Source organism: Rhodococcus sp. 008 (assembly GCF_001682295.1).
GTDB classification, from domain to species: Bacteria; Actinomycetota; Actinomycetes; order Mycobacteriales; family Mycobacteriaceae; genus Rhodococcus_F; species Rhodococcus_F qingshengii.
This window is the reverse complement of the sequence record NZ_CP012749.1, coordinates 185172-242842: the sequence shown is the minus strand read 5'-3', so window position 1 is coordinate 242842 and position 57671 is coordinate 185172. Positions and strand designations below refer to the sequence as shown.

At 63.5% G+C, this 57671-nt stretch carries 56 protein-coding genes (2 of these 56 cut by a window edge); 31 read left to right on the top strand and 25 right to left on the bottom strand.

All coding sequences use genetic code 11. The features are described 5' to 3' along the window. Positions 1-405 carry the 3' portion of an ABC transporter permease gene (locus tag AOT96_RS01050; RefSeq protein ID WP_065351197.1) on the top strand. 354 nt of this gene lie to the left of the window's left edge, so 405 of the gene's 759 nt are visible here — the last part of the coding sequence; its start codon lies beyond the left edge, outside the window; its stop codon occupies positions 403-405. Between the two features lie 9 nt (positions 406-414). Here AOT96_RS01050 and AOT96_RS01045 read toward each other — a convergent pair whose 3' ends face one another. Next, positions 415-1797, bottom strand: a complete 1383-nt coding sequence (locus AOT96_RS01045; RefSeq protein ID WP_003945184.1) for an amino acid permease — start codon at positions 1795-1797, stop codon at positions 415-417. Continuing rightward, positions 1797-2750, bottom strand: a complete 954-nt coding sequence (dapD, locus tag AOT96_RS01040) for a 2,3,4,5-tetrahydropyridine-2,6-dicarboxylate N-succinyltransferase (RefSeq protein ID WP_019749368.1) — start codon at positions 2748-2750, stop codon at positions 1797-1799. Before dapD ends, AOT96_RS01045 begins: the two co-directional genes overlap by 1 nt. A gap of 49 nt (positions 2751-2799) precedes the next feature. On the opposite strand from dapD, the gene dapE reads away from it, so the two are divergent. The 10 genes from dapE to AOT96_RS00990 all read left to right on the top strand — a co-directional run bounded on the left by dapE (position 2800) and on the right by AOT96_RS00990 (position 11249). Continuing rightward, positions 2800-3870 carry a succinyl-diaminopimelate desuccinylase gene (gene dapE, locus AOT96_RS01035; protein ID WP_030536946.1) on the top strand — a complete coding sequence of 357 codons (1071 nt, stop codon included), beginning with the start codon at positions 2800-2802 and terminating at the stop codon, positions 3868-3870. 16 nt (positions 3871-3886) lie between these two features. Further along, the gene (locus AOT96_RS01030) at positions 3887-4690 is read left to right on the top strand and encodes a TIGR00730 family Rossman fold protein (protein WP_003945176.1); all 804 of its coding nucleotides are present in this window, start codon (positions 3887-3889) and stop codon (positions 4688-4690) included. After that, a complete protein-coding gene (locus AOT96_RS01025; RefSeq protein ID WP_003945191.1) occupies positions 4684-5241 on the top strand; it encodes a TIGR00730 family Rossman fold protein in 558 nt (185 codons plus the stop codon). Before AOT96_RS01030 ends, AOT96_RS01025 begins: the two co-directional genes overlap by 7 nt. Positions 5242-5353: 112 nt before the next feature. Next, positions 5354-7126, top strand: coding sequence for a long-chain-acyl-CoA synthetase (locus AOT96_RS01020; RefSeq protein ID WP_003945170.1), 1773 nt, complete (start codon positions 5354-5356; stop codon positions 7124-7126). 30 nt (positions 7127-7156) lie between these two features. Next, a complete protein-coding gene (gene folP / locus AOT96_RS01015) occupies positions 7157-8056 on the top strand; it encodes a dihydropteroate synthase (protein ID WP_065351196.1) in 900 nt (299 codons plus the stop codon). Beyond that, positions 8053-8994, top strand: a complete 942-nt coding sequence (locus AOT96_RS01010; protein ID WP_003945188.1) for a glucosyl-3-phosphoglycerate synthase — start codon at positions 8053-8055, stop codon at positions 8992-8994. The genes folP and AOT96_RS01010 overlap by 4 nt, the downstream gene beginning before the upstream one ends. A 32-nt stretch (positions 8995-9026) precedes the next feature. Next, on the top strand, positions 9027-9404 hold the full coding sequence (locus AOT96_RS01005) for a DivIVA domain-containing protein (protein WP_065351195.1): 378 nt from the start codon (positions 9027-9029) through the stop codon (positions 9402-9404). Next, positions 9404-9973 carry a DNA-3-methyladenine glycosylase I gene (locus AOT96_RS01000; RefSeq protein ID WP_003945189.1) on the top strand — a complete coding sequence of 190 codons (570 nt, stop codon included), beginning with the start codon at positions 9404-9406 and terminating at the stop codon, positions 9971-9973. Before AOT96_RS01005 ends, AOT96_RS01000 begins: the two co-directional genes overlap by 1 nt. Positions 9974-10124: 151 nt before the next feature. Continuing rightward, the gene (locus tag AOT96_RS00995) at positions 10125-10292 is read left to right on the top strand and encodes a DUF3117 domain-containing protein (RefSeq protein ID WP_003945169.1); all 168 of its coding nucleotides are present in this window, start codon (positions 10125-10127) and stop codon (positions 10290-10292) included. A 117-nt stretch (positions 10293-10409) separates the two neighbouring features. Beyond that, the gene (locus AOT96_RS00990) at positions 10410-11249 is read left to right on the top strand and encodes a putative RNA methyltransferase (protein WP_007736089.1); all 840 of its coding nucleotides are present in this window, start codon (positions 10410-10412) and stop codon (positions 11247-11249) included. Positions 11250-11255: 6 nt separating this feature from the next. Here AOT96_RS00990 and glgA read toward each other — a convergent pair whose 3' ends face one another. Then, complete coding sequence (glgA, locus tag AOT96_RS00985; RefSeq protein ID WP_065351194.1) at positions 11256-12428, bottom strand: glycogen synthase; 1173 nt, start codon at positions 12426-12428, stop codon at positions 11256-11258. Positions 12429-12560: 132 nt separating this feature from the next. Here glgA and glgC point away from each other — a divergent pair, with 132 nt between their 5' ends. Further along, positions 12561-13775, top strand: coding sequence for a glucose-1-phosphate adenylyltransferase (gene glgC, locus AOT96_RS00980; RefSeq protein WP_003945185.1), 1215 nt, complete (start codon positions 12561-12563; stop codon positions 13773-13775). Here the strand turns inward: glgC and AOT96_RS00975 are convergent. Then, the gene (locus AOT96_RS00975; RefSeq protein ID WP_007736091.1) at positions 13772-14407 is read right to left on the bottom strand and encodes an O-methyltransferase; all 636 of its coding nucleotides are present in this window, start codon (positions 14405-14407) and stop codon (positions 13772-13774) included. The genes glgC and AOT96_RS00975 overlap by 4 nt on opposite strands. A gap of 330 nt (positions 14408-14737) precedes the next feature. Here AOT96_RS00975 and sigE point away from each other — a divergent pair, with 330 nt between their 5' ends. The 4 genes from sigE (at position 14738) to tatB (ending at position 17767) form a co-directional block, all read left to right on the top strand. Beyond that, a complete protein-coding gene (gene sigE / locus AOT96_RS00970; RefSeq protein WP_029255812.1) occupies positions 14738-15334 on the top strand; it encodes an RNA polymerase sigma factor SigE in 597 nt (198 codons plus the stop codon). A gap of 52 nt (positions 15335-15386) precedes the next feature. Continuing rightward, entirely contained in the window at positions 15387-15746 is a 360-nt protein-coding gene (locus AOT96_RS00965; RefSeq protein ID WP_003945180.1) for a hypothetical protein, read from the top strand. Positions 15747-15821: 75 nt separating this feature from the next. Beyond that, positions 15822-17300: a trypsin-like peptidase domain-containing protein gene (locus tag AOT96_RS00960; RefSeq protein ID WP_065351193.1), complete on the top strand. Its 1479-nt coding sequence runs from the start codon at positions 15822-15824 to the stop codon at positions 17298-17300. Between the two features lie 74 nt (positions 17301-17374). Next, positions 17375-17767, top strand: coding sequence for a Sec-independent protein translocase protein TatB (gene tatB / locus AOT96_RS00955; protein ID WP_003945177.1), 393 nt, complete (start codon positions 17375-17377; stop codon positions 17765-17767). A gap of 64 nt (positions 17768-17831) precedes the next feature. On the opposite strand, the gene AOT96_RS00950 is transcribed toward tatB, so the two are convergent. The 5 genes from AOT96_RS00950 to AOT96_RS00930 all read right to left on the bottom strand — a co-directional run bounded on the left by AOT96_RS00950 (position 17832) and on the right by AOT96_RS00930 (position 23372). Continuing rightward, positions 17832-18968, bottom strand: coding sequence for an Mrp/NBP35 family ATP-binding protein (locus AOT96_RS00950; protein ID WP_003945178.1), 1137 nt, complete (start codon positions 18966-18968; stop codon positions 17832-17834). Positions 18969-18992: 24 nt separating this feature from the next. After that, positions 18993-19856, bottom strand: a complete 864-nt coding sequence (locus tag AOT96_RS00945) for a lytic transglycosylase domain-containing protein (RefSeq protein WP_003945171.1) — start codon at positions 19854-19856, stop codon at positions 18993-18995. Between the two features lie 145 nt (positions 19857-20001). Further along, positions 20002-21432, bottom strand: coding sequence for a lytic transglycosylase domain-containing protein (locus AOT96_RS00940; protein ID WP_231917374.1), 1431 nt, complete (start codon positions 21430-21432; stop codon positions 20002-20004). Positions 21433-21546: 114 nt separating this feature from the next. Then, the gene (locus tag AOT96_RS00935; protein ID WP_003945067.1) at positions 21547-22089 is read right to left on the bottom strand and encodes a DUF1003 domain-containing protein; all 543 of its coding nucleotides are present in this window, start codon (positions 22087-22089) and stop codon (positions 21547-21549) included. Further along, entirely contained in the window at positions 22086-23372 is a 1287-nt protein-coding gene (locus tag AOT96_RS00930; RefSeq protein WP_003945077.1) for a magnesium transporter MgtE N-terminal domain-containing protein, read from the bottom strand. Before AOT96_RS00930 ends, AOT96_RS00935 begins: the two co-directional genes overlap by 4 nt. A gap of 72 nt (positions 23373-23444) precedes the next feature. Here AOT96_RS00930 and AOT96_RS00925 point away from each other — a divergent pair, with 72 nt between their 5' ends. The 6 genes from AOT96_RS00925 (at position 23445) to AOT96_RS00900 (ending at position 29590) form a co-directional block, all read left to right on the top strand. Beyond that, positions 23445-24407 carry an HpcH/HpaI aldolase/citrate lyase family protein gene (locus tag AOT96_RS00925; RefSeq protein ID WP_054187358.1) on the top strand — a complete coding sequence of 321 codons (963 nt, stop codon included), beginning with the start codon at positions 23445-23447 and terminating at the stop codon, positions 24405-24407. Between the two features lie 107 nt (positions 24408-24514). After that, positions 24515-25009 carry a general stress protein gene (locus AOT96_RS00920; RefSeq protein ID WP_003945065.1) on the top strand — a complete coding sequence of 165 codons (495 nt, stop codon included), beginning with the start codon at positions 24515-24517 and terminating at the stop codon, positions 25007-25009. A gap of 275 nt (positions 25010-25284) precedes the next feature. After that, positions 25285-26622: an ABC transporter substrate-binding protein gene (locus AOT96_RS00915; protein WP_030536939.1), complete on the top strand. Its 1338-nt coding sequence runs from the start codon at positions 25285-25287 to the stop codon at positions 26620-26622. Positions 26623-26702: 80 nt separating this feature from the next. Continuing rightward, a complete protein-coding gene (locus tag AOT96_RS00910; RefSeq protein WP_044480569.1) occupies positions 26703-27584 on the top strand; it encodes a carbohydrate ABC transporter permease in 882 nt (293 codons plus the stop codon). A 1-nt stretch (position 27585) separates the two neighbouring features. Then, a complete protein-coding gene (locus AOT96_RS00905) occupies positions 27586-28416 on the top strand; it encodes a carbohydrate ABC transporter permease (RefSeq protein ID WP_003945075.1) in 831 nt (276 codons plus the stop codon). A 4-nt stretch (positions 28417-28420) separates the two neighbouring features. After that, positions 28421-29590, top strand: coding sequence for an ABC transporter ATP-binding protein (locus tag AOT96_RS00900; protein WP_003945069.1), 1170 nt, complete (start codon positions 28421-28423; stop codon positions 29588-29590). 3 nt (positions 29591-29593) lie between these two features. Here AOT96_RS00900 and AOT96_RS00895 read toward each other — a convergent pair whose 3' ends face one another. Continuing rightward, the gene (locus AOT96_RS00895; protein ID WP_231917373.1) at positions 29594-29830 is read right to left on the bottom strand and encodes a hypothetical protein; all 237 of its coding nucleotides are present in this window, start codon (positions 29828-29830) and stop codon (positions 29594-29596) included. 126 nt (positions 29831-29956) lie between these two features. Between AOT96_RS00895 and AOT96_RS00890 the strand changes: the two genes are divergently transcribed. After that, positions 29957-31222: a sensor histidine kinase gene (locus tag AOT96_RS00890; protein WP_065352738.1), complete on the top strand. Its 1266-nt coding sequence runs from the start codon at positions 29957-29959 to the stop codon at positions 31220-31222. A gap of 10 nt (positions 31223-31232) precedes the next feature. Continuing rightward, complete coding sequence (locus AOT96_RS00885) at positions 31233-32339, top strand: winged helix DNA-binding domain-containing protein (RefSeq protein WP_065351191.1); 1107 nt, start codon at positions 31233-31235, stop codon at positions 32337-32339. On the opposite strand, the gene AOT96_RS00880 is transcribed toward AOT96_RS00885, so the two are convergent. Beyond that, positions 32332-33195, bottom strand: coding sequence for a hypothetical protein (locus AOT96_RS00880; protein ID WP_003945080.1), 864 nt, complete (start codon positions 33193-33195; stop codon positions 32332-32334). The genes AOT96_RS00885 and AOT96_RS00880 overlap by 8 nt on opposite strands. Further along, entirely contained in the window at positions 33185-33883 is a 699-nt protein-coding gene (locus AOT96_RS00875; protein WP_065351190.1) for a metallophosphoesterase family protein, read from the bottom strand. Before AOT96_RS00875 ends, AOT96_RS00880 begins: the two co-directional genes overlap by 11 nt. Before the next feature lie 71 nt (positions 33884-33954). On the opposite strand from AOT96_RS00875, the gene AOT96_RS00870 reads away from it, so the two are divergent. After that, positions 33955-34539 (top strand): suppressor of fused domain protein, encoded by a 585-nt coding sequence (locus AOT96_RS00870; protein WP_007736116.1) that lies wholly within the window; start codon positions 33955-33957, stop codon positions 34537-34539. 25 nt (positions 34540-34564) lie between these two features. On the opposite strand, the gene AOT96_RS00865 is transcribed toward AOT96_RS00870, so the two are convergent. Then, on the bottom strand, positions 34565-35011 hold the full coding sequence (locus tag AOT96_RS00865) for an SRPBCC family protein (RefSeq protein WP_065351189.1): 447 nt from the start codon (positions 35009-35011) through the stop codon (positions 34565-34567). A gap of 134 nt (positions 35012-35145) precedes the next feature. Next, complete coding sequence (locus AOT96_RS00860; protein ID WP_007736118.1) at positions 35146-36216, bottom strand: magnesium and cobalt transport protein CorA; 1071 nt, start codon at positions 36214-36216, stop codon at positions 35146-35148. A gap of 169 nt (positions 36217-36385) precedes the next feature. Between AOT96_RS00860 and AOT96_RS00855 the strand changes: the two genes are divergently transcribed. The 4 genes from AOT96_RS00855 (at position 36386) to AOT96_RS00840 (ending at position 39833) form a co-directional block, all read left to right on the top strand. Beyond that, entirely contained in the window at positions 36386-37240 is an 855-nt protein-coding gene (locus AOT96_RS00855; RefSeq protein WP_065351188.1) for a PHP domain-containing protein, read from the top strand. After that, the gene (locus AOT96_RS00850) at positions 37237-37851 is read left to right on the top strand and encodes a MarC family protein (protein WP_164490628.1); all 615 of its coding nucleotides are present in this window, start codon (positions 37237-37239) and stop codon (positions 37849-37851) included. Before AOT96_RS00855 ends, AOT96_RS00850 begins: the two co-directional genes overlap by 4 nt. A gap of 3 nt (positions 37852-37854) precedes the next feature. After that, positions 37855-38247, top strand: a complete 393-nt coding sequence (locus AOT96_RS00845; protein WP_007736120.1) for a hypothetical protein — start codon at positions 37855-37857, stop codon at positions 38245-38247. A 392-nt stretch (positions 38248-38639) separates the two neighbouring features. Then, positions 38640-39833, top strand: coding sequence for an NAD(P)-dependent malic enzyme (locus AOT96_RS00840; protein ID WP_065351187.1), 1194 nt, complete (start codon positions 38640-38642; stop codon positions 39831-39833). Positions 39834-39906: 73 nt separating this feature from the next. On the opposite strand, the gene AOT96_RS00835 is transcribed toward AOT96_RS00840, so the two are convergent. The 4 genes from AOT96_RS00835 to AOT96_RS00820 are packed head-to-tail and all read right to left on the bottom strand — an operon-like array spanning position 39907 to position 43369. After that, positions 39907-40596 carry an ABC transporter permease gene (locus AOT96_RS00835; RefSeq protein ID WP_003945081.1) on the bottom strand — a complete coding sequence of 230 codons (690 nt, stop codon included), beginning with the start codon at positions 40594-40596 and terminating at the stop codon, positions 39907-39909. After that, on the bottom strand, positions 40593-41276 hold the full coding sequence (locus AOT96_RS00830; protein ID WP_007736121.1) for an ABC transporter permease: 684 nt from the start codon (positions 41274-41276) through the stop codon (positions 40593-40595). The genes AOT96_RS00835 and AOT96_RS00830 overlap by 4 nt, the downstream gene beginning before the upstream one ends. A gap of 4 nt (positions 41277-41280) precedes the next feature. Then, positions 41281-42426 (bottom strand): ABC transporter ATP-binding protein, encoded by a 1146-nt coding sequence (locus AOT96_RS00825; protein ID WP_030536933.1) that lies wholly within the window; start codon positions 42424-42426, stop codon positions 41281-41283. A 4-nt stretch (positions 42427-42430) separates the two neighbouring features. After that, entirely contained in the window at positions 42431-43369 is a 939-nt protein-coding gene (locus AOT96_RS00820; protein ID WP_003945094.1) for an ABC transporter substrate-binding protein, read from the bottom strand. Between the two features lie 203 nt (positions 43370-43572). On the opposite strand from AOT96_RS00820, the gene AOT96_RS00815 reads away from it, so the two are divergent. After that, complete coding sequence (locus tag AOT96_RS00815) at positions 43573-44457, top strand: ABC transporter substrate-binding protein (protein WP_065352737.1); 885 nt, start codon at positions 43573-43575, stop codon at positions 44455-44457. A gap of 51 nt (positions 44458-44508) precedes the next feature. Here AOT96_RS00815 and AOT96_RS00810 read toward each other — a convergent pair whose 3' ends face one another. From AOT96_RS00810 to AOT96_RS00800, 3 genes are read right to left on the bottom strand one after another with little or no spacing between them, the layout of a single operon-like run. Beyond that, a complete protein-coding gene (locus tag AOT96_RS00810; protein ID WP_065351186.1) occupies positions 44509-45450 on the bottom strand; it encodes an alpha/beta hydrolase fold domain-containing protein in 942 nt (313 codons plus the stop codon). A gap of 46 nt (positions 45451-45496) precedes the next feature. Then, positions 45497-46327, bottom strand: coding sequence for an SDR family NAD(P)-dependent oxidoreductase (locus AOT96_RS00805; protein ID WP_007736128.1), 831 nt, complete (start codon positions 46325-46327; stop codon positions 45497-45499). Then, positions 46324-47898, bottom strand: coding sequence for a flavin-containing monooxygenase (locus AOT96_RS00800; RefSeq protein WP_003945071.1), 1575 nt, complete (start codon positions 47896-47898; stop codon positions 46324-46326). Before AOT96_RS00800 ends, AOT96_RS00805 begins: the two co-directional genes overlap by 4 nt. A gap of 71 nt (positions 47899-47969) precedes the next feature. On the opposite strand from AOT96_RS00800, the gene AOT96_RS00795 reads away from it, so the two are divergent. Next, entirely contained in the window at positions 47970-48599 is a 630-nt protein-coding gene (locus AOT96_RS00795) for a TetR/AcrR family transcriptional regulator (RefSeq protein WP_007736130.1), read from the top strand. A 72-nt stretch (positions 48600-48671) separates the two neighbouring features. Here the strand turns inward: AOT96_RS00795 and AOT96_RS00790 are convergent, their stop codons facing one another. From AOT96_RS00790 to AOT96_RS00775, 4 genes are all read right to left on the bottom strand, one after another. Beyond that, complete coding sequence (locus AOT96_RS00790) at positions 48672-52433, bottom strand: multifunctional oxoglutarate decarboxylase/oxoglutarate dehydrogenase thiamine pyrophosphate-binding subunit/dihydrolipoyllysine-residue succinyltransferase subunit (RefSeq protein WP_047268983.1); 3762 nt, start codon at positions 52431-52433, stop codon at positions 48672-48674. 175 nt (positions 52434-52608) lie between these two features. Next, positions 52609-56418 carry an ABC transporter ATP-binding protein gene (locus AOT96_RS00785; protein ID WP_065351185.1) on the bottom strand — a complete coding sequence of 1270 codons (3810 nt, stop codon included), beginning with the start codon at positions 56416-56418 and terminating at the stop codon, positions 52609-52611. A gap of 36 nt (positions 56419-56454) precedes the next feature. Further along, the gene (locus AOT96_RS00780) at positions 56455-57228 is read right to left on the bottom strand and encodes an ABC transporter permease (protein WP_007736136.1); all 774 of its coding nucleotides are present in this window, start codon (positions 57226-57228) and stop codon (positions 56455-56457) included. After that, a protein-coding gene (locus AOT96_RS00775; RefSeq protein ID WP_065351184.1) for an ABC transporter ATP-binding protein crosses the window boundary here: on the bottom strand, positions 57225-57671 show its 3' end. 555 nt of this gene lie beyond the right edge of the window; only the last 447 of its 1002 coding nucleotides appear in the window; its start codon lies off the right edge, out of view; the stop codon is at positions 57225-57227. Before AOT96_RS00775 ends, AOT96_RS00780 begins: the two co-directional genes overlap by 4 nt.

The following is a 57671-nucleotide window of genomic DNA, read 5'->3' as shown; positions in this document are numbered from 1 at the left end:
TCGTTCGGCGCCTTCGCCCTCACGAAGGCCACGGCAGGTGACGCCGGAAGATTCTTGACTCTGTCCGGCGACGAGAACTGGCGGGTCGTCTACGGAACACCGATCTACGCGTTCTTCTGCGTAGTTCTAGCCGTAGGAGTGGGCGCGTTGCTCCGGCAGTCTGCAGGTGCGATCGCGCTTCTGCTGTTGTGGCCCTTGCTGATCGAGAATCTTTTCAACCTGTTCGGAAGTATCGGCGAGAAGATCATGCCGTTCCTGCCGTTCATGAACGCCAACAATTTTCTCGGTTCCAGCGGTGGCGTCGATTTCCACTGGGGACCATGGGGCAGCCTGATCTACTTCGCCCTCTTCGTGCTCGTCGTATTCGGTCTCAGCATCGTCGTCGTGAACAGGCGGGATGCATAGGCACACGGATCAGACGGGCTGATTCTGCTTACGCCAACGGGCGTTCAGGAAACCCAATGCCGCGATCACGAGGAACAACACGGTGGTCGAGATCAACTGTGCACGGGCATCGGCGTCGAAGAGCATGAGGACGACGAACACACCGAGCATCGCGAGTGTCGCGTAGCTCAGATACGGGAACAGCCACATCCGAACCGTCAGCTTGCCCGACGCTTCGAGTTGTTTACGCAGTCGCAGATGCGAGACGACGATGAAGATCCAGATGACCAGCAGCGCAGCGCCGACTGCGTTGAGCAGGATGCCGAGCAGGTCGTCGGGGAGCAGCCAGTTGAGCAGGACGCTGACGAAGCCGAAGAACACCGACAGCAGAACGGCATTGGTCGGAACTCCGGTGCTCGACAATTTCGCCATGAAGGCGGGTCCGTCGCCGCGGCGCGAAAGTGAGAACGCCATGCGAGAGGTGCCGTAGATGTTGGCGTTGAAGGCGGAAAGCAACGCCACCACTACGACGAGTTCCATGAACCCGGCAACGCCTGGAATGTTCGCCTTGTTCAGGACGGCCACAAACGGGCCGCTCTCGAGTTCGGGGTCGTTCCAGGGCAGCACCAGAACCATGATCGAGATGGCGCCGATGTAGAAGACGCTGATGCGCCACACGACGCTCCGGACAGCGACGGCGATGGAGCGTTCCGGATTCTCGGATTCGGCTGCGGCGATGGTGACGATCTCGATCCCACCGAAGGCGAATGCCACGACGAGAAGTCCTGCGGCAATGCCGGACAATCCATTGGGCATGAAGCCGCCCTGCCCGAACAGATTGCTCGTACCGACCGGATCGGTATCGGGGAGGATGCCGAACACCAGCAGGACACCGATGATCAGGAAGCCGATGATGACGGTGACTTTGATTGCGGCGAACCAGAACTCGAACTCACCGAAGTTGCTGACTTTCGCCAGGTTCACCACGGCGAAGAACACCACGAAAACCAGGGCGACAACCCATTGCGGGATCGACGGCACCCAGTCGTTCACGATCGCCGAAGCCCCGGTGATCTCGGCGCCCAGCACCATGATCAGCATGAACCAGTAGAGCCAGCCCATCACGAAGCCGGCCCACTCGCCGATCCCCAGGCGCGCGTAGTGAGAGAAGGAACCGCTGGCCGGGATCGCGGCGCCCATCTCGCCGAGCATGCGCATCACGAACACCACGACGGCGCCCGCAAGGATGTAGGAGATCAGGACGGCCGGCCCGGCCTTGGCGATACCGACGCCGGTTCCGAGGAACAGGCCGGCGCCGATGGCCGAGCCCAGGCCCATCATCGTCAGATGGCGGACCTTGAGACCGTGGCCGAGAGCAGTGGTTGTTCCGTCGGAGACGTCGGTGCTACTCATCAGTCGTTAGCGTGCAAGGCAGCGTTCAGTTCGACGCCGGTGCCCTTCCACGGCACGACCTCGACGGCACCCGAGACCGAGTTACGACGGAAGAGAAGGTTCGACTTGCCGCTCAGTTCCTTGGCCTTGACGACGGTTCCGTCCGGGCCGGTGACCTTGGTGCCGGCGGTGACGTAGAGGCCCGCTTCGAGGACGCAGTCGTCGCCGAGCGAAATGCCGAGGCCGGCGTTTGCACCGAGGAGGCAGCGCTTGCCGAGGGAGATCGTTTCCTTGCCTCCACCGGAGAGGGTGCCCATGATCGAGGCGCCGCCGCCCACATCGGATCCGTCGTCGACGACGACGCCCGCGGAGATGCGGCCTTCGACCATCGAGTTGCCGAGGGTGCCGGCGTTGAAGTTGACGAAGCCCTCGTGCATGACGGTCGTTCCGCTGGCGAGGTGTGCACCGAGTCGGACACGGTCCGCGTCACCGATGCGGACTCCGGACGGCACGACGTAGTCGACCATGCGGGGGAACTTGTCGACGCTGAACACGGTCACGACGCCGCGGATGCGCAGACGCGAGCGAACCTGCTCGAAACCTTCGACGGCGCACGGGCCGAAGTTGGTCCACACGACGTTGCTGAGCAGGCCGAACTGGCCGTCGAGGTTGACACCGTGGGGTGCGACGAGACGGTGCGAGAGGAGATGGAGGCGCAGGTAGACGTCATGTGCGTCGACCGGCGCCTTGGAGAGATCGGCGATGGTGGTGCGCACGACGACCTGCGATACCTCGCGAGCGTCATCAGTGCCTGCCAGCAGTGCAAGATCGGAAGGAATATCTGTTCCCTCGACGTTCTCGGTACCGGTCTTGTCGAATGTTCCCAGCTCCGGTGCCGGGAACCAGGTGTCGAGGACGGTTCCGTCCGCGGTCACGTTGGCGATACCTACTGCTGTTGCTCCCTGTGCGCTCACGGGACTAGAGATTACTGGGTGGTGGGTGCACCGGCCTAGGCTGGTGCGTGTGAGCATCCTCGATCTTGCTTCGGACCCCATCGACTTGACGGCCGCCCTGGTCGACATCCCCAGCGTCTCGCACGACGAATCCGTCATTGCGCAGGCTGTCGAGGATGCGCTGCGTGAGCAGACTTCGGGCTTCGAGATCATCCGCAACGGCAATGCCGTGTTGGCGCGTACGTCGCGTGGTTTGCCCAGTCGGGTCATGCTCGCCGGACATCTGGATACGGTGCCGATCGCGGACAACGTTCCTTCGCGGCGTGACGGCGACATCCTGCACGGCTGCGGGACCGTGGACATGAAGTCGGGCGACGCGGTCTTCCTACACCTTGCGGCCACCATCGAGAACCTGGCCCACGATCTGACCCTCGTCTTCTACGACTGCGAAGAGATCGCCGCAACGTACAACGGCCTGGGACGGATCGAACGCGAGATCCCGCAATGGCTCGCGGCGGACGTCGCAATTCTCGGTGAGCCGACGGCCGGTTTCATCGAGGCCGGGTGTCAGGGCACGATGCGGGTGCGGTTGACGGCTTCGGGAACTCGCGCCCATTCGGCCAGGTCCTGGCTGGGGGACAATGCCATTCACAAGTTCGGCGGAGCGTTGGAGCGGTTGTCGAGTTACCAGCCGCGCTCGGTCGACATCGACGGTTGCGGCTACCGCGAGGGCTTGTCGGCGGTGCGGATCTCCGGTGGCGTCGCCGGAAACGTCGTCCCGGACGAAGCCGAGATGGACGTCAACTTCCGATTCGCGCCCGATCGCAGCGAGGTACAAGCCGAGGCGCACGTGCGCGAAGTGTTCGACGGTCTGGGCCTCGGATTCGAGGTCACCGACTCCTCGCCTGGCGCGCTGCCCGGCTTGGCGAACCCGTCCGCTGCCGCCCTGATCGAGGCGGCCGGTGGTCAGTTCCGTGCGAAGTACGGGTGGACCGACGTGTCCAGGTTCTCGGCGCTCGGCATTCCTGCCGTGAACTACGGACCGGGTGATCCGAACCTCGCGCACAAGCGCGACGAGCACGTTCCGGTGCAGCAGATCACCGACGTCGCGGCCGTGCTGAGGAAGTATCTGTCGGCCTGACCGTTAGCCTTGCCGCATGGCACCAGAGAAGAATTCGGCTTCGAAGAAGCAGAGCTCGTCGATCAAGCACCGCGGGCCGGTTCAGCTTCGACGCAAGCGCAAGGACGAGAAGACCACGACGGATCAGCGCTTGCTCGACAAGCGCGGACCCACGGATTGGGTACACACCGATCCGTGGCGTGTGCTGCGTATCCAGAGCGAATTCATCGAAGGTTTCGGCGCACTCGCCGAGGTCCCGCGTGCGGTGACGGTGTTCGGTTCGGCCCGCACCACGGTCGATCATCCCGAGTACCAATCCGGGCGCGAGCTGGGAACGGCGTTGGCCGAGGCCGGGTACGCCGTCATCACCGGTGGTGGGCCAGGGGTGATGGAAGCTGCCAACCGCGGTTGCAGCGAGGCCGGCGGATACTCGATCGGCCTCGGCATCGAGTTGCCGTTCGAGCAGGGACTCAACGAGTGGGTGGATCTCGGAATCAACTTCCGGTACTTCTTCGCACGCAAGACGATGTTCGTGAAGTACTCCCAGGCATTCATCTGCCTGCCCGGCGGCTTCGGAACACTCGACGAGCTGTTCGAGGCACTCACCCTGGTCCAGACCCACAAGGTCACGCGCTTCCCGATCGTCCTGTTCGGTACCGAGTACTGGTCCGGACTCGTCGACTGGATTCGCGGCACCCTCGAGCGGGACGGCAAGATTTCCGAAGGTGACGTGAATCTGCTGCACGTCACCGACAGCGTGGAAGAAGCAGTACGAATCGTCCTCAACGCCGACAAGGGCGTCGACGAGGCCGCAGATCTGGGGAAAGAAGAAGAATGGTGACCGATTCCGACAAAAAGTACTCGATCTGCGTCTACTGCGCGTCGGGGCCGGTGGACGAATCGTTCCTGGCGTTGGCTGCCGAGGTGGGAACCGCGATCGGTCGACGCGGATGGCAGTTGGTCTCGGGCGGTGGCAACGTGTCGATGATGGGCGCTGTCGCCGAGTCCGCTCGCGCGGCGGGTGCCTGGACCGTCGGCGTCATCCCGAAAGCCTTGGTGCACAAGGAAGTTGCCGACGTTGACGCCGACGAACTGATCGTCACGGACACCATGCGCGAACGCAAGAAGCTGATGGAAGACCACGCCGACGCGTTCATCACGCTGCCCGGCGGAATCGGGACGCTGGAAGAGTTGTTCGAGACGTGGACAGCCGGCTACCTGGGAATGCACGAGAAACCTGTCGTGATGCTCGATCCCGTCGGCCATTTCACCGGCCTGCTCGAGTGGTTGAACAAGCTCGACGGGACCGGCTTCGTCGGGCGTCAGGCGCTGGACACTCTGCTGGTGAGGACGGACGTCGAGGCCGCGCTCGACGCGTGCGTCAAATCCTGATCAGACGCGTGCGTGAAACCCTGACCTGGGGCATGGCGGGCTTTATTACCGTGCAGTAAGGTGGCCGCAGACTGGGCGGCCGAATGGGCGCCGGATACGTGTTAGGGGAGCCATGAGTTCGGAAGCCCGTTCGACCGTCGGCCTGCTCGATCTGGCGGCAAAACTGCCGTCGATGATCACCGAGGTGCCGATCCTGGCGCGGGGGGCCGCCGGGCTCACCCGTAAGCCTTCGGCCAAGGAATCGATCGGGTTGATCTTCCAGAAGGCCGCGCACGCGCACCCGTCGCGCCCGTTCATCCGGTTCGAGGGCCACGCGACCAGTTACGCGGAAGCCAACGAACTGGTGAACCGCTACGCGGACGTTCTCCGCGGCCGAGGAGTCGACCGCGGAGACGTCGTCGGAGTGCTGGCAAAGAACACTCCCGAAGCGCTGCTGATCGCCTTGGCCGCGGTAAAACTCGGCGCGGCAGCGGGCATGCTGAACTACAACCAGCGCGACGACGTTCTGGCACACAGCCTTACGCTTCTCGATGCGCGCGTCCTGGTGGTCGCCGACGAGTGCGAAGAAGCCCTCGAATCGTTGCCCGCCGGATTTAGCGGACCGAACCAACTTCTCGTCAGCGAACTCGCGGATCTGGCGAAGACGGCTGATCCGTCCAACCCCGCGGTCACCGCCGAGGTGCTGGCAAAGGAGAAGGCGTTCTACATCTTCACCTCGGGCACCACCGGAATGCCCAAGGCCAGCTTGATGACTCACTTCCGTTGGTTGAAGTCGATGTCGGGGCTCGGGTTGATGGGCGTGCGCTTGCGCGGCTCGGACACCCTGTACTGCTGCCTGCCGCTCTACCACAACAACGCGTTGACGGTCTCGCTGTCCTCGGTGCTCGCGTCCGGTGCGACAATCGCGATCGGACGTCAGTTCTCGGCCTCGCGGTTCTGGGACGACATCGCACTCAACAAGGCGACCGCGTTCACCTACATCGGCGAACTGTGCCGCTATCTGCTCAACCAGCCGGTCAAGCCGACCGACAGCGACAATGCTGTTCGGCTGATGGTGGGTAACGGTCTGCGCCCTGAGATCTGGGCCGAATTCACCCAGCGGTTCGGCATACCCCGCGTCGCCGAGTTCTACGGTGCGAGCGAATGCAACATTGCGTTCGTCAACGCACTCAACGTCGACAAGACGGCCGGCATCTGCCCGTTGCCGCACGCCGTCGTGGAGTTCGACGAGGACACCGGAAAAGCGTTGCGTGGAGCCGACGGTCGACTCCGCAAGGTTTCCACGGGTCAGGTCGGACTCCTGCTGTCGAAGGTCACCGACCGGGCGCCTTTCGACGGTTACACCGACGAAGCGGCGAGCAACAGCAAACTGGTACGCGGCGGATTCAAGGACGACGACACCTGGTTCGACACCGGAGACCTGGTGCGCAAGCAGGGATGGGGCCACGTCGCCTTCGTCGACCGTCTAGGCGACACCTTCCGTTGGAAGGGAGAGAACGTCGCCACCACGGAGGTCGAGGGCGCGCTGAGTTCGCACCCGGCCGTCGAGGAAGCAGTTGTCTACGGCGTCGAGATTCCGGGCACCGACGGTCGCGCGGGCATGGCGGCAGTCAAGCTGCGGGACGGTCAAAGCTTGGAGGGAAGTGAAGTCGCGGCACACCTCTACGGCAAGCTCCCCAACTACGCGGTCCCGCTGTTCATCCGCATCGTCGACTCACTCGAACACACCAGCACTTTCAAGTCGCGCAAGGTGGAATTGCGCAACGAGGGTTACGACGTCGGCGCCGACACTCTGCACGTTCTCGAAGGCCGCGAGGGTGGTTACGTGGACTCGTACGACGAATACGTCGGAAAGGTCGCGGCGGGCTCGGTACCCAAGGGCTAGACCGAGTTCCGTCATGCCAGTATGAGTGGCATGTCTTCACTCCCCGGTTCTACCGCGCAGCCAGGTCCGGCGCCCACCCTGTGTGGGCGTCCGGTCGCGGTCGACCGTGCACTGGTGATGGCCATCGTCAACCGCACTCCCGATTCCTTCTACGACCAAGGCGCGACGTTCTCGGATTCGGCAGCGATGGCTGCCGTCGACAGGGCCGTCGACGAGGGCGCCGATCTGGTGGACATCGGGGGAGTGAAAGCTGGGCCCGGTGACCTCGTCGACGCCGACGAAGAGGTCAGGCGAGTCGTTCCGTTCGTCGCCGCGATCAGAGCCAAGTACCCCGAGCTGATCATCAGCGTCGACACCTGGCGGAGCGGCGTCGCGCGGTTGGCACGCGTCGAAGGCGCCGACCTGATCAACGACACGTGGGCGGGTGCGGATCCCGACCTCGTCCTGGTTGCTGCCGATACTGGTGCCGGGATCGTCTGCTCGCACACGGGTGGCGCGGTTCCGCGCACCCGCCCGCATCGTGTCCGCTACGACGACGTCGTCGCAGATGTGGTCACCGAGGTCGTGTCGGCGGCAGAGCGCGCCCTGGCACTCGGGGTTCCGCGTGACGCGATCCTGATCGATCCCACCCACGATTTCGGTAAGAACACCTTCCACGGGCTCGAGTTGTTGCGGAAAGTGGACGTTCTTGTAAACACCGGGTGGCCAGTGCTGATGGCGCTGAGCAATAAGGACTTCATCGGGGAGACTCTTGGTGTGGAGCTTTCCGAGAGGTTGGAGGGAACATTGGCAGCGACAGCAATGGCCGCGGCGGGCGGCGCCCGGGTGTTCCGTGTTCACGAGGTGGCGTCCACCCGTCGAGTAGTCGACATGGTGGCCGCGATCCAGGGACGCCGTGCCCCGGTACGTACGGTTCGAGGTCTGGCATGAGCATCACCGGTGCGGGCCCGACCCGCGTATGGGCAGACGCCAACAGTTGGGACCATCCGAGTTGGACGGTCGCCGAGCTCGAACGGGCGAAGGGTGGCCGAACCGTCTCGGTGGTGTTGCCCGCACTCAACGAAGAGGACACCGTTGCCGCGGTGGTCGACACCATTCATCCGTTGCTCGGTGGCCTGGTCGACGAGTTGATCGTTCTCGATTCCGGTTCGACCGACAGAACCGCCGAGCGTGCTCGCGCTGCTGGAGCAACGGTGATCAGTCGTGAGAGCGCGGTCCCGTCCATCCCGCCGACTGCGGGCAAAGGTGAGGTGCTCTGGCGTTCGGTCGCCGCAACGACCGGCGATCTGATCGCATTCGTCGATTCCGATCTCATCAATCCCGATCCGGCGTTCGTGCCCAAACTGCTGGGGCCACTGCTCACGGTTGACGGCATCCATCTGGTGAAGGGCTACTACCGCCGTCCGCTGCGCGTGAGCGGCACGGAGGACGCCAACGGCGGCGGGCGAGTCACGGAATTGGTTGCGCGGCCCATGTTGGCCGCGCTGCGGCCGGAACTCACGTCGGTACTGCAACCGCTTGGCGGTGAATACGCGGGCACCCGTGAGCTGCTGTCCGCTGTCCCGTTTGCGCCCGGCTACGGCGTCGAGATCGGCCTTCTGCTCGACACGTACGACACGTTGGGGCTGGCGGCGATCGGTCAGGTCAATCTCGGTGTGCGCAAGCATCGCAACCGGCCGCTCGCCGACCTCGGTGTGATGAGCCGGCAGATCATCGGAACGATGCTCCGGCGGTGCGGGATCGAGGATTCGGGTGCCGGGTTGACCCAATTCCTGGTCGACGGCGATTCTTTCGTGCCCGAGACCACCGAGGTTTCGCTACTCGATCGACCCCCGATGAATTCGATAGTGCGCACCGCGGGGGTCTGACCGCTCACACTCGGGTATGGGAGTATCGGTCCATGATGACGATCCTCCTGTACCTGATTGTCATGGCACTGGTCGGCGCGATGATCTTCCTCGCCGCCAGTGCTGTGTTCGGGCGCTCGGAAGAGCTGTCGCCGCTGCCTCCTGGCACGACGGCGACCGTACTCCCGGCAGAGGACGTCACCGGGGCGGATGTCGACGCGCTGCGTTTTCAGCAGGTGCTGCGTGGCTACAAGGCGAGTGAAGTGGATTGGGCCCTGCATCGCCTCGGGTTGGAAATCGATTCTCTGCGTGCACAACTGGGCCGTGACGAGCGGTCTGAGGTCCTGGTGAAAGCGGATGCTCCGGCCAAGGCCGAAGCATCGCAGGAGGAGCCTGAGACCGTATCCGAATCGAAGGATTCCCAGGGCTGATGGCCGACGGACTCGTTCGGTGCGGCTGGGTGGTCGAGACGCCCGGCGACACGCTCTACCGCGACTATCACGACGAGGAGTGGGGGCGTCCGCTGCACGGGCGCGACGAACTGTTCGAACGACTCGCCCTCGAAGCATTCCAATCGGGACTTTCGTGGATCACGATTCTGCGCAAACGCGAGGCGTTCCGCGAAGCCTTCGACGGGTTCGATCCGGACAAGGTCGCAGCGTACGGAGTTGCGGATGTCGAGAGATTGCTCTCCGATGCCGCGATCGTCCGCAATCGTGCGAAGATCGAGGCGACGATTTCCAACGCCCGAGTGCTCGTGAATTCGCCCGATCTGGACCTCGATTCGTTACTCTGGTCGTTCTCGCCGCCTCGACGCACCAGAAGACTGACATCAATTGCAGAGGTTCCCGCGGTCACTCCCGAGTCGACTGCCATGGCTAAGGAACTCAAGCGGCGCGGGTTCAAGTTTGTGGGTCCTACCACGGCTTATGCGCTCATGCAGGCCACCGGAATGGTCGATGATCACGTGGCTGATTGCTGGGTTCCGGCGCAGGTGTGACGGACGACTGAACACCCCTAAATGTGACTCAGATTCCCGGTTCCCGCATCCATAGGGAACAATGGAGGGTACGAGCCTCGCTGATTGTTGGCGGGGCGCACCGTTAGTCGAGGCGCAGAGCAATGCAGCGCAGATCTGGAGGGAGCAGAGGATGGCGGCCATGAAGCCCCGGACCGGGGACGGTCCCCTCGAAGCAACCAAAGAGGGACGAGGAATCGTCATGCGGGTTCCACTCGAGGGTGGCGGACGCCTCGTCGTCGAGCTGACCCCGGATGAAGCTGCAGCGCTCGGTGTGGAACTCACGAACGTCACCAGCTAGTCGGGTCCAGGTTGTAGCAGTACGAACAACAGCACGTGATTGCACGCAGGCTCCGTATCCGTTTCGGTACGGGGCCTGAAGTGTGTGCGCACCGCCGGTAGCCGAAAGGACGGATCAATGCTTGCCGCCGTGATCGATCTTCTGTCCTGCCCGCAGTGTGCTGCTGATCTGGAATTGGTGGACGGCGCCGCCGAGTGCGACCGCGGACATCGATTCGATATCGCTCGCCAGGGTTACGTGAGCCTGATCAGTGGCGGTGCCACGAAGTTCACCGGCGACAGTGCCGAGATGATTGCCGCGCGTGCACGATTGCTCGGCGCCGGCCACTTCGGCCCGCTGATGGATGCCGTCACCCGGGCCTGCGCGACGACGGCGGGGTCGGACCCCGCGCGGATCGTCGAAATCGGCGCAGGCACAGGACAATACCTCGCACACGTCGTGGATTCGCTGCCTGATTCTCGGGCGATAGCGTTGGACGTGTCCAAGTTCGCTGCCCGGCGTGCCGCGAAGGTCCACGAAAGAATCGGTTCGATCGTCGCAGACGTCTGGCAACCACTACCCATTCGCGACGGAGCGCTCTCTCACGTGCTCTGTGTGTTCGCTCCTCGTAACGGTCCGCAGTCCCATCGAGTTCTCGCCGAAGACGGAGTTCTGGTGGTCCTGACGCCCACCGACAGGCATCTGCGCGAGCTGATCGACATTCTCGCGATGGTCCGGGTCGACGACCGCAAAGTGGAACGTCTCGAATCGTCGATGGCCGGATACTTCGAGCGTGTGAGTAGCGACGAGGTCGAGTTCACGATGTCACTCTCACACCAGGACGTCCTCGACTTGGTGGGGATGGGACCGTCGGCGAGACACCTGACGCCCGCCGATCTGGCTGCCGCCGTGGCGAAGCTGCCGCAGCCGAGCACCGTCACCGCGTCGGCGACGGTCTCGACCTATCGCAAGATCTGACGCGGATCAGCGTCTCGTGACGGCGTCCGCGTAGACCTCGAGCGTCTGCTTGGCGATTTCGGCCCAGGAGAACTCGTCGATCGCACGGATCCTGCCCGCACGACCCATCGCGTCGGCGCCTTCTCGGTCGGCGACAACGGCATTGACGGTGGCCGCGAGCGATTCCTCGAATGCGTTCGGCTCGTAGGCGTTGTAGTGCACGAGTCGACCGGTGACGCCGTCGGCGACCACCTCGGGGATGCCGCCGACGTCGGAAGCGACCACGGCGGTCTCACACGCCATGGCTTCGAGATTGACGATCCCGAGGGGTTCGTACACCGAAGGGCAGACGAATACCGTTGCTGCCGAGAGTATTTCCCTGATCTGCTCGGTCGGAAGCATCTCGCGCACCCAGTAGACATTGCCCCGGTGCCGGGCGAGTTCGGCCACCGCCTTCTCCGTCTCGGCGGCGATCTCCGGCGTATCGGGAGCGCCGGCGCACAGCACGAGCTGAATCTCCGGGTCGAAGTGGTGGGCTGCCGCGACGAGGTGCCCGACGCCCTTCTGCCTCGTGATGCGTCCGACAAAGGCCACGATGGGTTTCGCCGGGTCGACGCCGATCGACGCGAGTGCGGACTGTGCTCCCGGCGCAGATCCCCCGGGATGCCATACCTCGGTGTCGATTCCGTTGCGCACTACGTGAACGCGACTCGGATCGACAGCGGGATACGCGTCGAGGACGTCGAGTCGCATACCGGAACTGACGGCGATGATCGCGTCTGCGTGCTCGACGGCGTTGCGTTCGGACCACGACGAGATCCGATAGCCGCCGCCTAGCTGTTCGGCCTTCCACGGGCGTCTGGGCTCGAGTGAGTGCGCGGTGAGGATGTGCGGCACGTCGTAGAGAGCCGACGCGAGATGCCCGGCCAGTCCGGTGTACCAGGTGTGGGAGTGGACGATGTCGACACCGGCCGCGGCGTCCGCCATGCGCAGTTCGGTGGAGAGCGTCGTCAGGGCCGGGTTGGATCCGGCGAGAGCGGGATCGGGAGAGTGGACGATCGCGCCTTCGCGCGGGGCGCCCATGCAGTGCACGTCGACCTCGCACAGCCGTTTCATCCGAGCGACGAGCTCGGTTACGTGTACTCCTGCGCCGCCGTAGATCTCCGGCGGGTATTCCTTGGTCATCATCGCGACTCGCACGCGCTAAACCTAACCGCCCGTGGTCGATCCGGCTACCGATCACGTTATCCCCGGCCGTTCGGAGGGGGACACGATCGGACCTCTCGGACTGCTTCGCTAGCGGGAGTTCACCAGTGCGGATAGGTTAGCGGTGTGAGAAGCCAGCCGCATGTGCTTGGAATCGTGCTCGCCGGGGGCGAGGGCAAACGCTTGTATCCGCTGACCGCGGACAGAGCGAAGCCCGCAGTGCCCTTCGGAGGTGCATATCGACTTATCGACTTCGTGTTGAGCAACCTTGTCAACGCGGGATATCTGCGTATTTGTGTGTTGACGCAATACAAGTCACATTCACTCGACCGCCACATTTCGCAGACGTGGCGATTGTCCGGGTTCGCGGGTGAGTACATCACCCCGGTCCCGGCCCAGCAGCGGCTCGGGCCGCGCTGGTACACCGGCAGTGCCGACGCAATCCTGCAGTCGCTCAATCTCGTTTACGACGAGGACCCCGAGTACATCGTGGTTTTCGGTGCCGACCACGTGTACCGGATGGATCCGGAACAGATGGTTCAGCACCACATCGAATCCGGGGCAGGCGTGACGGTCGCGGGTATTCGTGTACCGCGAAGTGAGGCTTTTGCTTTCGGCTGCATCGACAGTGACGAGTCCGGACGCATCACCCAGTTCCTGGAAAAGCCCGCCCATCCTCCCGGGACACCGGACGACCCCAATTCGACGTTCGCGTCCATGGGTAACTATGTGTTCACCACCAAGGTACTCGTGGACGCCATCCGCGCTGATTCAGAGAATTCCGATTCCGATCACGACATGGGCGGAGACATCATTCCCGCCTTGGTCGCCGCGGGTGAGGCGTCGGTCTACGACTTCAAGGACAACGTCGTTCCCGGCGCCACCGATCGAGACCGCGGTTACTGGCGTGACGTCGGTACCCTCGACGCCTTCTACGACGCTCACATGGACCTGGTGTCGGTGCACCCGATCTTCAATCTCTACAACCGTCGCTGGCCCATCCGCGGCGCCACCGAGAATCTCGCGCCCGCAAAGTTCGTGAAGGGCGGACTCGCGCAGGAATCGGTGGTCGGTGCTGGGTCGATCCTGTCCGCGGCGACCGTGCGCAATTCGGTACTCAGTTCCAACGTGATGATCGAGGACGGTGCGACCGTCGAGGGCAGCGTGCTGATGCCGGGTGTGCGCATCGGCAAGGGTGCCGTCGTACGGCGAGCGATCCTCGACAAGAACGTCGTCGTCGGTGACGGCGAAATCATCGGCGTCGATCTCGAACGTGACCGCGAACGATTTGCCGTCAGTCAGGGTGGCGTCGTCGCCATCGGTAAGGGCGTCTGGATCTAGAGCTTGCTCGCGCAGAGGAGGCCGTCACCGAGGGGGAGGAGGACTCGAATGAGTCGCTCGTCCTCGGTCACGGCCTTTGCCGCTTCTCGGACCGCAACCGTTGTCGCGTCGCGTGCGGAGCTGTCGGCAACGCGGCCGTCGGCCAGGGCGTTGTGCAGAACGATGACACCGCCGGAGCGCAGCAGGCGGACACCTTCGCGGACGTAGTGCGGGTGGTCGATCGCGGCGCAGTCGACGAACACCAGGTCGTAGCCGCCGTCCGCGAGCCGGGGAAGCACGTCGAGAGCCCGTCCGTTGATGAGGCGAGTGCGTGCCGGAGCGATTCCGCTTTCGCGGAAGGTCAGCTTGGCTGCTCGTTGATGTTCGGGTTCGCTGTCGATCGTGGTCAGGACGCCGTCGTCGCGCATGCCGTGCAGAAGCCACAGGCTGCTCACGCCGGCTCCGGTACCTACCTCGACGGCCGTCTTCGCGTCGAGCATTCTCGCGAACATCGCGAGGGTCGCGCCGACGGCGGGCGTCACCGGATGGGCTCCGAGATCCAGCGCTCGATCTCGCGCCGCGGTCAAAATCTCGTCCTCGGAAACTACGTCCTCGACGTGGCGGAGTATCTGTTCGGCGTGGGTCACGCTCATGAGGTTATCGGGCGGTTCGGATTGTCGCTGCAAGGCGCGCAGTCACCAGGATTCTCAGGAATCCCTCAGGCTCCTCATATGGCGTGCACACCGCGATGAGAAAAGGTGTATACATCGCCGGATCGAAGATCGCACGGCGGTATCGATTTCTACCAAGTTGGTCTTTCGCAGCTCGGTGATCGGGAACAAATCACAGCAACGGCTGGTTCTCCCGAATATCGCGCATCACGTGATTCGGACAACGCGGTGATCGAACTACGCGATCCCGAGCAGGAGGATCAACTTATTTACCAGGTCAACGACGAGCCTCGCCCTCGAGAGTCGGAAGTTTTGACGACGGAATCGGCTGTGGATTCCGAATTGATCGGCACTGCTGTGTTCGATGCAACTGGTGAGAAGTCCTCCATGCCGTCTTGGGACGAACTCGTGCGTCAGCACGGTGACCGGGTGTACCGCCTGGCCTACCGGTTGTCAGGCGATGCCCAGGACGCCGAGGACTTGACGCAGGACACCTTCATCCGGGTGTTCCGCTCGCTCTCCGATTATCAGCCCGGAACTTTCGAGGGCTGGTTGCACCGCATCACCACAAACCTGTTCCTCGACATGGTTCGCCGACGCAATCGCATCCGTATGGAAGCGCTGCCCGAGGACTACGACCGCGTTCCCTCGCCCGGTCCCGACCCCGAGCAGATCTACCACGACGCGCGCCTCGACGCAGGTCTGCAGGCCGCACTGGACTCACTCGCACCTGAATTTCGTGCCGCTGTCGTGCTCTGTGACATCGAAGGTCTGTCGTACGAGGAAATCGGTGCCACACTGGGAGTGAAGCTCGGAACGGTTCGTAGCCGTATCCATCGTGGGCGACAGGCGATTCGTGATCATCTGGCAGCGCAGCGCGCAGCCGAATCCGAACTCGTCGGTTTCTGACGGTCGGGTTCGAGCTACAGAGCGGGACGTGGTCAATCACCTGGAGGGACGAATGACGGAGGCGCGGGCACATCGCCAGTTCGGTTCGACCGAACATCTGGCCAGCGAGGCAATCGCTGCCTACGTCGACGGAGAACTCCGAATGCAGGCCTACTTGCGGGCCTCGCATCACATCTCGATCTGCGCCGAGTGCGCTGCGGCCGTCGATGCTCAGCAGCAGGCACGTGGTGCGCTGCGTCGAAGCGGCGAGATGACGATGCCGTTGTCCCTGGTGGGACTTCTCAGCCAGATTCCTTCGTGCAACAGTCCGACTACCGGGCCGAATTCGGAAAACGCCGACAGTTCCGTCGGTAATCAACCCGCCGGCTTCTCCACCATCAGCAAGAGGTTGTCCCGTCGCTGGCGCAAATGACGCCGCGCGCCAGCTTCCCGGCGCGGATCAGTGATACTGGACCATGTGACTGACGGAAAAAGGGGGCACTCCGGAGTGAGTTCGGATTCTTCGGCAAACGGTTCGGTGGACAGACCGGCAGATGCGCCGGTTCTCGACCCCCGTCCGGTCTATCGACCCCAGATCGATCCGGCCTCGCGCCAGGTGTTCGGTCGGCCGAGTGGAGTCGAGGGCTCGTTCACTCCGGTGGCCGCGCGATCGACTCCGTCCTCCGATGTCGTGATCGGGACTCCGGACCCGGTTCTGGCCGAAGCGTTCGGTCGACCCGCAGACGCCACCGAGTCGATCGGTCGCGATCCCGAGGCGACGGCGAACAACACGCCCGACGAAGAAACGCCGCGTGATCCGTGGCGCGATCCTGAATCCGCCGTCTCGCTGGGCAAGCCCGCAGAGTCCGAGGCGCCGGTGCAGTTGCCTCCCGCCCAGAAACTCGACGTGCGTGAGCTGTTGTTCGGTCGCAAGGTCGCCCCCTCGGCACTGGCCGCGCTTGCGGGCATGGCGCTTGTCATCGCTCTCGTCGGTGGATTGCTTGCCACTGTCATCACTGCCGACCGCAGTTCACTCACCAGCTCACGTGTCACGCTCGTTCAATCCGGCGGTGGGGAACAGCCGGAGTCTCAGGTGGCGAAAGTCGCCGACGCCGTACTGCCATCCGTGGTGTCGATTCAGGTCGCCGTCGGCGACCAGGGCAGCACGGGTTCCGGTGTGGTCATCGACGGCGCCGGATACATCGTCACCAACAACCACGTGATCTCCTCGGCCGTTCCGCCCGCTCAGGACGCGAAGATCCAGGTGATCTTCTCCGACGGAACCAAGACCGACGCCCAGATCGTCGGACGTGACGTCAAGACAGACCTCGCAGTGCTCAAGGTGTCGGCGAACAATCTGACGGTCGCTCAGCTCGGAAAATCCGAGGATGTTCAGGTGGGCGACGACGTCGTCGCCGTCGGCTCACCGCTCGGATTGAGCAAGACCGTCACCCGCGGAATCGTCAGTGCACTGAACCGGCCTCTGCGGTTGTCGGGTGAAGGCACCGACACCAACGCCGTCATCGACGCCGTCCAGACCGACGCGGCGATCAACCACGGCAACTCCGGTGGTGCGCTCGTCGACGACGAAGCCCGCGTCATCGGCATCAACACCGCAATGCTCAGTGAGTCCGGCGGTTCGGTCGGGCTCGGCTTCGCGATTCCGATCGACACGGTGACCGAGGTGGCGCAGACCATCATCCGTGACGGCAAGGTTCATCACCCCGACATCGGCGTGAATGCACGCACCGCGGTCAACGACGCGACCAGTGGTGCTGCGGTGGCCAACGTGCGCGACGGCAGCCCAGCGCAACGTGCGGGGATCGTCGAGGGTGACGTCATCGTCAAGGTCGGTGACCGACCGGTGACAAGCGCCGACGAATTGGTGGTTGCGGTCAACGCGACGACCGTCGACCAACCCGTCAACGTTCAGTTGATCCGCGACGGACGGCAGGTCGACATTTCGGTCACGCCGGTGTCGGACTGATCGGACCCTGCGATCTTCCTGTGAGGTTGATCCGGACATGCGCGCACCGAGCGAGCACACAGTAGGCTGACCCTGTGTTTGGCAACATCGGTTGGGGCGAGTTCATGATCCTCCTCGTAGCGGCTCTGGTCATCTTGGGACCTGAGCGGCTTCCTGGTGCGGTCTCCTGGGTCACGAAATCCCTGAGGCAGGTGCGCGAATATGCTTCGGGCGCTTCCAATCAGCTCAAGGAAGAACTGGGCACCGATTTCGAGGATCTGCGTAAACCGCTCGCAGATCTGAACAAGCTGCGCGGAATGACGCCGCGCGCTGTGATCACCCAGCACCTCCTCGACGGCGACGACTCCATCTTCACGGGCAACTTCGACAAGAAGCCGCAGAGCGGAGTGCAGGAGCCGAAGACGCTGTCGAAGGACAAGCCACTCACCGCCGGCGAACGTCCTCCTGTGGACTTCGACGCCACCTAGATTCGACATACGCAAGGGCGCCTGTCACCGATCGGTGACAGGCGCCCTTCCGTATGAGGGGGTTCTACAGGTTGCGAACCGTGTTGATACCGAGCGACATTCCGGCCAGCCCGCGCTGACGGACGGCCAACTTGTCGGCGATGTCCTTGAGTGCGATGGCTGCGGGTGAATCGGGAGCGCTGAGGACGATCGGCGTCCCGGCGTCGCCTGCCTCGCGGACGGACGGATCCAGCGGGATCTGTCCGAGAAGCGGAACCTTGGCGCCGACGGCCTTCGTGAGGCGATCGGAGACGGTCTGCCCGCCGCCTTCGCCGAAGACGTCCATACGGGTGCCGTCGGGAAGTTCGAGCCAGGACATGTTCTCGACGACGCCGGCGACGCGCTGGCGGGTCTGCAGGGCGATCGCGCCCGCGCGCTCGGCGACCTCTGCAGCAGCCTGCTGCGGTGTGGTGACGACCAGGATCTCGGCGCTCGGGATGAGCTGAGCCACCGAGATGGCGATGTCACCGGTGCCGGGCGGCAGATCGAGCAGCAGCACGTCCAGATCGCCCCAGAACACGTCGGCGAGGAACTGCTGGAGCGCGCGGTGCAGCATCGGTCCGCGCCAGACGACAGGTGTGTTGCCCTGGGTGAACTGCGCGATGGAGATCATCTTCACGTCGTGGGCGACGGGCGGCATGATCATGCGCTCGACCTGAGTCGGCTTGGCGTCAGTGCCGAGCATGCGGGGGATCGAGTGGCCGTAGATATCCGCGTCGAGTACACCCACGGACAGTCCGCGCGCGGCCATTGCTGCCGCGAGATTGACTGTCACGCTGGACTTTCCGACGCCACCCTTGCCGGAGGCCACGGCGTAGACGCGGGTGAGTGAACCTGGCTGGGCGAACGGGATGACGGGTTCGGCGGAATCGCCGCGAAGCGACTTGCGGAGCTCGGTCCGCTGGGCGTCGTCCATGACGTCGAGTTCGACGCGGATCGCACCGACCCCGGCGACGTCGGCGACGGCCTTGGTGACGCGTTCGGTGATCTCGGTGCGCATCGGGCAGCCGGCGGTCGTGAGATAGATGCCGATGTCGACGCTGTTGTCACTGGAGAGGGAGATCCCCTTGACCATCCCCAGTTCGGTGATGGGTTTGCGGATCTCTGGGTCCAGAACTCGCGCGAGCGCGGAGCGAACGTCGGACTCGGTCAGTACAGACATGACTCCATGGTAAGTCCAGGTAGGTCAGTGGATGCGCGGCAGGTCCGATGCGGCGGGCACGATGCCGGTGGAGTACCCGAGCGACCAGGCAAGAACGTTGGCGACGTAGGCGGCCGAGTTGTTGTAGCGGTGGATCGCGGAGGCAACCTGGGTGACGTCCTGCATGTTGAGTCCGCCGTCGCACAGGTACTTGCCGGTGGTCAGTGCGGAGTCGAAAAGGTTCTGCGGGTCGGCGATTCCGTCACCGTTGCCGTCACCGGCGTATTGGTTCCACGTGGACGGGATGAACTGCATCGGGCCGACTGCGCGGTCGTAGACGGTGTCGCCGTCGAGGGCGCCGCCGTCGGTGTCCATGATGACGGCCTGGCCGGGGAGGCTGCCGTTGAGTGGCAGGCCGATCACGGGCTTGTAGAGGTTGCCGTTCGCGTCGGCGTCCTTGCCGTCGTTGGCGTGGCCGGATTCGACGCGGCCGATACCGGCGAGGAGCGTCCAGTGCATGTTGCAGTTGGGCTTCTCGACGGCGAGGATCCGCTCGGCGTTCTGGTAGGCGGCGACGCTCACGCTCGGGATTCCGAGTGCTCCCTCGGCCATGGACGCGGGGAGCGGGGGAGTGGCCTGCACGGGAGCCAGCGGCGCGGGTTCCGGCGCGGGGGCGGGAGCCGGCTCGGCGATTGCTTCGACGGCGGGCAGAATCTGCGCCTGCGGCTCCTGCGTGGCTTGTGCGGCGGTGTCCACCGTTTCGGCGGAGCTGGTGTTGAAGAACGGGACCTTGGGAGCGGCGCCGGCCGTGTTGGCTGCGGTGACGAGTCCGATAGGGATGAGTCCGGTGAGCGCGATGACCGAATTTCGACGGATGTGCGAATCTGTCTTCTTGCTGTGCCGACCCACTGTGTATGCCTCCTGAACCTCCGCGAGGAGGTTTTCCGTTCAACTGACGGAGTCGAGGCTACCTGATTTGTTGCGTTTCCGTTATTCAACCGTGATCTAGAAGGGCAGTTTGGGGCATATGCACTGTTCTTTCGTGATTTTTCGGTTACAGAGCGGGCATGCCGGGTAGGCCCGGGAAGAACGGCACGAATGCCGGAGCCGGGGCCGGAGCGGGCTCCGGTGCGGGTGCGGGTGCGGGTGCCGGTGCGGGCTCCGGAGAGGGGGCGGCGGGTGGAGAGGATTCCGCGGGAGCCGCGTCGGTGGTGGCGGGTGCCGTGGCGGCCACTGCCATGCCCGGGATCGTGCACGGCAGAAGGATGCCGTCCTGCAAGGCGTCGAGGGCTGCGGGGTCCGGAAGGATCACACACATGTCGTCGGGCCAGCGCCATCCCTCGGCCGTCAGAATCGGCCACACGAGACCCCGTGAGGTGAGGACGGGGAGCGGGATGATCGGACCGGGAGCTGCGTTCCGGGCGGCGTTGGGTCCCGGAGCGGGGCTGGTCGGCATGACGCCCGGCGGGATCAGTGCCTGGATCTCGGGTGAGAGTGCAGGCATGTCCGGCAGACCCGGGAAGAGGGGAGCGGTGGTCGGGGTCGGCGTCGTCGACGCTGATTCCTTGTCGCCGGCCGCCGGATCGGTAGCCGCAGCCGCGGCGAGTACGGCCGAAGCGGCGGAGTCTGCCGAGGCGGCGGCGTTGATCGCGGAGCTGCCGGTGTTGATGCCCGAGGTGTACGGCAGCTGACCGGAAGGAATGACACCGTTCTTGTATGCCGTCGACCACATGATCACGTTTGCTGCGTAAGCGGCCGAGTTGTTGTATCGCAGAACAGCTTTGGTCTCCTGGGCGACATCGCGCAGGTTGAGTCCGCCGCTGCAGAGGTACTTCGCTGCCGAGAGTGCCGCATCGAAGACGTTGTTGGGGTCCTTGATTCCGTCCCCGTTGCCGTCGCTGGCATATCCGGCCCAGGTGGCCGGAATGAACTGCATCGGCCCGACGGCGCGGTCGTGAGTGGGGTCGCCGTCGATTGCGCCCTTGTCGGTGTCCCGAATGACTTCGTTGCCTGCCAGCCGTCCGTCGAGGACGGGGCCGAGGATCGGGGTGACCGTCGTACCCACCGAGGTCGTCTTGCCGCCGTTGGCGTGACCGGATTCGATGCGTCCGATGCCGGCCAGAAGATGCCAGGGGATTCCGCATCCCGGTGCCTCGGTCATCATCACCAGCTCCGCGGAGCGGTACGCGTTCAGGACGATCTCGGGGATGCCCAGAGAGGTGAGGACGACGGCCGCGGCGTTGGGCGCTGCCGGGGCGCCGGCGACCGTATCGCTGGGCGGGGCCGATCTTTGCGTTCGGACCGTGCGGGGCGTCGGGAGGAAGTCGACAGAGTCCGGCTGCGCAATCGAGGCGGAGCCCGCCAGTGCGATCGGAACCTGTGACCCTCCGGTCGGTGCGCTTCCGGCAGTGAGGGCCGCTGGACCTGTGACGACGAGCAGTCCCCCCACTAGTGTGGATGCTGCAATCATTCCGCGTACTCGCACGATTCCCCTTTGCTGGCGCTCCCGCTCCGGAGTACCCACCGTGATATCCATATTGCTGTGACTTACGTTACATATCGGTCACGGTGCGTGCAGCAAAACTCAGCGAACGCTCAGCTAGTTGTGACTTTGTTTCGCAGTATTCGAGTCACGGTGCTTCTTCTTCGGGGTCGGTTCGCCGTCGGCAGCAAGGATCGACTTGATCTCCTCGAGCTCCCGTCGCAGGTAGTCGCGGGTGGCAACCTCGCCGACGGCGATACGCAGAGCTGCGAGTTCTCGGGCGAGGAATTCGGTATCCGCCTTGGTTTGCTCGGCGCGTGAGCGGTCCTCCTCGAGCGAGACCCGGTCGCGGTTCTCCTGACGGTTCTGGGCCAGCAGGATCAGCGGCGCCGCGTAGGCGGCCTGGGTGGAGAAGGCCAGGTTGAGCAGGATGAACGGGTACGGGTCCCACTGCAGGGCCACCGCGAACACGTTGATCAGGATCCAGACGATCACGATGATCGTCTGGATTGCGAGATAACGCCCGGTGCCGAGGAAGCGGGCGATGCGTTCACTGACGCGCCCGACAGCTTCGACGTCGAAATCGAGATTGAACCGGCGGCTTCCGCGGGGCGTTTCCAGTCGTTGCCGTGCGGTCGTGCTCGACGCCCGTTCGCTCATCGGAGTAGTTCCTCGTCGTCGGAGTAATCCTCACGCCAGTCTTCCGGCAGGAGGTGATCGAGCACGTCGTCGACCGTCACCGCCCCGATCAGGTGGTTCTCGTCGTCCACGACCGGCCCGCATACCAAGTTGTACGTCGCGAAATATCGGGTGACCGACGCCAACGAGTCGTCCGGGGCCAACCGGGGCATGTCGGTGTCGAGTAGTCCGCCTACCAGGCTGGCGGGAGGCTCGCGGAGAAGCTTCTGCAGGTGGACGCAGCCGAGATACCGCCCGGTCGGAGTCGCCGTCGGCGGACGTACGACGAAGACCATGCTCGACAGCGCCGGGGTCACGTCGTAGTTGCGGGCGCGGGCAAGGGCCTCCGCGACCGTCGTCGAGGCCGTCAGTACCACCGGTTCGGGCGTCATCAGACCACCGGCAGTGTCCGGGGAATGCTCGAGCAGGCGTCGAACAGGTTCGGAATCCTGCGGGTCCATCAACTGAAGCAGTGACTCGGCCTCGGTTTCGGGCAGCTCGCCCAACAGGTCGGCGGCGTCGTCGGGATCCATCGCTTCGAGTAGATCGGCGGCACGTTCGACTTCCAGGTGCATCAGCAGATCGGTCTGGTCGTCCGCCGGCAGTTCCTGCACGACGTCGGCGAGGCGTTCGTCGTCGAGCGCCACGGCCAGTTCGTGGCGGCGCTTCTCCGGCAGTTCGCGCATGGCGTTGGCCACATCGGCGGGTCGCATGCCTTCGTACTGGAGAAGCAGGTGAGCTACGCCCTGGCCGGGGAGTGAGAGATCGCTCTGGGTGAGGCCGGCGACGTGCTGCCAGTCGACGATGTGAATCGCCGCGCGTCGACCGAGGCGTCCGCGATGGCCGCGAACCGCGACCTTGGAGACCACCCAGTCTCGCGTCCGCGTCGATTCGATTCCGAGATCGACGACTATCGTGTCGACGCCGTGAAGCTCCTCGAGTTCCGGGTCGTCCACGCGCACATGCGAATCGAGTACCTGCGCCAGAGCGAGCACTTCGCCCGGGCGCTGGTTGAAGCGCCGCAGACTGACGTTGCCGGTGGTGAGGGTGACTGCACTCGGTTCGATTGCTGTCACACGCAACATCGGAACGAAAATACGTTTGCGCGTGAACATTTCGATCACCAGACCGAGAACGCGGGGTTGCTGGCGTCCGATGCGGACCGTGATGACGACGTCGCGCACACGACCGATCGATTCGCCGTCCGGGCCGAGTACAACCAGGCCGGCAAGCCTGGCTGCAAATACCTTGCCTGCTGCTGCCATGATTGCAAGGCTAATTCGTCCAGCGTCAAAATCTGCAACGGCGCCACCGAAAATCGAGAAGGGCAGTCCGCAATGACTTCACGCAACCGTTCCCGTCGATCGGTATTGGCAGTTCCCGGCAGCAGTCGGAAGATGATCGACAAGGCGAAGGGATTGCCCGCCGACGAGATCTTTCTCGACCTCGAAGATGCGGTGGCGCCGCTGGCGAAGCAGGCGGCCAGGGAGTCGATCGGCGACGCGTTGGCCGAGGACGGGTGGGGCAAACAGGTCAAGGTCGTCCGGGTCAACGACTGGACCACCGAATGGACGTATGCCGACGTCGTGGAGGTGGTGGGCCGCGCCGGAGCGCATCTGGACGCCATTCTGCTGCCCAAGGTTCCCGATGCGAGTCACGTCCAGGCGCTCGATTTGTTGTTGACGCAGGTCGAGAAGGCCAACGGTCTCGAGGTCGGCAGGATCGGGATCGAACCGCAGATCGAGAACGCGATCGGCTTGACCAACATCGACGCGATCGCCACCGCGAGTCCCCGCGTCGAGGCGCTCGTGTTCGGCCCGGCCGACTTCATGGCGAGCTTGAACATGAGAACTCTGGTCGTCGGTGAGCAACCGGACGGCTACGACCGCGGTGACGCGTATCACCACATCCTGATGACCATCTTGATGGCCGCGCGGGCGCACGGCGTCCAGGCCATCGACGGGCCGTACCTGCAGATCCGCGACGTCGAGGCTTTCACTCGGTCGGCTGCGCGAACGGCAGCGCTCGGTTTCGACGGCAAGTGGGTTCTGCACCCCACGCAGATCGAGGCGGCCAACGAGGTGTTCAGTCCGCGCCAATCCGATTACGACCGTGCGGAACTCATCTTGGACGCGTACGCGTTCCACACCTCGGCTGCCGGGGGAGGGCGGGGCGCCGTCATGCTCGGCGACGAGATGATCGACGAGGCGAGTCGCAAGATGGCACTGGTGATTTCGGCCAAGGGTCGCGCCGCGGGGATGGCGCGCACGTCGGAATTCACGCCGCCCGAACACGCCTGACGCTCGCATAGCCGAACGAATCAGGTCTGTAAAGGGCACAATAGGGGGTAGATGTACTTGCGTCATCCGCGTGGATGACGTGCCCGAAAAGAGGAGCGCAGCCAGCCATGTCCAATCCGCTCGGTCAATCGTCGAATGGGTCGCGCCGTGGAGCGTTGCCGACACCGCCTTCGGGATGGCCCATCGGGTCGTACCCCACCTACGCCGAGGCGCAGCGCGCAGTCGATTACCTCTCCGATCAGGAATTCCCGGTTCAGGACGTCACGATCGTCGGCGTGAACCTGATGCAGGTCGAGCGAGTTCTCGGTCGGTTGACGTGGGCCAAGGTGATCGGTGGCGGCATCGTCTCCGGTGCTTGGCTCGGTGTCTTCTTCGGCCTGGTGCTCGGAATCGTCACCGGTGGTTTCCTCGCTCCGCTGATCGCGGGCATCGTGGGCGGCATCATCTTCGGTGTCATCTCCACGACGATTCCGTACGCCGCGACGCGTGGGCAGCGGGACTTCGCCTCGACGATGCAGTTGGTAGCCGGACGTTACGACGTACTGTGTGAGCCCAAGACGGCGGAGTCGGCGCGCGACCTGCTCGCCAAGCTCGCCATCTGACATTCTCGCTCGGGCTGCCAACTTGTGTGATCTCGGTTACTTTATGTACACGCGGGCGCGGTAGTACTCGCTTCCCGTGACCGTTTGCCGGACAAGGAAATAGGTCCCTTCTCCGGCAAAAGTGCCGATGTGTGGTGCGTCGGCCAGCCGTAACGACTGCGCCGTCTCGCCGCCCGAGGAGGACGGCTGTGCAGAACAAGAGATCGCGGGCGGGGCAGAACGAGAGATCGCGGGCGGGGCAGAACGAGAGATCGCGGGCGGGACAGAAGAAGAAATTGCGGGCGGGGCTGCTCGGCGCGGCAACATTGTTGTTGGCGCCCTTGCTCAGTGCGTGCGGATCGGACAATGACGACGGCGTGGTGCTGTCCTTCTACACCGCTGCCGACGGCGCCGAGCAGTATGCGGAGGCCGCCGCCAATTGTTCGGCGGCGTCGAACGGCGCGTACCGGGTCGAGCAGAAAACTCTGCCCAAGGGTGCCGACGACCAGCGACTTCAGTTGGCCCGGCGTCTGACCGGCAACGACAAGTCACTCGATCTGATGACGCTCGACGTGGTGTGGACTGCCGAATTCGCCGAAGCGGGATGGGCATTGCCGCTTCCTGACGACGTGGCGGCCGAGGTCAGCAACGGGACGCTCGAGGGTCCGCTGGAGTCGGCGAAGTGGCAGGACCAACTCTATGCGGCGCCATTGAACACCAACACCCAATTGCTCTGGTATCGAAAGGATTTGATGCCGGACGGGCAACCACCCCAGACCTGGGATCAGATGATCGACATCTCCGAAGGCCTGGCCGCGGAGGGGCGCCCCAGCTGGATCGGTGTGCAGGGCAAGCAGTACGAAGGATTGATGGTCTGGTTCAACACCCTTCTCGCCAGTGCCGGCGGATCGGTGGTGGGGCCGGACGGAACAACCGTGACGGTGGCCGACGGTGATGCTGCCCAGCAGGCGCTGACCGTCATGAAGCGCGTCGCTACCGCCAAGGGTGCGGATCCCTCGATCTCGCAGGGGGATGAAGCGTCGTCGCGACTGGGTATGGAGAGCGGCAAATCTGCCTTCCAGGTCAACTGGCCGTTCGTGCTGCCCGGCATCATGGAGAACGCCGAGAAGGGCGATCTGCCGTACATCGACGACAAGGGCAACGTCACCAGTGAGAACACCGGAAACACGGTGCTCACGGTGAACGGAGAACGGAATTTCCTTGCCGCTCCGTATCCCTCGGTGATCGAGGGTAAGCCGGCCGAGGTCACGATCGGCGGCTTCAACGTGGCGGTGGCCAAGACCAGCCAGCATCCGGACCTCGCTTTCGATGCGCTGACCTGTCTGCGTAACGAGGAGAATCAGCGCAACAACGCGGTAGCCGGTGGCGTTCCGCCGACTCTCGAGAGCCTGTACGACGACCCGGCGTTCCAGGAGGCGTACCCGGCGTGGCGTGAGGTTCGCGACAGCCTGGACACCGCTTCGGTTCGGCCGGTTTCTCCTGCCTATCAGAGTATTTCGACGCTCATCACTGCCACGCTGAACCCTGTGGGAAACATCGATCCGGAATCGACCGTGAACGATCTTGCCGAGCAGGTACGCAAGGCAGTCAATTCCGAGGGGCTGATTCCGTGACGATCGACAGCGAAAATTCGGGAGCTGCACCAACAGTCGCGACGCCATCGCCGGAGCCGAAGCACTCCGCGAAGTCGAAGATGTCCGACGGAAAGGCGGCTGAGCGTCGACTCGGTCTCTGGCTGGTGGCCCCGGCCGCGATTCTCATGATCGCGGTGACCGCGTATCCGGTGGTCTACGCCGTTTGGCTGAGTTTGCAGCGCTACGACCTGCGCTTCCCGGATCAACGAAAGTTCGTGTGGTTCGACAACTACGTGTCGGTGCTGACCGACGGTTACTGGTGGCAAGCGTTCGCGGTGACGACGTCGATCACGGTTGTCTCGGTCGTCATCGAGTTCGTTCTCGGACTGACCATCGCACTGGTGATGCACCGAACGATCGTGGGTAAGGGGCTCGTCCGCACCGTTGTGCTCATCCCGTACGGCATCGTCACCGTCGCGGCGGCATACAGCTGGTACTACGCGTGGACGCCGGGGACCGGCTACCTCGCCAATCTCCTGCCCGACGGCAGTGCGCCGCTCACCGACCAGATCCCGTCGCTCGCGATCATCGTCCTTGCCGAGGTCTGGAAGACGACGCCGTTCATGGCGCTGCTCCTGCTCGCCGGCTTGGCGCTCGTGCCCGATGACCTTCTCAAGGCGGCTCAGGTGGACGGCGCCGGCGCGTGGACCCGGTTGGTACGCATCATCCTTCCGCTGATGAAGCCCGCCATCCTCGTCGCTCTGCTGTTCCGCACACTCGACGCATTCCGCATCTTCGACAACATCTACGTGCTCACGAAGGGAGCGAACGACACCGGGTCGGTGTCGATTCTGGGTTACGACAATCTGTTCAAGGCATTCAACTTGGGCATCGGATCCGCGATCAGCGTGTTGATCTTCGTGTGTGTGGCCGTGATCGCGTTCATCTTCATCAAACTTTTCGGTGCTTCGGCTCCCGGATCCGATACGGAAGGACGCTGACATGACCGTGACTCCCAGACTCAAGATCAGCTGGTCCGTCGTCAACCTTCTGGTCTTGCTGTACGCGTTGGTTCCCGTCCTGTGGATTGCGAGCCTGTCCTTCAAGCCCGCCGGAACCATCAAGGACGGCAAGTTCATTCCGGAGAAGTGGACCCTGGACAACTACCGAGGAATCTTCGACACCAGCGCCTTCACCAGTGCTCTGATCAACTCCATCGGCATCGGACTCATCTCGACGGTCATCGCCGTGGTGATCGGAACCATGGCTGCTTACGCGATTGCGCGCCTGGATTTTCCGGGCAAGAAGCTGCTGGTGGCTGTTGCCCTGCTGATCGCGATGTTCCCGCAGATTTCATTGGTGAGCCCGCTGTTCGACATCGAACGACGGCTCGGACTCTTCGACACCTGGGCCGGACTCATCCTGCCGTACATCACCTTTGCGTTGCCGTTGGCGATCTACACGCTCTCGGCATTCTTCAAAGAGATTCCTTGGGAACTCGAGAAGGCGGCGCAGATGGACGGCGCGACGCCGGGGCAGGCGTTCCGGAAGGTGGTAGCTCCGCTCGCCGCGCCCGGCATCGTCACGGCGGGCATTCTGGTGTTCATCTTCTGCTGGAACGATCTGTTGTTCGCGATCTCGCTGACGTCGACCGAACGCTCCATCACCGCCCCTGCGGCCATCGCAAACTTCACCGGCGCTTCACAATTCGAGGAGCCCACCGGGTCGATCGCCGCGGCCGCCATGGTCATCACCATTCCGATCATCATCTTTGTTCTGTTCTTCCAACGTCGTATCGTGGCCGGGCTTACTTCCGGCGCAGTGAAGGGATAAGCCTGTGGCCGAGATCGTGCTGGACAAGGTGACCAAGCTGTACCCGGACGGAGCCAAGGCGGTCAGTGATGTCGACATCACCATCGCCGACGGAGAATTCATCATTCTCGTGGGCCCGTCCGGTTGTGGAAAATCCACGACTCTCAACATGATTGCCGGGCTGGAAGACATTTCGACCGGTGAGTTGCGGATCGCGGGTGAACGCGTCAACGAACGCGCCCCCAAGGACCGCGACATCGCGATGGTCTTCCAGTCGTATGCGCTGTATCCGCACATGACGGTGCGCCAGAACATCGCGTTCCCGTTGACCTTGGCGAAGATGTCCAAGGACGAGATCAACGCCAAGGTCGACGACGCGGCGCGGGTCCTCGACCTCACCCAGCATCTCGATCGCAAACCGGCGAACCTGTCGGGCGGTCAGCGTCAGCGTGTCGCGATGGGACGCGCAATCGTGCGCAGCCCAAAGGCGTTTCTCATGGACGAGCCGCTATCGAACCTGGACGCCAAACTGCGCGTGCAGATGAGGACGGAGATCGCCCGTCTGCAGCAGCGACTCGGTACGACAACGATTTACGTGACCCACGACCAGACCGAGGCGATGACGCTCGGCGATCGGGTAGTCGTGCTGCGCGGCGGAATCGTGCAACAGATCGGTGCGCCGCAGGAACTCTACGATCGACCGAACAATCTGTTCGTGGCGGGGTTCATCGGGTCCCCGTCCATGAACTTCTTCCCGGGACAGTTGACGGCCGACGGTGTGAGCACGCCGATCGGCGATGTTCGCCTGCCCGCGGCGGCGCAGTCGAAGATCTCGGGCAGCGGCTCGGGCAAGGACGTCGTGGTCGGTATCAGGCCGGAACATTTCGAGGACGTGGCGCTGGTCGATGCAGCGCAGAAGCCGCACGGTGGGACGTTCACCGTCGACGTCGACGTGCTGGAATCGATGGGTTCGGACAAGTACGCGTATTTCCTCGCTGGTGGCCCCGCCGTCAATTCTCGTGAACTCGAGGAACTCGCCGCCGATTCGGGAACGGCCGTCGCTGGTGGCGGTCAACTGGTTGCCAGGCTCTCGTCCGAGTCCACGGTGGCCCAGGGCAGGTCTGTCGATCTGTGGTTCGATCCCGCCAAGATCGCAGTGTTCGACGGCGGTACGGGAGCCAATCTGCTGCTGTGACCTTTACCCGGGCAAGGTGACCGAATACGTCGCGCCCCAGGTGAGCGGTACCTGTTCGGGGCCGGGCGCTGCGTCGGCCGGCTCGGGTAGGGGGACCAGGCGGCCGAATTGTTCGTGATGGGTGGAGGCCGGGGCGGCTTGCGCTGTCCCGGCGACCACGGCGATCGGCGCCGCTGCCAGGGCGCCGGCGACGGCAAATTGAGTGGCGATGCGGCGCTTGCTTGCTCGGGTCGAGATCATGAGCACTCCTGCGTGGTTTCGAGGTTCGGTGAATGCTGTGCCATTCACGGTATTGCGGGTTGATTGTGAAATCTCGTGTGCGAAGCTCATTCACAGGGAACTGGGATGGGCGGCACAGGAGGACAGATGAACGAATCCTCGGTACGAACCGAGCACCTGCCCGGTGGCCCGGACCTCGAGCGGATCATGCGCGAACACGCCTACCGCGGTGCGTACCTCCAACTGACGGTGCGCGGCGCTCTGGTGCTGTTCATCGCCCTGACACTGATTTTCGTCCCGCCGATGAACGACGCGGGATGGTGTTTCGCGATTCTGGGCGCCTATGCACTCTGGTCGGCAGCCGTGGCGCTGTGGATCCGCAAGGGCGGCACCGGTCCGGTGACGATGATCTGGCTCGGCTTGTTCGTCGACCTTGCCGTGCTCGCAACTCTGACATTGCTGACCGGTCTCGCGGCCGAGCAGAGTTGGACCGCCGACATCTTGAGCAACGGCCTCTTCGTCATTCCGGTTCTTGCGTGTACGCAACTGCGGACGGACGTGTGTGTCGGCGTCGTTGCCTGCACGATCGGGGTGTTCTTCGTTTCCAGCTGGGCAACGATGACTTCGAACTCCGAGCCGTGGCCGTCGATCCTGCTGAGCACCATGGCCTTGGCCGGAGTGGGCGCAGGCGCAATCGGACTGACTCGGATTCAAAGATCACGCGTGCTGACCATCGGGCACCTCGTCGGGCATCGCACCAGCCTTCTGGCCGAACTCATGGGGCTGGAGCAGCGTGAGCGCACAGAACTGTCCGAGCAATTGCACGACGGGGCGCTCCAGTACGTTCTCGCGGCGCGGATGGATCTCGACGAATTGGCAGGCAGTGCGGAACCCGTCGCGTTGGCGCGAGCTGGGAAAGCGCTCGGTGAAGCGACAACGCTGCTGAGATCCTCCGTCTCGGAACTGCATCCCACAGTTCTCGTCCACGTGGGCCTTGCCCGCGCGATCGGGGACCTCGCGCGCTCGGCGCAGGGACGCGGCGGAGTGGTGGTCGACGTCGACACTTCGGGCTGGAACGACGATCTACGCACGTCTGCCGACGAGGTCTTGTTCGGCGCCACCCGAGAGCTTCTGGGCAACGTCGTCAAACATGCCGGCGCGCAGAACGTCCGGATCGAGCTTGCACGACTGGACCACCGTGCGGTGCTCGTGGTCTCGGACGACGGTCGGGGGATCAGCGCCGATCGGATTGCCGAACGACGGGCTGCCGGGCACATCGGACTGCTCTCGCACGAACTGCGTGTGGTTGCCGCGGGTGGCTCGTTCTCGGTCGGACCGGGTGAAGAGTCCGGAACCCTCGCGCGAGTCGAGATACCGTTCGAGATCGTCACCGCCACTGACCACGATCGTTGAGGAGTTGTCGATGGCTGCACTGATCACGGATCGCGAGCTCAACCTGGCGACTCTGGCGCGGCAGTTCCTGCTGCGGAGGGCCGAGGTCAGTGCGTTGGATGCGATCGAGCACCTGGCAGGTCTGCAGGCCCAGGCGCCGAACCCGCCCTACCTGGCGCTGTGGGCGCGGCTGAAGAACTTTGCGGCAGAAGACCTCTCCACCCTTGTCGAGAAGCGCCAGGTGGTGCGGCTTGTTGCCATGCGGGGCACGGTCTTTGCTCTTTCGGCCGCGGATGCGGGTCCCTTCCGGGCCACGGTTCAGACGATCATGGAACGCGATCTCCACACCAACAGCACTCAGCGTGCTGCGCTCACCGGGTTGGATCTCGACGCGCTGGCGCGGGCGGGGCGCGAATTGGTAGCGGACGGGCCGCTCACTCAGATGCAGATGAGACCGATACTGGCAGAGCGCTTTCCCGGCCACGCGGCCGAGGGGCTGGCGCACGGCGTTCGAGGACTTCTGCCGATGGTGCAGGTCCCACCGCGAGGCCTGTGGGGACGATCCGGAGCACCGGCACTGACGACCTTGGAGAATTGGCTTGGCACGGAAGTGAGTTCGACTCCGGATCCGGATGTGATGGTGCTTCGTTATCTGGCGGCCTTCGGGCCCGCGAGTGTGAAGGATGCCCAAGCGTGGTCAGGGCTCACGAGACTCGCCGAAGTCTTCGAGAGGCTACGTCCCGGCTTGATCACCTTTGTCAACGCGAAAGGGACCGAGGTATTCGACCTGCCGGACGCCCCGCGACCGACCTCCGGAACACCGCCGGTCAGAATCCTTGCCCCGTTCGACAACATCCTGCTCTCGCACGCCGACCGCTCGCGAATCATGGACGAGCAGTACCGAACTCGTGTCTTCACCGTCAACGGCATCATCAAGCCCGCCATCCTGGTGCGCGGAAAGGTGGTGGGATTCGCGACGGTGACGCCGGAAAAGGAGACGGTCGAGTTGGGTGCGACTCTGTTTGCACAGCAACCGAAGACCGCCCTCGCGTCCATCGAGAAAGAAGCGCGTTCGTTGCTGAAGTTCATGCACCCGAAGATCCCGAACCGCGAGGTTCACTTCACTGTATCTACGTAGCGGGCTTGTGCTTTCGGGGTGCTCGATCGCGCAGTTCGGCCACGATCTCGTCGTTCCACATGTGGCGCCGCACCAACCGGTACCGCTCCCGTGCGATCCACAAGTAGGCCTCGGCGTCGGTGTGCTCGGGCAACATGTCGGCGCCCCGCAGCATTCGCACGACGGGCAGAAACTCCTCGCCGAACCAGCGGCGGGCGACCGTGTCTCGGCCGAGGAACTCACCCTTCTCCTGCATGAGCCGAAAACCCCACGCCTCCACACACTCACTGAGTTCGGCGTACTCCCACGGGTCGGTGACCTGGACGGCTTCGCGTTGTGAACCCTGCAGCGGAACGCGGGTGAGGAAGAGTCGGCGATGATCCTTGATGAGCAGATCGGCGCGCTGAGTGATGCCTTCCGGCGAGATACGCGTGATGATCTCGGTGACGTACGCGTCGATTGTCTTCTGGTGCATCGCACAAGCAATGGACACTCGGTGGTGTCCGTCGATCACGAAGTGCATGGAGCCGACCCGATACAACTGGACGGGTGGCACCGATTCGCCGCGTCGTTGCGCCACCGCAAGTCGCTCCCAACGAGCGCGCGAATGAGTGGACGTCGGACGGAAGTACCTGTCGAAATCACCTGTGCGGTCGACACTTCCGACTATCGATTCGATGGTGACGACCTGCAGACCCAGAGACTTCTCGCCGACCTTGCCCAGAGCTGCGACAACCTCGTCGAACGGCAGGATCGCGTTGACGTCGTCGGGTTCGCGTCGTAGCCAACTGACCAGACGGGCAACGTCGGCACGTCGACGCTGACGGGCGAAGTCGTTTTCCGCGTCGGCTGTGGGAAATCCGGTGTCACGAGCCATGTCGGCGCCTCACGATCGTCGGCGGAGTACCTGGGGAAATCTTCATCAGCGTGAAGCCGACGGTATTGAGCACGATAGTCCGGCCCACCTCCAGATCGAGAGGTGTTCGCCCGTGCGGATGGATGTGTCCGTGGATCATGACCGTCGGATCAAGGTTGTGAATCAAAGGCGTGAGGCATTCGAACCCTCGATGTGGTCGATCCTCGGCGTCGCCGACGCCACGGGCGGGGCTGTGGGTGAGCAGCACATCCACGCCCCTCCGACTGCCGGGAAGCCGCGATTGCCAGGCGTTTCGCCAGGCGAGCGAGCGAGCGCGTCGGCTCTGCTGGCGCTCGGACCACTGATTGGGACCCGTGTTGTATCGGATGGAACCGCCGAGGCCGGCGATCCGCAGACCGGCGACGGTCACGATGCGTCCGTCGGCGTTGACTGCGCCGGTCGGCCCTGGCCACTGCGCCGGCATCCCTGCCCGCATCCAACCCGATCTCTTGTTCGAATATCCGGACAGATCGGCGTCGTGGTTTCCGGGAACGAACACGCAAGGCGCATTCAGCTGATCGGACAGGTACTCCAGATACGCAAACGGCAGATCGCCCGCGCCGAGGATCACGTCGACTCCGAGTGAACGAACCTGACTGCTCCACAGGAATTCGACGGTCTCGTCGCTGACAGCGAGAACGGAGACCATTTCGACGACGCTACCGCCACCGCGAGGTATCTGCGCTGCGAACCTCGCGGGCACGGTGTTTAGATGGACGAGTGTCAGACAGCGTCGTATCTTCCGTCCGGGCTCATCTCGTCAGCAGCATCGAGGGGCCGGACCCCACCGCGGCCTCGGTGACGTTCCTCGGTGTCGAACCGCTGGACGTGCTGCGTTTCGAATCACCCGACGGCCTGGTCCGCTACGTCACACTGGGGTGCTCGCGTCATCCGATGGGCGACCCCAACGAACTGGTCGCAGACCCCACACGCGGACCCCGCGCCGAGTTGGTACTCACGCTGCGCGGTGGCACCGGTGTGGCGTCAGGTGTGGCCAGGACGCTCGCGGTGCTGGCCGCGGCGCCGTCCGTCGAAGGCGTCGTGCTGCTCGAGGACGCACTGTTGGACCTGGGCGAGCCGCTGTGGAAGGACACTGCGTTCACGGCGGTGCTTCTCGGTGACAGCGGGATCGAAGACCTGACGCTGCCGGAGCCGTTCGACCCGGTGCGCTTCCTTGGTGTGGTCCCCCTGACCGGTACCGAAGCCGCCTGGGTGCGTCTGCGCGGCGCGGAGGCACTGAGGGAAGCGTGGACCGAGGCGGGGATCGACATCCGCGATCCGCACCGTTCCGCTGCCTCGCTCTAGCTGCGCTGGCGCTTTGTCCGTCAGATCATTCGGCGTGCACGAGGATGTCCGCCAAGTTCTCGAGACTTACCCGAACCGTCCGTGAAAATGCTTTCGTGACGATCGGGTCGGCCATCTTGCCGAATACTCCTCCCAGGCCGCTTTCGCTGTCGAGTCGGTAGGTGACCCGAGTGCCGTCACCGACTTCTTCGCAGGTCGTGGTCTGCGAGAAGCTGACCGGACTTTCGACGGACGTCGATTTCGACGATCTCGGTGGGTCGTACTCGGTGAATTCGGATGTCCACTCGAGACGCTTGCCCAGGATTCGCGAGACACCGTGCCAGCGGCTTCCCATGCCCATCGGGCCGTCGGTGATCTGTTTGCACTCGACCATCGAATTCTCCCAGTTGGGCCAGTTCTCGGCGACGGCGATGTACTCCCAGACGTCCTTGGGTGGCAACGCGATCTCCACGGATTGCTCGACTGTAGGCATGGTTGCTCCTCCACTTCTCCTTGGATCTGAATTTGCTTGTCGCAAAATGGATTTCGGGAACGGAATGAAAATGCGTACCCATATCCATTGTCCGCCTGCGACGGTGGCAAGTACAGGGAGTCAGCGTGCGAGGTTCACAGCCAGTTGTTGCGACGGAAGAGAAAGAACAAGCCGACACACACCGACGCGATGAGGAACAGGATGGACTGATAGCCGTACTTGTAACCGAGTTCCGGCATGTTCTCGAAGTTCATCCCGTAGATACCGGCAACGCCGGTCGGCACGGCGGCGATAGCGACCCACGCGGAGATCTTGCGCATGTCGGTGTTTTGCTGCACCGCGATCTTCGCGAGTGCGGCGTCGACCAGCGAACTCAACACCTCGTCGTATTCCGAGATACGTTCGGCCACGATCGTGTGGTGATCTCGTACGTCACGGAAGTATCGCCGGATCTCCTTCGGGACGAGGCCGCCCGCGGGCTGGGTCAGCTGGAGCAGTGGCAATCCGAGTGGAGTGACCGAGCGTCGTAGTTCGACGATTTCACGTTTGAGCAGGTAGATGTGCTCGACGGCAACGGTGTTCCGCGGGTTGAACACCAACTCTTCCATGCTGTCGACGTCCTGTTCGACGAGTTGGATGACGGAGAGATAGCTGTCTACGACGTGGTCGGTGATCGCGTGCAACACCGCGAACGGGCCCATGGTGAGGCGCTCGGGGTTCTGCTCGAGTGACTTGCGCACGCTTGCCAGTTCGGAGTGATCCCCGTGCCGGACGGTCACCACGAAGTCGGGGCCGACGAACACCATGATCTCGCCGGTTTCGACGATCTCGCTCGCCGTCGCGACGGACTCGTGCGGCACGTAGACGACCGTGCGCAGCACCAGGAACATGACGTCGTCGTAGCGTTCGAGTTTCGGGCGCTCGTGTGCATGGACGGCATCCTCGACCATCAGCTCGTGGAGTCCGAAAGTTGCTGCTACATCTTGCATCTGACCTTCGTCGGGAGCGTGCATGCCCACCCAGACGAACGCGTTGTCGCGACTACGAACCTCGGCCAACGCAGCGCGGTGCGTGTACTTGCCCGGCAACCGCACGCCGTCCACGTAGACCGCGCAGTCGACGATCGCGCGGGCTGCCGGAACGGGGATCTTGGGCGCATCGGCTTGTGTCGATTTGCCGTTCGACCAATTCGGCAGTGACGGCATGGTTGGCACGCTCGCTCCTTCTCGGTCTGTAATGCAGTGGAACGGCAGGGGAACGGCACTACAGCGACACCTGATCGAATTGCGCTGCCGCTGCGGCGTAATCGTACGTCAGCTTCCGGCTCGCCCACCGGAGCGCGATGAAGTTGCCGATTGCTGACACACTGGAACAGTGCGAATAGATCTTCACACCCACTCCAACGCATCGGACGGCACCCACACCCCGGCTGCCCTCATGCGCGCCGCAGCCGACGCCGGACTCGACGTCGTCGCCATCACCGATCACGACACGACTTCGGGCTGGGCCGAGGCGGCGCAGGCCTTGCCGGCCGGCGTCAGCCTGGTTCGTGGAATGGAGATGTCGTGTGAAGGTCGAGGTGAGCGTGGCTGGCCGGTCGCTGTTCATCTGCTGGCGTACCTGTTCGATCCGACGCACCCCGAATTCGCAAAAGAACGTGAGCGACTGCGCGCCGAACGCGTCGAACGTATCCGGGTGATGACGACCATGATGGCGCGCGACGGTCTGCCCGTCGATCCCGATCAGATCTTGGCTGACGCCGGTCCGTCCGTCGGACGCCCGCACGTCGCAGCGGCCCTGATGCGAGCGGGAGTGGTGTCGAGCATCAGCGAGGCCTTCTCCGACCTGTTGTCCAGTCGAGGGCGATACGACGTTCCCAAGTACGACACTCCGCTCGAGTACGCCGTCGAACTGGTGGCAGCGGCCGGGGGAGTAACTGTCCTCGCGCATGGACGGGCGCGTTCGCGCGGCGGATTGCTTGCGCTCGACCACATCCGTGATCTGGCCGAGCTGGGTCTCGGGGGTCTCGAAGTGGATCACCCGGACCATCGCAGCGACGATCGTGACGTCCTGCGCCGCCTGGCTGTCGACCTCGGTTTGGCAGTCACCGGATCCTCTGACTACCACGGCGAGAACAAGACGATCGGACTCGGCGACGAGCTCACGGACGAAGCCGAGTTCGACAAACTCGTCTCGGCTGCCACCGGCGTGGAGGTACTGGGGCGCTGATGCTCGACACCACGCTCTACCTCACCGTGTTCATCACGCTGTTCGTGATCATGGACCCGCCCGGAGTCATCCCGGTGTTCTTGTCACTCGTCGGACGTAAAAGCCGTGAAGATCGCAATCGAGCGGCATGGCAGGCCCCCGCCGTCTCCCTGGCGGTCATCTCGGTCTTTGCCATCGGCGGTCAGGCGATCCTCAACTACCTCCACATCGGCATTCCGGCGTTGCAGGGCGCCGGCGGATTGCTGCTGCTTCTCATCGCACTCGAACTGCTGACCGGAAAGGCCTCCAACCGTCCGCAGGGAGCCGACGACGTCAACGTCGCACTCGTTCCTCTGGGAACGCCGATGATGGCCGGTCCCGGTGCGATAGCGGCCGTCATCGTCTTTGTCGCCCAGGCCGACGGTGAAGCGGCGTCGTATCTGGCGATCGCGTTGGCGATTCTGTCCATCCACCTCGTGCTGTTCGTGGTCCTGCGCTTCTCGACCGCACTGATCCGGATACTGGGCGAGGGTGGCATCAGTCTGCTGGCACGCATCGCCGGTCTTCTGCTCGCCGCCATCGCGGTTCAACTCATTGCGGAATCAGTCCGCGGATTCGTCGCGGGAGCGTAAGAGATGACATACGACGACAGGTACGACCGGAACGACAGGTACGAGGACGACTACCAGTACCAGGAATATCAGGACTATCAGTACGAAGACGATTACGACTATCCCGCCGACAAACGACAATGGCTGCTGGTCCGCGCTCTACGCGCCCTGAGTGGCACCGTGGCGGCCGGAATCGTGGTCTTGACACTCGTGATCATCGGTTCGGCATATCTGGGCGGCAACCGCGGATTCCCGGGTCCGGGAACAACGTCGATCACCGCGCACATTGCGGCCTCGGTGGTTGCTCTCGCCGCGCAGATCTGGTGCGACCGCAGGCGGGGTATCGCGGCGGTTGCCGGATCGGTGGTCGTGCTCGTGGTGGCGGGGCTGTTGTTGGTGACGCAGTGGTGGGGATGACTGGGTGGGGATGACACGGTGGGGATGACGGCTCGGGTTCGAGTGTGGTGAGGAATCCGACCGCTTGGAGGATTTGATTGTGATCCGACTCTGGTGGCAAACTGGAGTTACTTCGAGGCGGCGCCACAGCCCGGCCCCGAAGTGCAGGTTTCGTCAGAATTTCTCCCGAAACCTAGATTGCATGGATACGCCAGGGCTCACCCGCCCCACACCATGACGCTTCGGATGTATTGCGGCCCACTTTCTCGCGCACGCCGAATGCTCTTCTTCTCAGTAGTCGTTCGCGGAAGAAATGATCTCTGACCGTTGTGAACGTAGTTTCGCAGCGGTCTGAAGGATTACTTCCCAGTAACCCAGCCCCGCTTGAGGCTGGACTAATCAGGAGTGTCATCGTGTCCCTCGTGACTGAAGCCATCAACGTACCCAAGGTCGAGTTGACCGACGAAGAAATCTTTGCCGCTCACGTCGGTGGCAAGCTCTCGGTCGAGACCACAGCACCGCTCGATACGCAGCGGGCCCTCTCGATCGCCTACACGCCGGGTGTTGCTCAGGTGAGCCGCGCCATCGCTGCAGACGAAACCCTTGCCGATCGATACACGTGGACCAACCGACTCGTCGTCGTGGTCAGCGACGGCACCGCGGTTCTCGGACTCGGCGACATCGGCCCTCGCGCGTCGCTGCCCGTCATGGAGGGCAAGTCGGCGCTGTTCAAGAACTTTGCCGGACTGAACTCCATTCCGCTGGTTCTCGACACCAAGGATCCCGACGAGATCGTCGAGACACTCATCCGACTGCGTCCGAGCTTCGGCGCGGTCAACCTCGAGGACATCTCGGCGCCGCGTTGCTTCGAGATCGAGAAGCGCGTCATCGAAGCTCTCGACTGCCCTGTCATGCACGACGATCAGCACGGAACCGCCATCGTGGTACTCGCGGCACTCAAGGGCGCCGTGAAGGTCCAGAGCCGCGACATCACCACACTCAAGGTCGTCATCTCCGGCGCCGGCGCTGCGGGTGTTGCCTGCGCGAACATCCTGCTCGCCGCCGGAATCAGCGACGTCATCGTGCTGGACTCGAAGGGCATCATCTCGGGTGAGCGCAGCGACCTCAACGACGTGAAGGCAGAACTCGCGGCCCGCACCAATCCCCGTGACCTGCATGGTGGTGCCATCGAGGCTCTCGAAGGTGCTGACGTGTTCCTCGGTGTCTCGGCGGGCAAGATCCCCGAGGAGCTCATCGCTTCGATGGCTCCCGAGTCGATCGTGTTCGCACTCTCCAACCCGGACCCGGAGATTCACCCCGAAACCGCGTCGAAGTGCGCGGCGATCGTGGCGACGGGCCGTAGTGATTTCCCGAACCAGATCAACAACGTTCTCGCCTTCCCCGGTGTCTTCAAGGGCGCGCTCGACGCCGGCGCCCGTCGCATCACCGAAGGTATGAAGCTCGCTGCCGCCGAGGCAATCCTGTCGGTGGTCGGCGACGAGTTGGCGGCGGACAAAATCGTCCCCAGCCCACTCGACCCTCGCGTGGCACCCGCAGTAGCGGAAGCCGTCGCGGCCGCAGCGCATGCTGAGGGCGTGACCAGCTAAGAGGGACTACGAAAGCCCCGATCGGAACCCGCACACAAGGTTCCGATCGGGGCTTTTTCGTGTGTACCGAGAGCTACAGACGAGTGAGGTCGGGTGTTCGGCGCAGCCTGCCGGTGCCGGGAACCGATGCCCAGACCACCAGCGCCAGTAAGCCGTCCACGACGAGAGCCACAACCGCGACCAGGATTGCGCCGACGACCACTCGGTCGTACTTGTAGAGCGCGAGACCGTCGAAGATGTACCGGCCGAGGCCGCCGAGGTTGACGTAGGCGGCGACCGTTGCCGTGGCAATCACCTGCAGTGTCGCGTTACGCAGTCCGCCGAGAATCAATGGCAGCGCATTGGGTATCTCGACGCGGAAGAGCACTTGGAGTTCGGTCATACCCATCGCCCGTGCGGCCTCGACGACGCCGCGGTCGACGCTGGCGATTCCGGCGTACGTGCCGGCGAGTAGTGGGGGAATACCAAGAATGACGAGGGCGAGAATCGGCGGCATCACTCCCAGACCCATGAGAAGAACGAGGAAGGTCAGCAGGCCGAGAGTAGGCAGTGACCGCAGTGCGTTGACCAGACTGACGACCACGATCTCACCGCGACGCAGATGGCCGATGAGTAATCCGATGGGCACCGCGATCACAGCCGAAAGTGCCACGGCCAGAACGCTGTACCAGAGGTGCTGGAGGATGCGGGTGCCGATTCCGGTGTCGCCGCTCCAATTTCCGGGATCGACGATGAAGTCCCAGGCCCCGGTGAAGATGCTCATACGGGTTCCCCCTCGGCTGACAGGACGGCGGGAACCTTCGACGAGGTCGACGTTCTGGTCCACGGGGTCAGGAATCGGCCGATCAGATACAGGATCAGATCGAGCGCCAGTGCCAGCACGACGATCGCGATGATGCCCGCAACGATCTGGTCGGGATAGTCGCGGTCGTAGCCTTGTTTGAACAGGACTCCAAGCCCGCCGATTCCGATCAGAGATCCGACTGACACCAGCGAAATATTGGTAACGGCAATAACTCTGATGTTCGCGATCATCACCGGCAGCGCCAATGGCAACTCGACCGTCAGAGCGCGTCGTAGTGGTGTGAAACCGACGGCGGTGGAGGCGTCGATGACGTTGTCCGGCACCGAGTCGAGTGCTTCGGGGACTGCCCGGATGAGCAGTGCCGTCGCATACACGCTGAGTGCGATCACGACGTTGAGAGGATCAAGGGTCTTGAGTCCGAACAACTGGGGGATGGTGACGAACAGCGCGAGCGACGGAATCGTGAACGCAATGCTCGCCAGGGTCAACGTGATTCGGCGCAGCCATCTGACGTTGCGGATCGCTGTTCCGACCGGAACGGCAATCAGGAGACCGATCAGCAAAGGAAGCAGTGCCAGATACAGATGGGTCTTCGAGTAATCCACGACCGTCGAGAAATTGTCGATGAGCCAGCGCATGCCGCTACGACCCGAATCCCTCGGTGAAGGCGACGCGGTTGCGTTCCTCGTCCTCGCGTCGACGCTGATCTGCCAATTTCGCAACGACTTCGGAACCGAGGATCCCGCCGATGACCGCGCCCTCGCCGTCGACGGCAACGCCGATACCGGAAGGCGACGAGATTGCCGCATCGAGTGCTTGGCGGAGATCGCCGCCGGGGGAGAACAGCGAACCACCGGCAGACGTCGACTGAGCAAGGGTTCGTCCCGAGCGCAGGCCTTCGACGCCGGTCACGTCGATCCATCCCTGCGGAGTTCCGTTGTCCGTGACCACGAGAACCCATTCGCCCAATTCGAGACGTAGAGCCTTCAATTCGTTCTCGACGGCCGTGCGTATGGGGTGCAACGGAACCTCGTCGGCAGCGCGGAACGACAATCCCCGATAGCCGCGATCGCGTCCGACGAATCCGGCGACAAAATCCGTTGCCGGAGCGGCCAACACGTCGCGAGGTGCCGCCACCTGCTGAAGCCGCCCGCCGGGACCGAAGACGGCAATGTGATCACCGAGTTTGACTGCCTCGTCGATGTCGTGGGTGACAAAGACGATCGTCTTCTTCAGTTCGCTTTGAAGACGGAGCATTTCGGTCTGCAGATCCTCACGCACCACCGGGTCGACGGCGCTGAAGGGCTCGTCCATCAACAGGATCGGCGGATCGGCAGCCAATGCTCGCGCAACTCCCACACGTTGTTGCTGCCCACCCGAGAGTTGCCCGGGATAGCGGGTGGCAAGGGAGATGTCCAGACCGACTCGTTCGAGTACCCCCAACGCGGCTTTGCGCGCTGCGCGGCGGGACTCACCGCGCAGTACCGGAACTGTTGCGACGTTGTCGATCACGGTGCGATGCGGAAGCAAGCCGGCGTTCTGGATGACGTACCCGATGCCGAGACGCAGCTTCACCGCGTCGGTCTGGGCGATGTCACGACCGTCGACGAAGATCTTGCCCGACGTCGGTGTGATCATCCGGTTGATCATGCGCATCGACGTCGTCTTGCCGCACCCGGACGGCCCCACGAACACCGTGAACGACTCGGCCTCGATGGTGAGATCGAGACGGTCGACGGCGGTGGTGCCGTCCGGATACTGCTTGGTGACGCCCTCGAAGGTGATCACGTGACTACGAGACCGGCTTGTCGAGGCCCTGCGCCGTCACCCACGCCTTGGCCGCCGCTGCCGGCTCCGTCTTGGTGTCGCCGGACACCTGGACGTTGAGTGCCAACAACTCTTCGGTGGTGAGCTTGGCGGACACCGCATCGAGGACTGTCTTCAACTTGTCGGAAGACTTCGACGCGCGCAGCACCGGCACCACGTTCTGAGCCGGGAAATTGTTCTTCGGGTCTTCGAGAACCACGAAGTTGTTCTCCGGGATGGAGGCCGACGTCGTGAAGATGTTTGCCGCGGTGATGTCACCGGAGGAGAGAGCCTTCACGGTTGCCGGTCCACCGCCGTCGGCGATCGGAACGAAGTTGGCTGCCGAGATGTCGAGGCCGTAATTGGACTTCAAACCGGGCAATCCGGCTGGACGTTCCTGGAACTCGGCCGGAGCACCGAACTTGACCTCGGCGGAATGCGGAGCCAGATCGGCGATCGTCTTCAGGTTCCACTTGTCAGCGGTTTCCTTCGTGACAACGACGGCGTCCTTGTCCTCGGCGGATGCAGGCGTCGCAATTGCCAATTCCGACCCGAGAGCTGCGGGAAGAGCAGCGAGGACGTCAGCGGAGCTGGTGGCCGTGCTGTCGGGATCCAAGTACTGCAGGAGATTTCCCGTGTAATCCGGAATGACACTGATGGACCCGTCCTTGAGTGCCGGAATGTACGCCTCGCGGCTGCCGACGTTGAACGACGTGGACACATCGAACCCGTTGACACGCAGTGCTTCGGCGTAGATGTTGGCGATCGTCTCGGATTCGGTGAAGTTGGCGGAGCCGACGACGATCGCGTTGGGATCGCTGTTGGAGTCACCGTCGCTGCTACCGCACGCTGTCAGTGCAGTCAGAGAGACAACGGTTGCCGCGGCTACGAGCCAACGGTTGGAACGAAATCGTGAGGTGCGCATGAGCGTCCTTCCGGTTTTTCGGGCGTCCCGTGTTTCGGGCGTCGGAAACCATTCCCTTGTGGCGAAGCCACCCGAGTGACTTCGACGGCGCCGCCACCGAGTGGCTGCGTCAGGACTGGTTACCGCGCATCGCCCGACAAGTGTAACGATAGGTACCGACATGGCACGGTTTTCGATCCATGGGATTGGATGTGAGGATTTCGGTGAAGAGCACACGCACGAAGTATTCGACTGTTGTTGCAGCACTGATGGTCCTGCCGATTCTCAGCGGATGCGCAAACGGTGTTTCGGTGGTAGAGGGTGCCGAAGCGGAGTCTCGTGACCAGATCGTGGTGGCTGCTGACGCATCGGTGGAGAGTTCGGTGTTGGCCGAGGTGTATTCGACGGTGCTCTCCTCCTCAGGCCTGTCGGCTCGCGTCGAATCGGTGGGTGGTGGCCGAAACCAATCACTCGAGGCTCTGGACGCAGCGCGAGTCATTTTGGTGCCCGAGTTCACCGGCGCGCTGCTCGATCACTACGATCCGTCATCCCCGGCCCGCAAGGCCGACGACGTCTTCGAAGCCTTGAGTCGCTCTCTGCCGGAGGGTCTTTCGGTCTCCGACTATGCGATGGCCGAAGATCGTGCGGTCCTCGCACTCGACACCGGATACGCACAGTCGTTGGGAGCGAAGACGATAGAAGCCTTTGCTCCTTCGTGTGCCGCGGCGACGCCGCTCGTCTCCGCGAGATTCGTCGAGGACGGGGCAGTGGAACAGTTGGCCGAGGGCGCCGATTGTGTCTTCGCCGGTGTCGATCAGGCAACGCCGGCAGACGTACCCGGTGCACAAGTATTCGGAACCACGACGCTGTCGGCGTTGGCACAATCCGATGCCGTCACAGTGCTCGCTGATTCGAATCACGTTCTGGCTGCGCAGAATGTCGTTCCGCTCTTTCGAGCGGGCGCACTGGGAGATTCGGCTGTCAAGGCGCTCAGCGTCGTTGCCGGTGAACTGTCCACCACCGATCTCGCCGCAATGATCGAGCAGGTGCGGACCGGCAAGGCGTCAGCCTCGGAAGTCGCCCGCACCTGGTGGGACACCCGTCAGTGACATGGACGGAGTGGGCCACCCGTCAGTGACATAGACGGAGTGGGCCACCCGTCAGTGAGAGCTTGATCCCACTGCTGAACTCGAATCATCCTTGGCACGAATCAGTTTCGATGCGATGAACTGGCCGAGGTCGGAAACGGCGTCTGCTGCTTCCTTCACCAGTGACGCCTGTGCGTGAGCCACGTGCCAGAGTCTTGCGTACTCGACCAGGGACACATCGACGCCGGCAGCGGCGAGCTTGTCGGTGAACGTCATGATCTGCGGGTAGAGGACTTCCTCGGAACCGACGTGAATCCTGGTGGGTGGCAACCCGTCGAGCTTGCCGTGCATCGGTGCGTAGCCGGGATCAGTACGGTCGCCTCCGGCAAGGTAGGCATCGGCGGCGTCGAAGGACCACGCTGTGTTGACCACCAGGTCGGCCTTTTTGTTAACACCCCGATCGCCGGGATCGACCCACGGTGAGATCAGGGCAAGCGCGCCGGGGGTCACGCCGTGACGCTCGATCAGACGGATAGCGGTCGCCGCGGCCAAACCGCCACCGGCCGAATCGCCGGCAATGGCAACGCGGTCTTCCGAATAGTCGAACTCGGTGACCAACTGCATGAAGGCTGAGACCGCGTCGTCGAGAGCGGCGGGATACGGATTCTCCGGCGCGAGACGGTAGTCCAAGGTGAAGACCGCACTGGACGACTCACGGGCGAGATGAGCTGCGAGAGAACGGTGTGTGGACAGCGAACCCAGCGTGTACGCCCCGCCATGCAGGTAGAGAACTGCGGTGGGGCGCTCGGTTGCGCCGACGGTGATCTTCTCTGCCGGTCGGCAAGCCAGCTCCAACGGGCGCACGACGGCGCCCGCTGGAACCTGCTGTAGCGGCGCCCCGGCCTCGAGCAACAGACGTTGAATCCGATACGGCAGCCGCGAGTTGAAAGCCAGACGGAAGTACGGCTTCAACAAGAATGCGACCACGGGCAGCGGAAGGGTGAACGTGCTCACCGGCAGGGCTCCTGACTCTATATGCGAACTGCGCTGTGAAACGAACTCAGCTGGACTTGGGCATCATTCGGCCGGCGACGATCGCGACGATGCGCTGGTAGCCCGATCCTACGAGGCGAACCCAGGCGTCGAGTGCGATTGCGTCCATCCCGATGAGAACTCGCGGCTTGCTCTTGCGAACACCGTTGACGATCGTCTTGGCGGCGTCCTCCGGTGTGGTGCGCGCGAGCTTGCGGTCGAAGAACTCGGAGAAGACCGCAAGATCTTCACCCGGGCCTGCGGTGGCGTTGCGTGCGATGGCGGTCTTGATTCCGCCCGGGTGCACACAGGTCACCTTCACCGGGTGCTTGGCGATCAGCATTTCCTGGCGAAGCGACTCGGTGAAACCGCGAACGGCGAACTTGGCCGAGTTGTATGCGCTCTGACCCGGCATCGACAGCAGACCGAAGAGGCTCGACACGTTCACGATGTGCCCGTCGCCGGAGGCGATGACGTGGGGGAGGAATGCCTTGGTGCCGTTGACAACTCCCCAGAAGTCGACGTCCATGACACGTTCGAAGTCCTTGAATTCGGACTTCTCGAAAGTGCCGTGGTAGGCGATTCCGGCGTTGTTGTAGATCTGATTGACCTTGCCGAAATGGGCGACAACCGCGTCGGCGTACTCGAGAACCGCTTCGCGCTGGGTGACGTCGAGGTGGTCCGACTTCACCTCGGCGCCGATGGCTTCCACCAGACGCGTTGTCTCGGCGAGCCCGATGGTGTCCACGTCGGAGATTGCCAACTTGGCGCCCTGGCCGGCCAGGTTCAGTGCTAGTGCGCGACCGATGCCCGATCCCGCTCCGGTGATGACTACGACCTTGCCTGCAAAATCACTCATTGTGCTACTGCCTTCTCGTCGTCGAGGTCGATCTGTGAAGTGGTCGCGGTGCCGACGGCGCCAAGATCCGAGGTGGCGACGCTGCGGTATGCCGCGAGGTCGAAATGCTTGGTGGCATTGCGGAACTGGAAGGTGAAGCCAGGCCACAGGGTGGTGTTGTTTCCGTGCTTGTCCATGTACCAGCTGGCGCAACCGCCGTTGTTCCACACGCTCTTGGACATAGCTGCCTGCAGGTCCTTGTTGTACTTGTCCTGCTTGTCCTTGCGCACCTCGATGGTGCCGATGTCGTACTTGTCGATGGTGGCGATCGCGTCGACCAGGTAGTTGATCTGCGACTCGATCATGAAGACCATCGACGAATGTCCGAGGCCGGTGTTGGGTCCGACGAGGAAGAACATGTTGGGGAAGTTGGCAACTGCCGCGCCCTTGTATCCCTGCATGCCGGTCTCTTCGAAGACCTCGGCGAGCGAGCGTCCGTCCTTGCCGAAGATTCCCGCGAAGGTGGGGGAGTCGGTGACGTGGAATCCGGTCGCCACGACGATGGCATCGATCTCACGGGTGGTGCCGGTCTTCGAGACGATCCCGTTGGCGGTGACCTCCTCGATGCCTTCGGTCACCAGGTCGACATTGTCCTGGGCGAGGGTGGGGAAGTAGTTGTTCGAGATCAGCATGCGCTTGCAGCCGATCTGGAAGTTGGGCATGACCTTCTTGCGAAGATCCTTGTCCTTGATCTGGGCCTTCAGGTGACGCTCGGCGGCGAACTGCAACGGCTTCATGAAGACCGGCGCCTTGGCCAGGCCGACGACCTGCGTCTCTCGCATCCAGTAGATACCGGTGCGGCACAACTTCTGGAAGCCGGGAAGGTACTTGAACGCGAGGTGCTCGATCTTGGTGTACTCGCGGTCTGCGCGGGGCAGGATCCACGGCGCCGTGCGCTGGTACACGTCGAGATGCGAGACCTTCTTGCCGATGGCCGGCACGATCTGGATGGCCGAGGCGCCGGTTCCGATGACGGCCACACGCTTGCCGGTCAGATCGGCGTCGTGGTTCCAACGCGAGGAGTGGAAGATCTCGCCCTTGAAGCCGTCGATGCCCTTGATGTCCGGAAGTGAAGGCTCACACAATGCGCCGACGGCCGAGACGACGATCTTTGCGACGAATTCGCCCTTGTTGGTGCTGACGTGCCACCGAGCAGACGCCTCGTCCCAGCGTGCGGAGAGAACGTCGCAGTCGAAGATGTGCTTGTCGAGCACCTTGTGGCGGTTGGCCACCGACTGGATGTACTTGTAGATCTCGGGCTGAGTGGAGAAGGAGCGCGTCCACTCCGGATTGAGTGCAAAAGAGTACGAGTACAAATGCGACGGCACGTCACACGCGGCGCCCGGGTAGCTGTTGTCACGCCAGGTCCCGCCGACGTCGTTGCCGCGCTCGAGAACGACGTAGTCGGTGATGCCGGCCTGTGCCAGTTTGATCGCCGCACCGAGACCGGCGAAACCACTGCCGATGATCAGTGTGCCGACGTGGCGAGTATCCGCGGCAGGTGCTGAGGTATCTGTAACTGGAAGACTCATGTAGGGAACGATATGCCTTTATTGAGTCACGGTCAATAGCTTATTGACGAATATTCAGTAGTCTATTGGGCATGGACGCAGTAAAGCGAACACGGCTCGACCCTGCGCAACGCCGAGCGCAACTCATCGACCTCGGGGCGCGGATGCTGGCCGAACGGCCGCTCGAACAGATTTCCGTCGAGGACATCGCCGATCAGGCTGGTGTCTCGCGGGGGCTTCTGTTCCACTACTTCGCGTCGAAAAGCGAGTTCCATCTGGCGATCGTCCGACACAGCAGTGAACAGATGCTCCAGCGCACCGAGCCGAGCGAGTCGGACGATCCGATGCTCACCCTCCGCTCGGTGCTGGCGTCGTACGTCGACTACGTGACCGAGAACCGCAATACCTACGTCTCGCTGCTCCGGGGGACCGCCAGCGGGGATCCGCAGATGCGTGAGGTGTTCGAGCAGACTCGCGACATCATGGCCAAGAGAACCCTCGATCAGCTCCCGAAGATCGGCCTGACTCGAACACCTCAGGTGGAGTTGGCCGTTCGCGGTTGGATCGCGTTTGTCGAGGAAGCCACCATCAGTTGGCTCCGAGCGCCCGCCATCACCCGCGAGGAACTGATCGACCTGACGGTTCAGTCGTTACCTGCGTTGGCACTGGCCGCCGTCGGCTTCGATGCCGGGCCGGATCTGGGTCTGCTGCAATCGAATTGACGTGAACGCAGAAAGGCCGGGCCCCACACTCCTTGCGGAATGTGGGGCCCGGCCCTTGTCAAATTACTGAGATCAGTTGGTCGGCAGGAACGCCTCGTCCAAGATCTCCTGCTGCTCCACTGCGTGGACCTTGCTCGATCCCGAAGAGGGAGCGGACATCGGACGGCGCGAGATGCGCTTGATACCGGTCAAGGTCTCCGGCAGAAGGTCCGGCAGAGCCAGCCCGAGGAACGGCCACGCACCCTGGTTTGCGGGCTCTTCCTGGACCCAACGGAACTGATCCGCATTCGGGTAACGGTCCAGGGTCTCCTTGAGGCGACGCTTCGGCACGGGGTAGAGCTGCTCCATGCGCACGATGGCGATGTCGTCACGCTCGTCCTTGTGCTTCTTCGCCAGGAGTTCCCAGTACAGCTTGCCGCTGACCAGCAGAACCCGCTTGACCGATTCGCGTGCGCTTTCGCCGCTCTCGTATGCCGGCTCCTCGAAGACCGAACGGAACTTGCCCGTCGTGAAGTCCTCGACGTTGCTGACGGCAGCCTTGTTACGCAGCATCGACTTGGGCGTGAAAACCACCAGCGGACGGCGGATGCCGTCGAGGTGATGGCGACGCAGCAGGTGGAAGTAGCTGGCCGGAGTCGACGGAACCGCAACGGTCATCGAGCCTTCTGCACACAGCTGAAGGAAACGCTCGATGCGACCGGAGGTGTGGTCCGGACCCTGACCCTCGTGACCGTGCGGCAGGAGCAGCACGACGTCGGAGAGCTGACCCCACTTGGCCTCACCCGAAGAGATGAACTCGTCGATGATGGTCTGCGCGCCGTTGACGAAGTCACCGAACTGCGCTTCCCACAGGACCAGAGCGTCGGGGTTACCGACCGAGTAGCCGTACTCGAAGCCCAGACCTGCGTACTCGGTGAGTGCGGAGTCGTAGACCATGAACTTGCCGCCGTTTTCGGCGTCGGCAGCGATCTTGGCGATCGGGCTGTACTCGTTGCCGGTCTTGCGGTCGATGAGGACCGAGTGACGCTGCGTGAACGTTCCTCGCTTGGAGTCCTGACCCGCGAGGCGGATCAAGGCACCCTGCTCGGCCAACGAGCCGAACGCGAGCAATTCTGCGAACGCCCAGTCGACATGTCCCTCACGGGCCATCTCGCGGCGCTTCTCGGCAACCGGCTTGACGCGCGGGTGAACGGTGAAGCCGTCGGGGACGTTGACGAACGCATCACCGATGCGCTCGAGGACCTCGGGAGCGACAGCCGTGGTCAGGCGAGCCGGGGGAGTCTGGTCGAGTTCGACGGACTCGGACGGTTCGGGCTGGAACTTCTCGAGTTCACGGACCTCGTTGAAGACCCGTTCGAGCTGGCCCTGGTAGTCGCGAAGTGCGTCTTCGGCTTCCTTGAGCGAGATGTCACCGCGGCCGATGAGGGACTCGGTGTAGCTCTTACGAACGCTGCGCTTGGTGTCGATGACGTCGTACATGGCCGGCTGGGTCATCGACGGGTCGTCGCCCTCGTTGTGACCGCGACGGCGGTAGCAGATGAGGTCGATGACAACGTCCTTGCCGAACTTCTCACGGAAGTCGACGGCCAGCTGAGCAACCCAGACGCAAGCCTCGGGGTCGTCGCCGTTGACGTGGAAGACCGGTGCGGCGATCATCTTCGCGACGTCGGTGCAGTACTCGGACGAGCGTGAATGTTCCGGAGCGGTGGTGAAGCCGACCTGGTTGTTCACGACGATGTGCACGGTGCCACCGGTGCGGTAACCGCGAAGCAGCGAGAGGTTGAGCGTCTCGGCGACAACGCCCTGACCGGCGAATGCAGCGTCACCGTGCAGCATGAGCGGCAGGACGGTGAAGCCTTCTTCGCCCTTGTCGAGGATGTCCTGCTTGGCGCGGACCAGGCCTTCGAGAACCGGGTCGACGGCCTCGAGGTGCGACGGGTTTGCGGTCAAGGAGACAGCGATGTCGTTGTCACCGAACATCTGGATGTACGTTCCGCTGGCACCCAAGTGGTACTTCACGTCGCCGGAGCCGTGAGCGGCTGCCGGGTTCATGTTGCCCTCGAACTCCGTGAAGATCTTGGAGTACGGCTTGCCGACGATGTTGGCAAGCACGTTGAGACGGCCACGGTGCGGCATGCCGATGACGACCTCGTCGAGCTGGTGCTCGGCGGCCTGGTCGATCACGGCGTCCATCATCGGGATGACGGCTTCGGCGCCTTCGAGCGAGAAGCGCTTCTGGCCGACGTACTTGGTCTGCAGGAACGTCTCGAAGGCCTCGGCGGCGTTGAGCTTGCTCAGGATGTACTTCTGCTGAGCGACCGAAGGCTTGGCGTGATGGCCCTCGACGCGGTCCTGGATCCACTGACGCTGATCCGTCTCGAGGATGTGCGTGTACTCGACGCCGACGTGGCGGCAGTACGCGTCGCGCAGCACGCTCAACACGTCGCGCAGCTTCATCTTCTCTTGGCCGTGGAAGCCGCCGACCTTGAACTCACGGTCCAGATCCCACAGCGTCAGGCCGTGGCTGATGACGTCGAGGTCGGGGTGGCTGTGGAACTTGTCCTTGACGAACTGCAACGGGTCCGTGTCGGCCATGAGGTGGCCGCGGTCACGGTATGCAGCGATCAGTTCGAGAACGCGGGTGTTCTTGTCGACAGCGCCTTCCGGCACGTCCTTGCGCCACCGCACCGGCTCGTACGGGTTGCCGAGCGCGTGGAAGATCTCGTCGTAGAACTCGTCGCTGATCAGCAGGTTGTGGATCGTGCGCAGGAAATCGCCCGACTCGGCACCCTGGATGATGCGGTGATCGTAGGTCGAGGTGAGAGTCATCAACTTGCCGACGCCCATCTCGGCCAGCTTCTCGTCGCTGGCGCCCTGGAACTCGGCGGGGTATTCCATCGCGCCGGCACCGATGATGGCGCCCTGGCCCTTCATCAGGCGAGGAACGGAGTGAACCGTGCCGATACCGCCCGGGTTGGTCAGCGAAATGGTGACGCCGGTGAAGTCTTCGCCGGTGAGCTTGCCTTCACGGGCGCGTCGGACGATGTCCTCGTATGCCGCGTGGAACTGGACGAAGTTCATCGACTCGGTGTTCCGGATGGCGGCAACTACCAGTGAGCGGTTGCCGTCCTTTCCGGGAAGGTCGATCGCGAGTCCGAGATTGGTGTGCTCGGGCGTGACCGCGTTCGGCTTGCCGTCGATTTCGGCGAAGTGCCGGTTCATGTTGGGGAACGCGTTGACTGCCTGGACGATCGCGTAACCCAAGAGGTGGGTGAACGAGATCTTGCCGCCGCGGGTACGCGCGAGGTGGTTGTTGATGACGATGCGGTTGTCGAACATCAGCTTCGCGGGGATGGCACGCACGCTGGTTGCAGTCGGGATCTCGAGCGAGAGCGACATGTTCTTGACGACTGCGGCTGCGGCGCCGCGGAGAACCTTGGTTTCCTCGGCTCCGCCGGCAGGGGCGGGCTTCGCAGTAGCGGCCGCGGGCTTGGCTGCTGCGGGCTGGGCCGGGGCGGCCTTGGCGGCGGGCGCTGCCGTCTTCGCGGGGGCCGGAGCGGCAGCCTTGGCAGCCGGCGCAGGAGGTGCGGTCTTGGGGGCGGGAGGCGTGGCCTTGGGAGCAGCAGGCGGAGCTACAACAGCGGCGGGTGCAGCCGCGTTGCCGTTCGAGGCAGTCCCGTTTCCACCTCCCGTGTTCGCCGAGTCCGGCGAGTAATCGGTCAAGAATTCGTGCCAACTGGGATCCACGGACGACGGATCGTCCTGGAAGCGTTGGTACATCTCGTCAACCAGCCACTGGTTCTGTCCGAATTGGGATGTAGAACTGCTGCTCACGGCAGGTGTTCGCCTCGTTTCTATTTCGGTACCCGATCAGAGCGCCTATATACATGAGATTAGCCCGAGCGTGTGACGAGCAATTGTGCGGCACACAATTTGTGAGCTGTCTCACGGAAGTCCGTGATCTTGCGATCGCGCACTACCTCTCGGCGGTACAAATCCGTGCCGACTGTCACGCGACGGGGTTGCCTTCGATGACAGTTCTCGACGTCAGATTATTCCCCTCACGCGCCTGCGATGCATCCCAGAGTCCCGAGTAGTGACCACCGGCATACCGCAGAACATCGTGCGGGCCGTATTCAACGATACGTCCCCGGTCAACTACGACAACGAGGTCCGCTCGGGCAGCTGTCGCGAGGCGGTGAGCTACGACGACGGAAGTCCGTTTCCGGGTGACCGACCGACTTGCTTCGAGCACCATTCGTTCGGTCGCGGGATCGAGCGTCGCGGTCGCCTCGTCGAGGAGCAGAAGGTCCGGGTCGACGAGTTCGGCACGGGCCAATGCGATCAGTTGGCGTTGGCCCGCCGAGAGCCCCTGGCCGCGCTCGCCGACGGGATGATTCATGCCTCCACGCATGTCGGCTATCGAATTCAGTGCGCCGACGGAACGTGCCGCTTCCTCGATCTCCGCGTGCGACGCCGACGGCCTGCCGTACGCGATGTTGTCGGCGACCGTGCCGGTGAACAGATGGGCTTCTTGTGGGACCACGCCGAGGCGACGTCGGTACTGCGAGAGGTGGAAGTTCCGGATGTCGGTTCCGTCCACGTCGACCGATCCGGACGTCGGGTCGTAGAAGCGGGCGAGCAACTTCACGACCGTCGACTTCCCGGCACCGGTTCGGCCGACCAGAGCGACGGTCGTGCCCGGCGGGATTTGCAGATCGAAATCGGAGAGGGCGTCGACGTCCGCACCCGAGTACCGGAACCCGACCCCGTCGAGATGGACGGCGCCGTCGAGTCGTCCGGAGATCGCGATCAAATCCTCGCTGTCGGCAGTCTCGATCGAACTGCGAGTGCGCAGCAGGTCGCCGATTCGTTGCAATCCGACGTTTGCCTGTTGGTAACCATCGAACACTTGTGAGAGTTGCTGAATCGGTCCGAACAGCAGACCGAGGTAGAGCACGAAAGCGATCAGTACGCCGGGCGAAGTCGATCCGTTGGCGATCTGGTGCGCACCGACGAACACGACCGCGGCCAACGCGAGGTCGGACAGGAACGAAATGAAAGGGAAGTAGATCGAAATGGCTCGCTGCGACCGCATCCGCGATCGGCGGTAGCTCTCGGAGCGTTCTGCGAACCTACGCGCCGCACCTTCTTCGCGGCGGTAGGCCTGAGCCGCTCGCAGACCGGCGATGTTCTCCTGGAAGTCGGCATTGACGAGCGAGATCCGTTCGCGGGACTGGCTGTAGGCAACCGAGGAGATCTTGCGGAAGACCACGGTCGCGACCACGAGCGGTGGGATGACGGCCAGCGCCACCAGGCCGAGCGTCACGTCGGTCGCCAGGAGGGCGATCGAAATTCCGCCGACGGTCAGGACGCTCACGATCGCCGTCGACATACCGGTTTGGATGAACGACGAGAGCGCGTCGACGTCGGTGGTCATACGCGTCATGATGCGGCCGGACAATTCCCGTTCGTAGTAGTCCAGACCCAGGCGCTGCAAGTGTGCATAGCTGCGGACGCGGAGCCCGAACAGCACGCGTTCACCGGCTCGGGCCGTGAGCACCGTCATGACCGCCACGATGACCCAGTCTGCGGCGACCAGGAGCGCGCCGAACGCCGTCGCGATCCAGAGTGTGGTGCTGTCTGCGGTCACGACTCCGTGGTCGATCGCATATCTGACGAGGGAGGGAAATGCGATCGCCGCGGCGGAGTCCAGGGCAAGGCACACGACAACCGCCAGTAGAACCCAGCGGACCGGCCTCAAGATCTGTCGGAGTGAGAACTGTGGATTCGATTCGCGCAGGCTCTCAGGAGCAATTCCGGGGTCTTCGCGTGCGGGTGGGAGAGCGTCGACTGCTGCCCGCAGAGACGGAGTCACCGCGATTCCGCTGAGCGCTCCGGCCATCGGTCCGCCGGCACTCTGCGCCGAAGCGGTAGTGCTGTCGGCTTCGGATTCCGGAGCCTGCGGCCACAGCTGCTCGGCTGTGGGCTCGCGGCGTTGATGTCCGAAAGCGTCAGGGCCGGCCTCGTCGATTTCGGCGGATAGTTCCGGCGGCGAGGAGAACAGGGCGCGAAAGAGCGGACATCGCGCTTCCAGCTCGTCCACGGTTCCGGAGTCGATGATCCGTCCGCCGTCGAGAACCGCGACGCGATCTGCCAGCGTCAAGGTGGATCGCCGGTGCGCGAGGATCAGCGTGGTTTGCCGTCGTCTGGCCCGGAACGCGTCGAAGATCGCGGCTTCGGTAGCCGCATCGACCGCGGAGGTGGCGTCGTCGAGGACCAAAATCCGCGGGTCGACGAGGAGGGCTCGGGCAAGCGCGATGCGCTGACGCTGGCCGCCCGACAGCGTCAGACCTCGTTCACCGACAACGGTGTCGTATCCGTCCGGGAGTGCCTCGATGAAGGTGTCTGCCTGTGCCAATGCAGCTGCGGCGCGGATGTCCTCGTCGGAGGCGTCCTCGCGCCCCAGTGCGATGTTGGCGGCGATGGTGTCCGAGAACAGGAAAGGTTCGTCGAAGACCAGGCTGACGGCGGCACGAAGCTGTTCTGTGCGCAGTTCGCCGATGGGGAACGTCTCGCCCGCGGTATCGACGGTCACTACACCCGAAGTCGGGGCGTAGAACCGGGGGAGAAGCAAGGACAACGCGGTCTTGCCTGACGCGGCCGGCCCCACGACGGCGACGGTCTCGCCCGGTTCTATGCGGAGGTTCAGCCCGGTCAGGACGTCGCGTTCGGTGTCGAACCCGAATGCGACGTTTTCGAAAGTGACGCCGAGCGGACCGTCGGGCAGGTCCACCGGATGGTCAGGATCGGCGATGTCCGGCTGAGCGTTGATGACGTCGTAGACACGCTCGACAGCGGCGCGCGCAAGCTGCGCCATGACGATGACCGACGACAGAGTTCGGGTGACGCCGGTCATCGTCACGATGTAGGTGGCGAACGCGAGAAACGTTCCCACGGTGATCTTGTCGTGCAGTGCGAGATACCCGCCGAGAGCGATCACTCCCACCTGCCCGAGCTGGGGCAAGGCGGCCATGGTCGGCGCGAATTTCGCGTTCAACCACGCGGCGCGAAGACGCTCCGAATACAACGTGCGGCTGTGCTTTTCGAGTTGGTCGACGGCTCGTTGTTCCTGCCCGAATCCCTTGACGACGCGCACGCCCGTGACGGTTTCCTCGACATGTTGGGCGAGGTCGGCGGCCCGCTGCTGCGCGGACCATGTTGCGGCGAAGAGCATCGGTCGCATCAGGAACACCACCAGCCCTACTGCGGGGATGACGGCGACAGCGACGAGAGTCAACAGCGGCGAGAGCCACGCCATGATGCCGATCGCGAGCACGAATTGCAGGAGCGCACCCGCGGACATCGGCACCATCGCGAGCAAACCCTGGACGAGTTGTAAATCGGTGATGGACCGGGATACCACCTGGCCTGTGCGGATCTGATCCTGCCCGCGTCCGTCGAGGCGTTGCAGCGAGCCGAGCAAGGCGAGCCGCAAGTCGTGTTGAACATCGAGCGAGAGTCGGCCGGCAAGCATCCGTCGGCCGTACTGGCACGCGAAGCGGACGACCGCGAGCAGCGCGATCGCCAGCGCGACGAACCCGATCACCTTGCCTGGGTTCTCCTGGCTTGCGGCGTCGAGCGCATAGCGGGTCAGAAGAGGAAACGAGATGTCGATCGCCGAAGCGATGACGGTCACCAGAAGCGCGCCGATGGCAACTCTTCGGTGCAACCAGCATGCGTGCGCCAAGCGGCGGATCCAGCCCGGAGCTCGATCGACCTCTCCAGCTACCGGACTGTCCGTGTTGATCGTGTTCATCGAGATCCACGGTAGACCCGGCCCCAGACAGCCTTTTCAGGTGATGTCGCGGGTCCTGGTCCGCAGCCAACCGAGCCCGCAGAACAGAACCACCCAAGCTGCCAGCATCATCGGGCCGCTCGGCCAGGACGCAAACGCATCGACGTCGATCGACGGGGCCGCATTGATGATCGTGCCGATCGTGGCCGACACCGGAAGCGCGGCCCCGACCCCGCCGAGATCCATCGCGAGCAGCACTGCGCGGACGATCCATTCACCGAAGACGAACCACAGGATGACCGAGAGGGCACCGGCCATCGACGAACCGGTGAGCAGTGCCACCCCGGCGCCGAGCAGCGCCCACAGAGCGCACGCCAGAATGCCTGCGGCGCAGATGGCGAAGAGATCGGTGGTGAAGCTGAAGTCCCGGCCGAAGAGCAACATCGCGCCGATGCTGACTACTTCGACCGCCAACGCGTAGCCGACGGCGAATACCGCGACGACGGCAAGTTTTGCGCCGAGAACTCCGTCACGGCCGCGAGCTGTGAGGAACGTCGTGGTGAGAGTTTTGTAGCCGAATTCGGATCCGGCGGTGAGTGCTCCGAAGACAGCCGCGAACACCAGGACAAGCGTGTTGGAGACACCGAGGCTGACGCCGGTGGACACGACATCGACGTCGAAGGTGGTGTCTGCCGAATCGGCCACGGCTTCGACGAACGTCCTGGTGGAGGCAGCAATCAGCACGGCCACGACGACCGGTGCGATGGCCAGTGCCCACCAGTAGCGCAGGGTGAGAACTTTGAGTGTCTCCGCGCGCACGAGCGTGGTCATCGGTGTCCTCCGGAAGGTCCGTATGCGGCAGGGCCGTAATAGCCCGGTCCGGAACCGGGACCGGGTGGGCGGTGGTATCCGACCTGGGGAACCGCGTACTGCGGTGTTGTCATCGCGAGGAACAGTTGCTCGAGATCTGCGCCTTCGGTTGCGACGCCGAAGATCGTGACACCGGCGGCGGATGCCACCGGTGGGAGCACCGACGTGTCGGTGCCGCCCACGGCGAGCCGTCCGTCCTGCGTGATCTGGGCGTCGATGATTCCGCGAGCGGCCAATGCCGTGGCGAGGAGCGCTGGGTTGGAACACGAGACGAGCAGTCGACTGCGCTGCGAGCGGCGAAGTTCGTCCATGGTCCCTTGGTAGACGAGTGAGCCGGCGCTGACGATGACCACGCTGTCGACGGTCGCTTCCACTTCACGAAGCGCGTGACTCGAGATCAGAAC

What these genes read in the sequence shown, in the direction of transcription:
- AOT96_RS01045 (WP_003945184.1), bottom strand. Translation starts at nt 1,797, where the DNA reads ATGAGTAGCACCGACGTCTCCGACGGAACAACCACTGCTCTCGGCCAC.
- AOT96_RS01030 (WP_003945176.1), top strand. Translation starts at nt 3,887, where the DNA reads ATGGCACCAGAGAAGAATTCGGCTTCGAAGAAGCAGAGCTCGTCGATC.
- AOT96_RS01025 (WP_003945191.1), top strand. Translation starts at nt 4,684, where the DNA reads ATGGTGACCGATTCCGACAAAAAGTACTCGATCTGCGTCTACTGCGCG.
- AOT96_RS01020 (WP_003945170.1), top strand. Translation starts at nt 5,354, where the DNA reads ATGAGTTCGGAAGCCCGTTCGACCGTCGGCCTGCTCGATCTGGCGGCA.
- folP (WP_065351196.1), top strand. Translation starts at nt 7,157, where the DNA reads ATGTCTTCACTCCCCGGTTCTACCGCGCAGCCAGGTCCGGCGCCCACC.
- AOT96_RS01010 (WP_003945188.1), top strand. Translation starts at nt 8,053, where the DNA reads ATGAGCATCACCGGTGCGGGCCCGACCCGCGTATGGGCAGACGCCAAC.
- AOT96_RS01005 (WP_065351195.1), top strand. Translation starts at nt 9,027, where the DNA reads ATGATGACGATCCTCCTGTACCTGATTGTCATGGCACTGGTCGGCGCG.
- AOT96_RS01000 (WP_003945189.1), top strand. Translation starts at nt 9,404, where the DNA reads ATGGCCGACGGACTCGTTCGGTGCGGCTGGGTGGTCGAGACGCCCGGC.
- AOT96_RS00995 (WP_003945169.1), top strand. Translation starts at nt 10,125, where the DNA reads ATGGCGGCCATGAAGCCCCGGACCGGGGACGGTCCCCTCGAAGCAACC.
- AOT96_RS00990 (WP_007736089.1), top strand. Translation starts at nt 10,410, where the DNA reads ATGCTTGCCGCCGTGATCGATCTTCTGTCCTGCCCGCAGTGTGCTGCT.
- AOT96_RS00975 (WP_007736091.1), bottom strand. Translation starts at nt 14,407, where the DNA reads ATGAGCGTGACCCACGCCGAACAGATACTCCGCCACGTCGAGGACGTA.
- AOT96_RS00965 (WP_003945180.1), top strand. Translation starts at nt 15,387, where the DNA reads ATGACGGAGGCGCGGGCACATCGCCAGTTCGGTTCGACCGAACATCTG.
- AOT96_RS00950 (WP_003945178.1), bottom strand. Translation starts at nt 18,968, where the DNA reads ATGTCTGTACTGACCGAGTCCGACGTTCGCTCCGCGCTCGCGCGAGTT.
- AOT96_RS00935 (WP_003945067.1), bottom strand. Translation starts at nt 22,089, where the DNA reads ATGAGCGAACGGGCGTCGAGCACGACCGCACGGCAACGACTGGAAACG.
- AOT96_RS00930 (WP_003945077.1), bottom strand. Translation starts at nt 23,372, where the DNA reads ATGGCAGCAGCAGGCAAGGTATTTGCAGCCAGGCTTGCCGGCCTGGTT.
- AOT96_RS00925 (WP_054187358.1), top strand. Translation starts at nt 23,445, where the DNA reads ATGACTTCACGCAACCGTTCCCGTCGATCGGTATTGGCAGTTCCCGGC.
- AOT96_RS00920 (WP_003945065.1), top strand. Translation starts at nt 24,515, where the DNA reads ATGTCCAATCCGCTCGGTCAATCGTCGAATGGGTCGCGCCGTGGAGCG.
- AOT96_RS00910 (WP_044480569.1), top strand. Translation starts at nt 26,703, where the DNA reads ATGTCCGACGGAAAGGCGGCTGAGCGTCGACTCGGTCTCTGGCTGGTG.
- AOT96_RS00905 (WP_003945075.1), top strand. Translation starts at nt 27,586, where the DNA reads ATGACCGTGACTCCCAGACTCAAGATCAGCTGGTCCGTCGTCAACCTT.
- AOT96_RS00895 (WP_231917373.1), bottom strand. Translation starts at nt 29,830, where the DNA reads ATGATCTCGACCCGAGCAAGCAAGCGCCGCATCGCCACTCAATTTGCC.
- AOT96_RS00890 (WP_065352738.1), top strand. Translation starts at nt 29,957, where the DNA reads ATGAACGAATCCTCGGTACGAACCGAGCACCTGCCCGGTGGCCCGGAC.
- AOT96_RS00885 (WP_065351191.1), top strand. Translation starts at nt 31,233, where the DNA reads ATGGCTGCACTGATCACGGATCGCGAGCTCAACCTGGCGACTCTGGCG.
- AOT96_RS00880 (WP_003945080.1), bottom strand. Translation starts at nt 33,195, where the DNA reads ATGGCTCGTGACACCGGATTTCCCACAGCCGACGCGGAAAACGACTTC.
- AOT96_RS00875 (WP_065351190.1), bottom strand. Translation starts at nt 33,883, where the DNA reads ATGGTCTCCGTTCTCGCTGTCAGCGACGAGACCGTCGAATTCCTGTGG.
- AOT96_RS00865 (WP_065351189.1), bottom strand. Translation starts at nt 35,011, where the DNA reads ATGCCTACAGTCGAGCAATCCGTGGAGATCGCGTTGCCACCCAAGGAC.
- AOT96_RS00860 (WP_007736118.1), bottom strand. Translation starts at nt 36,216, where the DNA reads ATGCCGTCACTGCCGAATTGGTCGAACGGCAAATCGACACAAGCCGAT.
- AOT96_RS00845 (WP_007736120.1), top strand. Translation starts at nt 37,855, where the DNA reads ATGACATACGACGACAGGTACGACCGGAACGACAGGTACGAGGACGAC.
- AOT96_RS00835 (WP_003945081.1), bottom strand. Translation starts at nt 40,596, where the DNA reads ATGAGCATCTTCACCGGGGCCTGGGACTTCATCGTCGATCCCGGAAAT.
- AOT96_RS00830 (WP_007736121.1), bottom strand. Translation starts at nt 41,276, where the DNA reads ATGCGCTGGCTCATCGACAATTTCTCGACGGTCGTGGATTACTCGAAG.
- AOT96_RS00820 (WP_003945094.1), bottom strand. Translation starts at nt 43,369, where the DNA reads ATGCGCACCTCACGATTTCGTTCCAACCGTTGGCTCGTAGCCGCGGCA.
- AOT96_RS00805 (WP_007736128.1), bottom strand. Translation starts at nt 46,327, where the DNA reads ATGAGTGATTTTGCAGGCAAGGTCGTAGTCATCACCGGAGCGGGATCG.
- AOT96_RS00800 (WP_003945071.1), bottom strand. Translation starts at nt 47,898, where the DNA reads ATGAGTCTTCCAGTTACAGATACCTCAGCACCTGCCGCGGATACTCGC.
- AOT96_RS00795 (WP_007736130.1), top strand. Translation starts at nt 47,970, where the DNA reads ATGGACGCAGTAAAGCGAACACGGCTCGACCCTGCGCAACGCCGAGCG.
- AOT96_RS00785 (WP_065351185.1), bottom strand. Translation starts at nt 56,418, where the DNA reads ATGAACACGATCAACACGGACAGTCCGGTAGCTGGAGAGGTCGATCGA.
- AOT96_RS00780 (WP_007736136.1), bottom strand. Translation starts at nt 57,228, where the DNA reads ATGACCACGCTCGTGCGCGCGGAGACACTCAAAGTTCTCACCCTGCGC.